Origin of the sequence: Agromyces agglutinans (genome assembly GCF_009647605.1) — a bacterium.
In the GTDB taxonomy this organism is placed as follows: domain Bacteria; phylum Actinomycetota; class Actinomycetes; order Actinomycetales; family Microbacteriaceae; genus Agromyces; species Agromyces agglutinans.
Map to the genome: position 1 here is coordinate 57069 of NZ_WJIF01000001.1, position 50478 is coordinate 107546.

The 50478-nt window shown below is 71.3% G+C and carries 45 protein-coding genes, 1 tRNA gene and 1 other RNA gene (1 of these 47 cut by a window edge); 21 read left to right on the plus strand and 26 right to left on the minus strand.

Annotated features, from left to right (window positions below):
• Both GE115_RS00280 and GE115_RS00285 read left to right on the plus strand, forming a co-directional pair.
• Positions 1 to 256: the final stretch of an acetyl-CoA C-acetyltransferase gene (locus tag GE115_RS00280; RefSeq protein ID WP_246190454.1), read on the plus strand. 959 nt of this gene lie to the left of the window's left edge; the window shows 256 of its 1215 coding nt (coding positions 960-1215); its start codon lies off the left edge, out of view; the stop codon is at positions 254 to 256.
• Positions 257 to 311: 55 nt separating this feature from the next.
• Positions 312 to 1082: an SDR family NAD(P)-dependent oxidoreductase gene (locus tag GE115_RS00285; protein ID WP_153682854.1), complete on the plus strand. Its 771-nt coding sequence runs from the start codon at positions 312 to 314 to the stop codon at positions 1080 to 1082.
• A gap of 92 nt (positions 1083 to 1174) precedes the next feature.
• On the opposite strand, the gene hxlA is transcribed toward GE115_RS00285, so the two are convergent.
• Both hxlA and hxlB read right to left on the minus strand, forming a co-directional pair.
• A complete protein-coding gene (gene hxlA, locus GE115_RS00290; protein ID WP_153682855.1) occupies positions 1175 to 1798 on the minus strand; it encodes a 3-hexulose-6-phosphate synthase in 624 nt (207 codons plus the stop codon).
• A 47-nt stretch (positions 1799 to 1845) separates the two neighbouring features.
• A complete protein-coding gene (gene hxlB, locus GE115_RS00295; protein ID WP_172979658.1) occupies positions 1846 to 2415 on the minus strand; it encodes a 6-phospho-3-hexuloisomerase in 570 nt (189 codons plus the stop codon).
• 227 nt (positions 2416 to 2642) lie between these two features.
• Between hxlB and GE115_RS00300 the strand changes: the two genes are divergently transcribed.
• Together GE115_RS00300 and GE115_RS00305 are read left to right on the plus strand one after the other, a co-directional pair.
• Positions 2643 to 3356 (plus strand): helix-turn-helix transcriptional regulator, encoded by a 714-nt coding sequence (locus GE115_RS00300; protein WP_312854719.1) that lies wholly within the window; start codon positions 2643 to 2645, stop codon positions 3354 to 3356.
• A 179-nt stretch (positions 3357 to 3535) separates the two neighbouring features.
• Positions 3536 to 4069, plus strand: coding sequence for a class I SAM-dependent methyltransferase (locus GE115_RS00305; RefSeq protein ID WP_246190455.1), 534 nt, complete (start codon positions 3536 to 3538; stop codon positions 4067 to 4069).
• A 67-nt stretch (positions 4070 to 4136) separates the two neighbouring features.
• On the opposite strand, the gene GE115_RS00310 is transcribed toward GE115_RS00305, so the two are convergent.
• Complete coding sequence (locus GE115_RS00310; protein WP_153682859.1) at positions 4137 to 4709, minus strand: YceI family protein; 573 nt, start codon at positions 4707 to 4709, stop codon at positions 4137 to 4139.
• 425 nt (positions 4710 to 5134) lie between these two features.
• On the opposite strand from GE115_RS00310, the gene GE115_RS00315 reads away from it, so the two are divergent.
• A complete protein-coding gene (locus tag GE115_RS00315) occupies positions 5135 to 7036 on the plus strand; it encodes a CocE/NonD family hydrolase (protein WP_172979616.1) in 1902 nt (633 codons plus the stop codon).
• A gap of 176 nt (positions 7037 to 7212) precedes the next feature.
• Positions 7213 to 7662: an SRPBCC family protein gene (locus GE115_RS00320; RefSeq protein WP_376765678.1), complete on the plus strand. Its 450-nt coding sequence runs from the start codon at positions 7213 to 7215 to the stop codon at positions 7660 to 7662.
• Positions 7663 to 7739: 77 nt separating this feature from the next.
• On the opposite strand, the gene GE115_RS00325 is transcribed toward GE115_RS00320, so the two are convergent.
• The 3 genes from GE115_RS00325 to GE115_RS00335 form a co-directional block, all read right to left on the minus strand.
• Positions 7740 to 8915 (minus strand): enoyl-CoA hydratase/isomerase family protein, encoded by a 1176-nt coding sequence (locus GE115_RS00325; protein ID WP_312854720.1) that lies wholly within the window; start codon positions 8913 to 8915, stop codon positions 7740 to 7742.
• A gap of 77 nt (positions 8916 to 8992) precedes the next feature.
• Positions 8993 to 10273 (minus strand): cytochrome P450, encoded by a 1281-nt coding sequence (locus GE115_RS00330; protein ID WP_153682862.1) that lies wholly within the window; start codon positions 10271 to 10273, stop codon positions 8993 to 8995.
• A 75-nt stretch (positions 10274 to 10348) separates the two neighbouring features.
• On the minus strand, positions 10349 to 11272 hold the full coding sequence (locus GE115_RS00335; RefSeq protein WP_153682863.1) for a DMT family transporter: 924 nt from the start codon (positions 11270 to 11272) through the stop codon (positions 10349 to 10351).
• On the opposite strand from GE115_RS00335, the gene GE115_RS00340 reads away from it, so the two are divergent.
• Positions 11271 to 12683: an aminotransferase-like domain-containing protein gene (locus tag GE115_RS00340; RefSeq protein WP_153682864.1), complete on the plus strand. Its 1413-nt coding sequence runs from the start codon at positions 11271 to 11273 to the stop codon at positions 12681 to 12683. The genes GE115_RS00335 and GE115_RS00340 overlap by 2 nt on opposite strands.
• Before the next feature lie 121 nt (positions 12684 to 12804).
• On the opposite strand, the gene GE115_RS00345 is transcribed toward GE115_RS00340, so the two are convergent.
• A complete protein-coding gene (locus GE115_RS00345; RefSeq protein ID WP_312854721.1) occupies positions 12805 to 14265 on the minus strand; it encodes a flotillin family protein in 1461 nt (486 codons plus the stop codon).
• Between the two features lie 84 nt (positions 14266 to 14349).
• A complete protein-coding gene (locus tag GE115_RS00350; RefSeq protein ID WP_312854722.1) occupies positions 14350 to 14820 on the minus strand; it encodes an NfeD family protein in 471 nt (156 codons plus the stop codon).
• 263 nt (positions 14821 to 15083) lie between these two features.
• Here GE115_RS00350 and GE115_RS00355 point away from each other — a divergent pair, with 263 nt between their 5' ends.
• Positions 15084 to 18035 (plus strand): DUF5979 domain-containing protein, encoded by a 2952-nt coding sequence (locus GE115_RS00355; RefSeq protein WP_172979617.1) that lies wholly within the window; start codon positions 15084 to 15086, stop codon positions 18033 to 18035.
• A 4-nt stretch (positions 18036 to 18039) separates the two neighbouring features.
• Here the strand turns inward: GE115_RS00355 and GE115_RS00360 are convergent, their stop codons facing one another.
• The gene (locus GE115_RS00360; protein ID WP_153682866.1) at positions 18040 to 18810 is read right to left on the minus strand and encodes a putative endonuclease domain-containing protein; all 771 of its coding nucleotides are present in this window, start codon (positions 18808 to 18810) and stop codon (positions 18040 to 18042) included.
• 141 nt (positions 18811 to 18951) lie between these two features.
• Between GE115_RS00360 and GE115_RS00365 the strand changes: the two genes are divergently transcribed.
• On the plus strand, positions 18952 to 20871 hold the full coding sequence (locus GE115_RS00365; protein WP_216648727.1) for a bifunctional 3'-5' exonuclease/DNA polymerase: 1920 nt from the start codon (positions 18952 to 18954) through the stop codon (positions 20869 to 20871).
• On the opposite strand, the gene GE115_RS00370 is transcribed toward GE115_RS00365, so the two are convergent.
• Complete coding sequence (locus GE115_RS00370) at positions 20853 to 21497, minus strand: PadR family transcriptional regulator (RefSeq protein WP_312854723.1); 645 nt, start codon at positions 21495 to 21497, stop codon at positions 20853 to 20855. The genes GE115_RS00365 and GE115_RS00370 overlap by 19 nt on opposite strands.
• Positions 21498 to 21726: 229 nt before the next feature.
• Here GE115_RS00370 and GE115_RS00375 point away from each other — a divergent pair, with 229 nt between their 5' ends.
• Positions 21727 to 22248 carry a DUF3145 domain-containing protein gene (locus GE115_RS00375; RefSeq protein WP_153682868.1) on the plus strand — a complete coding sequence of 174 codons (522 nt, stop codon included), beginning with the start codon at positions 21727 to 21729 and terminating at the stop codon, positions 22246 to 22248.
• 190 nt (positions 22249 to 22438) lie between these two features.
• Here the strand turns inward: GE115_RS00375 and GE115_RS00380 are convergent, their stop codons facing one another.
• The 6 genes from GE115_RS00380 to aceE all read right to left on the minus strand — a co-directional run bounded on the left by GE115_RS00380 (position 22439) and on the right by aceE (position 30079).
• The gene (locus GE115_RS00380; RefSeq protein ID WP_153682869.1) at positions 22439 to 23674 is read right to left on the minus strand and encodes a beta-ketoacyl-[acyl-carrier-protein] synthase family protein; all 1236 of its coding nucleotides are present in this window, start codon (positions 23672 to 23674) and stop codon (positions 22439 to 22441) included.
• Between the two features lie 79 nt (positions 23675 to 23753).
• Positions 23754 to 24002, minus strand: coding sequence for an acyl carrier protein (locus tag GE115_RS00385; RefSeq protein ID WP_056731598.1), 249 nt, complete (start codon positions 24000 to 24002; stop codon positions 23754 to 23756).
• A 69-nt stretch (positions 24003 to 24071) separates the two neighbouring features.
• Positions 24072 to 25076 (minus strand): beta-ketoacyl-ACP synthase III, encoded by a 1005-nt coding sequence (locus tag GE115_RS00390; RefSeq protein WP_153682870.1) that lies wholly within the window; start codon positions 25074 to 25076, stop codon positions 24072 to 24074.
• 26 nt (positions 25077 to 25102) lie between these two features.
• Positions 25103 to 26020 carry an ACP S-malonyltransferase gene (locus GE115_RS00395; RefSeq protein ID WP_312854724.1) on the minus strand — a complete coding sequence of 306 codons (918 nt, stop codon included), beginning with the start codon at positions 26018 to 26020 and terminating at the stop codon, positions 25103 to 25105.
• A gap of 103 nt (positions 26021 to 26123) precedes the next feature.
• A complete protein-coding gene (locus tag GE115_RS00400; RefSeq protein WP_312854725.1) occupies positions 26124 to 27344 on the minus strand; it encodes a PucR family transcriptional regulator in 1221 nt (406 codons plus the stop codon).
• Between the two features lie 8 nt (positions 27345 to 27352).
• Positions 27353 to 30079 (minus strand): pyruvate dehydrogenase (acetyl-transferring), homodimeric type, encoded by a 2727-nt coding sequence (gene aceE / locus GE115_RS00405; RefSeq protein WP_312854726.1) that lies wholly within the window; start codon positions 30077 to 30079, stop codon positions 27353 to 27355.
• Positions 30080 to 30295: 216 nt separating this feature from the next.
• Here aceE and GE115_RS00410 point away from each other — a divergent pair, with 216 nt between their 5' ends.
• The gene (locus GE115_RS00410) at positions 30296 to 30754 is read left to right on the plus strand and encodes a peroxiredoxin (protein ID WP_153682871.1); all 459 of its coding nucleotides are present in this window, start codon (positions 30296 to 30298) and stop codon (positions 30752 to 30754) included.
• A gap of 33 nt (positions 30755 to 30787) precedes the next feature.
• Here GE115_RS00410 and GE115_RS00415 read toward each other — a convergent pair whose 3' ends face one another.
• Positions 30788 to 31486 (minus strand): hypothetical protein, encoded by a 699-nt coding sequence (locus GE115_RS00415; RefSeq protein ID WP_246190456.1) that lies wholly within the window; start codon positions 31484 to 31486, stop codon positions 30788 to 30790.
• A gap of 85 nt (positions 31487 to 31571) precedes the next feature.
• Between GE115_RS00415 and GE115_RS00420 the strand changes: the two genes are divergently transcribed.
• The 4 genes from GE115_RS00420 (at position 31572) to rnpB (ending at position 33715) form a co-directional block, all read left to right on the plus strand.
• A tRNA-Val gene (locus tag GE115_RS00420) sits at positions 31572 to 31644 on the plus strand.
• A gap of 25 nt (positions 31645 to 31669) precedes the next feature.
• Complete coding sequence (locus GE115_RS00425) at positions 31670 to 32488, plus strand: Nif3-like dinuclear metal center hexameric protein (RefSeq protein ID WP_312854727.1); 819 nt, start codon at positions 31670 to 31672, stop codon at positions 32486 to 32488.
• Between the two features lie 28 nt (positions 32489 to 32516).
• Complete coding sequence (locus tag GE115_RS00430) at positions 32517 to 33254, plus strand: zinc ribbon domain-containing protein (protein ID WP_312854728.1); 738 nt, start codon at positions 32517 to 32519, stop codon at positions 33252 to 33254.
• Positions 33255 to 33339: 85 nt separating this feature from the next.
• An RNA gene (gene rnpB, locus GE115_RS00435) (RNase P RNA component class A) lies at positions 33340 to 33715 on the plus strand.
• A gap of 47 nt (positions 33716 to 33762) precedes the next feature.
• On the opposite strand, the gene ppgK is transcribed toward rnpB, so the two are convergent.
• Entirely contained in the window at positions 33763 to 34515 is a 753-nt protein-coding gene (ppgK, locus tag GE115_RS00440; protein WP_153682873.1) for a polyphosphate--glucose phosphotransferase, read from the minus strand.
• Between the two features lie 115 nt (positions 34516 to 34630).
• Between ppgK and GE115_RS00445 the strand changes: the two genes are divergently transcribed.
• A complete protein-coding gene (locus tag GE115_RS00445) occupies positions 34631 to 34816 on the plus strand; it encodes an SPOR domain-containing protein (protein WP_153682874.1) in 186 nt (61 codons plus the stop codon).
• 38 nt (positions 34817 to 34854) lie between these two features.
• On the opposite strand, the gene GE115_RS00450 is transcribed toward GE115_RS00445, so the two are convergent.
• A complete protein-coding gene (locus GE115_RS00450; RefSeq protein ID WP_153682875.1) occupies positions 34855 to 35511 on the minus strand; it encodes a response regulator transcription factor in 657 nt (218 codons plus the stop codon).
• Positions 35508 to 36911 carry a sensor histidine kinase gene (locus GE115_RS00455; protein WP_153682876.1) on the minus strand — a complete coding sequence of 468 codons (1404 nt, stop codon included), beginning with the start codon at positions 36909 to 36911 and terminating at the stop codon, positions 35508 to 35510. The genes GE115_RS00450 and GE115_RS00455 overlap by 4 nt, the downstream gene beginning before the upstream one ends.
• A 109-nt stretch (positions 36912 to 37020) precedes the next feature.
• On the opposite strand from GE115_RS00455, the gene GE115_RS00460 reads away from it, so the two are divergent.
• Positions 37021 to 37716, plus strand: a complete 696-nt coding sequence (locus GE115_RS00460; RefSeq protein ID WP_153682877.1) for a DedA family protein — start codon at positions 37021 to 37023, stop codon at positions 37714 to 37716.
• A gap of 6 nt (positions 37717 to 37722) precedes the next feature.
• On the opposite strand, the gene panB is transcribed toward GE115_RS00460, so the two are convergent.
• A complete protein-coding gene (panB, locus tag GE115_RS00465) occupies positions 37723 to 38613 on the minus strand; it encodes a 3-methyl-2-oxobutanoate hydroxymethyltransferase (RefSeq protein WP_153682878.1) in 891 nt (296 codons plus the stop codon).
• A gap of 155 nt (positions 38614 to 38768) precedes the next feature.
• On the opposite strand from panB, the gene glnA (GE115_RS00470) reads away from it, so the two are divergent.
• Positions 38769 to 40106: a type I glutamate--ammonia ligase gene (glnA, locus tag GE115_RS00470; RefSeq protein ID WP_153682879.1), complete on the plus strand. Its 1338-nt coding sequence runs from the start codon at positions 38769 to 38771 to the stop codon at positions 40104 to 40106.
• Between the two features lie 11 nt (positions 40107 to 40117).
• Positions 40118 to 43129 (plus strand): bifunctional [glutamine synthetase] adenylyltransferase/[glutamine synthetase]-adenylyl-L-tyrosine phosphorylase, encoded by a 3012-nt coding sequence (locus GE115_RS00475; protein ID WP_153682880.1) that lies wholly within the window; start codon positions 40118 to 40120, stop codon positions 43127 to 43129.
• A gap of 105 nt (positions 43130 to 43234) precedes the next feature.
• Here the strand turns inward: GE115_RS00475 and glnA (GE115_RS00480) are convergent, their stop codons facing one another.
• On the minus strand, positions 43235 to 44659 hold the full coding sequence (gene glnA, locus GE115_RS00480) for a type I glutamate--ammonia ligase (RefSeq protein ID WP_153682881.1): 1425 nt from the start codon (positions 44657 to 44659) through the stop codon (positions 43235 to 43237).
• A 133-nt stretch (positions 44660 to 44792) separates the two neighbouring features.
• Here glnA (GE115_RS00480) and GE115_RS00485 point away from each other — a divergent pair, with 133 nt between their 5' ends.
• Entirely contained in the window at positions 44793 to 45227 is a 435-nt protein-coding gene (locus GE115_RS00485; RefSeq protein WP_153682882.1) for an RDD family protein, read from the plus strand.
• Between the two features lie 21 nt (positions 45228 to 45248).
• Here the strand turns inward: GE115_RS00485 and GE115_RS00490 are convergent, their stop codons facing one another.
• From GE115_RS00490 to lipB, 3 genes are all read right to left on the minus strand, one after another.
• Positions 45249 to 45962, minus strand: a complete 714-nt coding sequence (locus GE115_RS00490; protein ID WP_153682883.1) for a DUF4191 domain-containing protein — start codon at positions 45960 to 45962, stop codon at positions 45249 to 45251.
• 74 nt (positions 45963 to 46036) lie between these two features.
• Positions 46037 to 47026, minus strand: coding sequence for a lipoyl synthase (gene lipA / locus GE115_RS00495; protein WP_312854729.1), 990 nt, complete (start codon positions 47024 to 47026; stop codon positions 46037 to 46039).
• Positions 47023 to 47658, minus strand: coding sequence for a lipoyl(octanoyl) transferase LipB (gene lipB, locus GE115_RS00500; protein ID WP_153682885.1), 636 nt, complete (start codon positions 47656 to 47658; stop codon positions 47023 to 47025). Before lipB ends, lipA begins: the two co-directional genes overlap by 4 nt.
• 110 nt (positions 47659 to 47768) lie before the next feature.
• On the opposite strand from lipB, the gene GE115_RS00505 reads away from it, so the two are divergent.
• Positions 47769 to 49460, plus strand: a complete 1692-nt coding sequence (locus GE115_RS00505) for a hypothetical protein (RefSeq protein ID WP_153682886.1) — start codon at positions 47769 to 47771, stop codon at positions 49458 to 49460.
• Here GE115_RS00505 and sucB read toward each other — a convergent pair.
• The coding region (sucB, locus tag GE115_RS18660; protein ID WP_246190457.1) for a 2-oxoglutarate dehydrogenase, E2 component, dihydrolipoamide succinyltransferase at positions 49457 to 50478 on the minus strand (1022 nt) is incomplete at its 5' end. The two genes, GE115_RS00505 and sucB, sit on opposite strands and share 4 nt — an antisense overlap.

A 50478-nucleotide genomic window follows, 5' to 3' on the forward strand; every position in this document is an offset into this window, starting at 1 on the left:
CGACGTGATCGAACTCAATGAGGCGTTCGCGGTGCAGGTGCTCGCGTGCCTTGCCGACTGGGGGCTCGACGCCGACGACGCGCGACTGAACCCGCGGGGGAGCGGCATCTCGATCGGGCATCCGATCGCGGCGACCGGCATCCGCATGCTCACCACCCTCGCGCACGAACTGCCCGCCCTCGATGGGGAACTCGCGCTCCAGACCATGTGCATCGGCGGCGGGCAGGCGCTCGCGGCCGTGTTCGCGCGGGTGTGAGCGCCGGACCGGTGGTGAAGATGCGGCCTCACGCATCGAGATGGAAGGGCGGGCGATGAACGGACACGAAGGCAGGCGGTACGTCGTCACCGGAGCCGCCTCGGGCATCGGCGAGGCGACGGCGACGCTGCTCGCCGACGAGGGGGCCGAGGTGATCGCGGCGGACGTGCGGTGGGAGGTCGCCGCGGATCCGGACCCACCGAGGGTCGAGCGCGTGACCCTCGACATCGCGGATCCTCGCGCGTGGGCGGCACTGGCCGCACGGGTCGCCGCCGACGGCCGCCGAGTCGACGGATTGGTGAACGCGGCCGGCATCACGAGGCGCGCCCGGCTCGATGACGTCACGCGCGAGGACTTCGACGCCGTGTTCGCCGTCAACGCCACGGGGCCGGCGCTCGGCATGCAGGCGATCGCTCCGCTGATGGGGCCGGGGGCCGCGATCGTGAACCTCGGATCGGCGGCAGGCACGACGGCGCACTACGGCATCGCGTACGGTGCGAGCAAGTGGGCGCTTCGCGGCATCACGAAGTCCGCGGCCATGGAACTCGGCGCCCGTGGCATCCGCGTGAACCTCGTGAGCCCGGGCTACATCGAGACCTCGATGACGGCCGGGGCGCCGGAGGCGTTCCGAGTGGCGAGTCGGGACGCGACGCCGCTCGGGCGTTCGGGAGCCCCGAAGGAGGTCGCCCAGGTCATCGCGCATCTCCTGTCGCCGGCCGCGTCGTTCGTCACCGGAGCCGAGGTCGCGGTCGATGGGGGACTCACCGGTCATGGCGGCGGACTCGTGGTCGCGCGCGCGATGGGTGCCGCGCTCCCCTCGACATGAGCGCGGATGCCACGAGCGCTGCTCGGCTCGTTCGTCGTGCCGGTGGCCGACGAAGGCCGGGGGCGGCACGCCCCCGGCCTTCCTCGAATCGTTCAGCCGATGGCGGCGCGGAGACGTGCGGCGGCTTCGCCGACGTTCTCGGCGCTGTAGATCGCGCTTCCGGCGACCGCGATCCGAGCGCCCGCATCGCGCACCGAGGCGATGCTCGCCGCGTTGACGCCGCCGGCGACGGAGAACGGGACGCCGGATGCCTCGCCGTCGCGCAGCAGCGTCTCGAAGGTGAAGCCGGCTTCCGCCTGCTCGTCGAGTCCGGCGTGCATCTCGACGAACTCGGCGCCGAGGGCGACGACCTCCTTGGCACGAGCCGGCTTGTCGGCGACGCCGATCAGGTCGACCACGATTCCCTTGCCGTGCTTCTTCGCCGCCTTGACCGCGCCGCTGATCGTGCTGTCACCCGCGGTTCCGAGCACGGAGACGAGGTCGGCGCCGGCGGAGAAGGCGATCTCGGCCTCGAGCTCGCCGGCGTCCATCGTCTTCAGGTCGGCGAAGACGATCTTGTCGGGGTGCGCCTGCTTCACGGCGGTGATCGCCGACAGCCCCTCGCTCTTGATAAGCGGGGTGCCGAGCTCGAGGATGTCGACGTGGGGCGCGGCCGCCTCGGCGAGCTTGAGCGCGGATTCCGTGGACAGCGTGTCCATGGCGAACTGGAGTTTCATGTGTCGATGCCTTTCGTGTGCTGTGGTGGTGGTCAGGTGGCGCGGGGTCATTCGAGGTTGGCGTGTCGGGCCCACAGCTCATCGGCCGTCTGGCCGCCGGCCTGCCAGAGCGCGTGGAACAGGGCGTCGCCGAGGAGGACCACGGCCTGCTCGAACAGGCTTCCCGCATACTGCGCCGAGGTCGTCTCAGAGCGGTCGAGCTTGTCGGCCGCCGGCACGAGCACCACCGTGTGGGCGATCGACGAGAGCGGGGAGCGGGGCGCCGTCGTGATGGCCGCGATCCGGGCTCCGGCGGAGGCGGCCGTCTCGGCGGCGCGGACGATGCCGCCGGTCGTTCCGGAGCCGCTCGCGGTGAGCAGCAGATCACCAGGACCGATCGCCGGGGCTGTGATCTCGCCGACGACGTGGACGTCGAGACCGAGGTGCATCAGCCGCATCGCCGTCATGCGAAGGGCGAGGCCGGTGCGACCGGCACCCAGAATGAACACGCGACGAGCGGTGAGCATGGACTCTGCGACCGAAGTCAGCGCAGCGTCTTGCGCACCGGCGACGCGGTCGAGGGATGCGTCGAGTTCCGCGCGGATCTCGCCGAGGGCGGGAGCGACATCGATCTCCATGACAGGCATGGGTCCATCGTGCGAGCGATGCGCAGCCGATGAGCCCGCCCGAAGGTCGGGACACCCCTATCCGAACGGATGGGCGGCATCCCGTGGGTGAGGGTCGCAACGCTGCTCGCGCAGCCGATTCGCCGATGCCGGCGTCGCGCCGGCTCCTCCTCGAACATGCCCGTACGGTCGCGGAGCAAGCCGACCGGCACGCTCTCACTCTCGAGTCGATCCTCGCCGTGCTCCGATCGGATCGGCTCGACGATCGGAGGGCGCGGGCCGTCGCCGTCGATGCTGCGGCGACCGCACTCGTCGGGCTGCGCACGGAAACCGACGAGCAGCGCAGCGCGATGCTCGAACCGGCGGTCGGCGCATTCGCACGACTGCAGAACGACCTTCGCCCGCTCGTCCGATTCAGCGACCTGGACGTGCAGTTCGTCGAACCGCCGGCGACGGGCCGTGCCCTGCCCGGCGAGGTCGCCCACGCGGCGCGCGCGATCGTCCGGGGTGCGGTGCTGGCCCTCGTCGACCAGGGCGAGTGCCGACGGGTTCGAATCCAATGGGACTGCGACGGCCTCAATCTCCTCGTCGGCATCCGCGACGACGGTCGCGGAGAACTCAGCGCCTACGACGACACGCTTCGACCCATGGTCGAACGAGTGAGCGCGCTCGACGGAGAGATGAACGTGCACTCCACGCTCGGCTGGGGCTCGACCATCGACATCCGGTTGCCGCTCGACCCTCCGACGTCGCCCGATCCGCTGACGGATACCGTCGCGCTCTCCGCGCGCGAACGCGAGGTCCTGAAGCTTCTCGCCTCAGGCGCGCGAAACCGGGAGATCGCCAATGAACTCGGGATCAGCGAGAACACCGTCAAGTTCCACGTTTCGAACCTGCTCCTGAAGTCAGGCACTCGATCCCGAGCCGAGTTGGCCGCGCTCGCGGCGCGGTGATGCGGTGCGCGGCTCGCCGGGGACGACCACGTGGCCACGGTTTCACGTCCCTTCCGCCTCGCGGGCCGACGTACGGCGCTGGCAACGCTTCGGCGCCACCTAGACTCCTGAGCGTGATCAGCGAGGTGGGCGACGCGTACTCCCAGCGGGCGCTCGAGTACATCGACCTGTTCGGCACGATGGAGGCCGTGCACCCATCGGATCGTCAACTCGTCTCCACCTGGGCGAGCGGAGTCGACGGCCCGGTTATCGACGCCGGCTGCGGTCCGGGCCAATGGACGGACTTCCTCGCCGGAATCGGGCTCACCGTACGCGGTGTCGATCAGGTGCCCGAGTTCATCGAACGGGCCAGACGTGAGTATCCGGACGTGGAGTTCGAGGTCGGCGCGCTCGAGCATCTCGGCTGCGACTCGGAAACGCTCGGCGGAGTTCTCTCGTGGTACTCGCTCATCCACCATGATCCGGCCGCGATCAGCGAGCCGCTGGCCGAGTTCCATCGTTCGCTCGCAGCCGGAGGCACCCTGCTCGTGGGGTTCTTCGAGGGCCCGGCCGTCGAGCCGTTCGACCACGCCGTCATCCGTGCGTATCGCTGGTCCGTCGAAGCGCTCGGTGAAGAACTGCGTGCCGCCGGTTTCGACGTGCTCGAATCCCATGTCAGGAAAACCGTCGGCCAGCGGGCGCAGGCGGCGATCCTCGCCCGGCGGGCCGACTGAGCTGACGCGGCGCGCGCCGTACCGGCGCCCTGAGCCGCAACCGGCCGGCGGTCTGCGCGGCCCCGCCTCAGGCGGCCTGTTCTCCGTCGGTGTCGCGCTTGATCGCCGAGATCTCGAACTCGAGCGTGATCTTCTCCGACACGAGCCAACCGCCCGAGTCGAGCGCCATGTTCCACTCCAGCCCGTATTCCCGGCGGTCGATGCGCCGCGTGCCCTCGAATCCGGCACGCAGTGCGCCGAAGGCGTCGGTCTCCACGCCGGTGAACTCGATCGGGATGGTGATCGGCTTCGTGATGTCGCGAATCGTCAGGTCGCCCGAGACCACGAGGGCGTTGTCGCCGACCTCCTCGATGCGGGTGCTCTTGAAGACGATGTCGGGCCATTTCTCGGCGTTGAAGAAGTCGGCGCTGCGCAGGTGGTCGTCGCGTTGGGTGTTGCGGCTGTCGACACTGGCGACCTTGAGCACGATCTCGGCGGTCGACTTGTCGGGATCGTCGAAGTCGACGTGCAGGGTGCCGGTCACGTCGTTGAAGGCGCCGCGGACGTTCGCCACCATGGCGTGCTTGGCCGAGAAGCCGATGCGAGTGTGCGAGGGGTCCAGGTCCCAGTCGCCGCTCAGGTCGGGTCGGTTGTCGGTCATGATCTCCCCATGGGTCGGTGCACGAACCAAGACAGTCTCTCATGCGCGGGCTGACCGAATGCTCCACGGTGCCCGCGGAGCTTCGGGGACGGCTCGACGTCAACCATCCGTCACGGGTACCGCTCGGATCGAGGCATCCCGATCGACACCGGTCGCTCCCGAACGCACGCAGCGTCGACGATTGTCGAATGTCGTTCGGGTTCGTTGATCAATCTCCTGGCGCGCCGTAGGTTCCTGAGTGACCGCACCCACGCCGGAATCCACCGGAGCGGCCGGGATATCAGTGCGGCCTTCGGCTTCTCTCGAGCCGAAGGGCGCGAGCGTTCGACGTCCCAGTACGGCAATGCAGGAAGCAACTTCGCCCTTTTTCGGACGGTGGTGTTCCCGCGACCGGGAAACCGCTGTCCTCCGACGGAAGGACCTCAGTGAAATCCAGGATTCTCGCCTACGCAGGCTCGGTGGTCATCGCCGCCCCGCTCGTACTCGTCGGGTCGGGGGTGGCCAACGCGGCACCGGAGGACAACCCACCGGTCAGCCTCGTCGACAACGTCACCGCTCCGATCTACGACTACGCCGGCGCCATTCGGGAGACGGTGTGGGTCACCGCCCCCGATCTCGACGGCGACGGTGACGAGGAGCAGGTCGCCGCCGACATCATCCGGCCCCGGGAACTCGACGGCACTGCGCGAGTCCCCATCATCATGGATGCCAGCCCCTACTACCTGAGCTCAGGGCGCGGCAACGAGGCCGAGCGCAAGCAGTACGACGCCGACGGCAACCTCGTGAAGTTCCCGCTCTACTACGACAACTACTTCGTGCCGCGCGGCTACGCGTTCGTCGCCGTCGACATGGCGGGCACGGCACGTTCGACCGGCTGCACCGACGAGGGAGGCCGTTCGGACATCGAGTCGGTCAAGGCCGTCGTGGAGTGGCTGGACGGCAAGGGCACCGCGCATGACGCGAGCGGCGCGGTCGTCGAAGCGGACTGGAGCAACGGCAAGACCGGCATGATCGGCAAGTCCTACGACGGGACCCTGGCCAACGGCGTCGCCGCGACGGGTGTCGAGAACCTCGAGACGATCGTCCCGATCAGCGCGATCAGCTCGTGGTACGACTACAACCGCTGGCAGGGTGCGGTGAAGTCCATCAATTACCCGAGCAGCCTCTCGCGTTCCGTGGCATCCAACCGCACCATCGCGACCGACTGCTCGGCGCGACTGGACTGGATGAACGCCAACGACGGTGACGAGACCGGGGCGTACACCGATTTCTGGGCCGAGCGCGACTACCGGGCGGGCAGCTACTACGACGTCTCCAAGGTCACGGCGAGCGTCTTCATCATGCACGGGTTGCAGGACACCAACGTCAAGACCATGAACGCCTCGAAGTGGTGGGAGGACCTCGGCGAGCAGGGGGTGCTCCGTAAGATGTGGCTCACCCGCCTCGGACACGTCGACCCCTTCGACTCGGAGCGCGCCCTGTGGGTCGAGACGCTGCACCGCTGGTTCGACCACGAGCTCATGGACATCGACAACGGCATCGACCGCGAGCCCGCGGTGAGCGTCGAGACGGCGCCGAACCGGTGGGAGCACTCGCCGACGTGGCCGATCGCCTCGGCCCGCACGCAGTCGCTGAACCTGCACTCCGACGGCACGATGATGCTGGGCCGGAAGGACCGCTCGACGGCCAGCTACATCAACTCGACGTCGCTGAGCGAGGCGAACGCGATCAGGATCGGCGACAACGCCAACCGCCTGCAGTTCCTCACCGGCACGACCAAGCACGACCTCCGGATCTCTGGCACGCCGACCGTCGACCTCGACGTCACGCACACCGCCCCGGTCGGCCAGGTGTCGGTCATGCTGGTCGACTACGGCGTGATGGATCGCATCAGCGCCTCCGGTGACGGCGCGCAGACGCTGGACACGGAGACCTGCTGGGGTCCGGCGACCGCGACCGACGACGCCTGCTACAAGGAGGTCGGCAAGCGCATCGCGAGCACCGAGCTGCAGGTGCTCGCTCGGGGCTGGGCTCGCCTCGACGGTGCCGGCAACCACGACGTCACCGTCGAACTGGCGGCCAACGACGTCGTCGTCCCGGCCGGCCACCAGCTCGGGCTCGTGATCAGCGGGAGCCGCAACGGGGTCCTGCCCGTCGACACCGCGGCGACGACCTACACGGTCAGCCTCGGCGACTCGAAGCTGAACCTCCCCGTCTCGGGTCCCATGGCCGGATTCGGTCCGGGTCACCTCACGGCGAAGGACACCGAGAAGCTGAGCCCGGGCACGCTGCCCGACCTCGACGCCACGGTGTGGCCGGGCCGCTGACCACCTGATCGGGAGCCCGGCGGCATACGGCTGAGACCGTGTGCCGCCGGGCTCTTTCCGCTGTCCCGGTCAAGGGGATTGCCGCGGCGCGCCTCGGCGCCGACAATCGGTCATCCGGGACGGGGCGAACGAGGCCCAGGGCCCGAACAGCTGATTCGCACGAACCGGGGGCGCCTGTGTCTGTCAATGTCCGAGCCATGACCTGTTCGCCGCGAGCGGTGTTCGACGTGCTCGCCGACGGCTGGCTCTACCCGGGCTGGGTCGTCGGCGCGTCGCGCATGCGTGACGTCGATGCGTCCTGGCCGAGCGAGGGAAGCCGGCTGCACCACTCGGTCGGCGTCTGGCCGTTGCTCATCGATGACGAGACCGTCAGCGTGGAGTGGCATCCGCCGCATCGGGCGGTGGTCCGCGCGAAGGGCTGGCCGATCGGCGAAGCCTGCGTGACGGTCGACGCTCGCCCGCGCGATTCGGGCTGCGTCGTGCGCATCCAGGAGGAAGCCGTCGAAGGGCCGGGGAGCTGGGTTCCGAGATTCCTCACGGACCCGCTGCTCTCCGTGCGGAACCGGGAGACGCTCCGGCGCCTGGCCTACCTGGCCGAGGGGCGCGAGCAGAACGGCGAGCGCTGACGCCGATCCAGGTCGTGGTCGACGCGCGGCCACGCCTGCGGCCCCGCGTGCGGCTACGCCTGCGGTCCCACCTGCGGCTACGCCTCGGTCGCCTCCTCGGGAATGCCGAGGCCACGGGGGAACACGCTGTGGCGGAGCTGGGTCTCCATCGCCGCGATGATGTCGGTGAGGTCGACGTCGGCGAGGTCCGCGGGCTTCCAGTCGGGCACGGAGCCCTGATGGAGTGTGTTGGTGTTCTGCGCGACGAGCGCCTGCACGCCGGTGAACAGGTCGGGTTGCGTGGTGAACCAGCGCGCGAGCCGGAGCTCGCGTTCGAGGGCCTCGCGCAGCGTCTCTCCGTCACGCGCGGCACGCACCGATCGCAGGGTCGCGACGAGTGCGGTCGGCGACAGCCGCAGCAGCGTGTCGGCGGCCGTGGCCGCGTTCGCGGCGGCATCCGGGTCGCTGGAGTCGGCGGCGCGCAGCCCGTCGACCTCCTCGCCGTTGGAGAACGCCCACAGCCGCTCGAGGATCGCCTCGACCGTGCCGGCCGAGTAGCACGCATCGATCCAGTCGCGCCGGTCGAGCACGGTCGCGGCACCGGCACCGGCACCGGCACCGGCACCGGCACCGGACGCGAATCGCCGGACGATCTCGTCGGGTGCGGTCACATCGTCGGCAGCCTCGAGCGCCGTCGTCAGTTCGCCGATGCGCTCGGTCGGCACCATCACGTCGGCGAAGCCGAGCGCGATCGCGTCGCCGGCCGTGAGGTCGACCGAGTTGAGCGCGAGATAGGTGCCGAGTTCGCCCGGGGTGCGCGCAAGCCGCCACGTCGCGCCGCCGTCGGGCACGAACCCATAGCCCGTCTCGGGCTGTCCGAGCTTCACCCCGTCGGTCACGACCCGCGTGGACGCGTGGCCCGCGAGTGAGATGCCGCCGCCCATGGTCATGCCGTGCATGATCGACACGACCGGCTTCGGGTACTCCGCGAGCTTCGCGATCAACCGGTACTCGTTGCGGAAGAACACCGAGCCGATCGTCATGCCCTCGGCGGCCTTCGACAGGATCTCGCGGAAGTCGCCGCCCGCGCAGAACCCGTAGTCGCCCACGCCGTCGAGGAGCACCGCCGAGACGGCGGGATCGTCGGCCCACGTGTCGAGGGTCTCCGTCATCGCCTGCATCATGGCGAGGTCGATCGCGTTGATCGAATCCGGGCGATTGAGGCTCAGGTGTCCGAGGCGGCCGACGATGACGGCGCTGAGAGGCGAATTCACGTTCGCTACGCTAACGGGCTCGGGACGGTCCTGAAGACCGGCTGCGCTCTGGTCGGTCGCATCCGACCGGATGCCGCTCAATGGAGCGGACACCGCGATCGCGCTTCGACGGTTCCGACACGACCGCCCGAGGCGGGCTTGGTCGGCAGTCGGCGACGATTCACGTCGAGTCCGTCGCTGCGGACCGTGACGCGCGGATCGCTCAGGGCGGCGACGGCGGCCGTGAGCCCGGCCACCGCGAGCTTCTCGCCCGGGCAGCGGTGACCGGTGGCGACGCCGGCGCCGCCGTGGGGGATGAACGCCGGCATCGATTCGACGTCGTCGACTCCTCGGAACCGCTCGGGATCGAACGCGTGCGGGCGCTCCCAGGAGCGGTCTTCGGTGTCGGTGCCCAGGATGTCGAGCACGACCCGGCCGCCGGCTCGGAGGGTCTCGCCGTCGAGCTCGACGTCGGTGGTCGCCCAGCCGGGGAGCATCGGCACGAACGGCGCGGTGCGCCGGATCTCCTGCGCGAACATGGTCGCCAGTGGGCCGCCCACCAGGGTTCCGCGGTCGGATGCCTCCGCGGCGACGCGCGCACGCCACTCGGGACGATCGTGCAACTCCTTCGCGGCGAACGCGACGAGTCGCGCGACCGCGATCATCGGGCGGATGCTGTTCTGCAGTTCGACGCCGGCGAGCCGGGCCGGGAGCAGGTCGCCCTCCGCGTCGCGGTGCCATGACCACGCGTGCAGCGCGGTTCCCCCTTCGGCATCGAGGGCGCCGGCGCGTACCGCCTCGACCAGGCGCTGCGCGTGCCGGTCGGACCACAGCCGATTCGCGCCGGCGAGCAGGAACCCGGGGGAGTAGGGCACCCCGAAGCCGTCGACGATCTGCGCGAGTCGCGCCGACCATCGGGTCTTCGCTGCGGCGGTTCCCGGCAGTCCCGCCCAACGCATGCTCGCGCGCCCGAACGCGCCGACCGCCGCGTCGTAGGCGGTTCGGCGACCGCCGCGGATCCAGGCGTCGAGTTCGAGGTGCCATTCCCGGTCGAGGAGCGGCACCAGTCGCTCGACCTGGCGGTCCTCGTAGGCGACGTCGACGAAGGTCGCCTTGCGATGCCGGTGCTCCGCGCCGTCGAGGCTGTGCACCGATCCGTGGCCGAAGAGGGTCTCCTGCACGATCGCCGGCATGGCGCCGTGGCGCGCGATCCGCGCGTCGTCGTAGAACAGCGCGACGCCCTCGGTCCCGCGCACGAGCAGTGCGTCGCGTCCGAGCAGTCGCATCGGCACGTCGCGGGTCCGCCGCCAGATGCTCGAACCGAAGTCGTAGCCGCGGGTGAGGATCGAGACGGTGTCGTCGTTCGTCGTTCGGCTCATGCGTCCACCGTCGCAGGGCCGGGCCGGAACTTCCACGGGGCGGCGCGCGCCCGCCCGGTGTGATATCGGCATGAATCACGGTGCTCCGGGAGTGAGCCGGGTGCGCACCGCGAGGCCCGCGCAGGCGATGACGGCGAGGCCGCCGAGCAGGGTCTGCCAGGTGACCGCCTCGCGGAGGATGAGCGCCGCCCAGAGGATGCCCATCACGGGCTGGATCAGCTGCACCTGGCTGACCTGCGCCATCGGCCCGATCGCGAGGCCGCGGTACCAGGCGAAGAAGCCGAGGAACATGCTCACCACCGCGAGGTAGGCGAACGCGAGCCACTCGACGGCGTCGGCCGTGGGTGGTTGCTGTGCGACCGAGAAGGCCGTCAGCGCGATCATCAGCGGAGCGGCGAGTACGAGCGCCCACGAGACGGTCTGCCACGATCCGATCTCGCGGGCGAGCAGGCCGCCCTCGGCGTACCCGATCGCCGCGGCGATCACGGCGGCGAACAGCAGGAGGTCCGACCAGTGCACCCCGCCCAGGCCGCCGCCCTGCAGGGACGCGAAGGCGACCCCGGCGATCGCACCGAGCACCGCGAAGAGCCAGAACGATCGGCTCGGCCGTTCGTGCCCGCGGATGACGGCCATCACGGCGGTCGCCGCCGGCAGCAGGCCGATCACGACGGCGCTGTGGCTCGCCGGCGCATCCGTGAGGGCGAAGGACGTGAGGACGGGGAATCCGACGACCACTCCGCCCGCGACGACGGCGAGGCGCACCCACTGCGGCCCCGACGGCAGGCGCTGGCGGGTCGCCGTCAGGACGACGGCCGCGAGCACGGCGGCGACCACGGCCCGGCCCGAGCCGATGAACAGGGGAGCGAACCCGCCGATGGCGACCTTGGTGAACGGCAGCGTGAACGAGAAGGCGGTGACGCCGACGAAGCCCCACCAGAGACCGGCGCGGCGCGATATCACCGACGGTGCAGGGAGGATAGCGCTACTCTGTAGTGTCATGGACAACGATAGCACCGCGCGCATCGTCGCCGGTCTGGAGGCCTGGATCGCCGCCGCGCCGCCCGGAGCGCAGGTGCCGTCGAATCGCGCGCTCATGGTCGAGTACGGCGCCAGCCCGGTCACGGTCCAGAAGGCGATGCGCCGTCTCGCCGGAGCCGGTCTCGTGGAGAGCCGGCCCGGTGTCGGCACCTTCGTCCGCGCCACGCGCACGACGCTTCCGGCCGACTACGGGTGGCAGACCACGGCACTCGGGGCGACGCAGTCGCGCGTCGCAACGCTGTCCTCCACACAGCGGGCGGTGAATCCCGACGCGATCGCACTGCATTCCGGGTACCCAGCGCGCAAGCTGCTGCCGGAAGCGCTGGTGCGCACGGCGCTGGTGCGAGCCGCGAAGACGGATGCCGCGATGACCCGATCGCCTGCGGGCGGACTGCCGGCCCTGCAGGCATGGTTCGCGTCCGAGCTGGCCGCGGAGGCGGCCCGCGGAGTGACCCCGGCGACCACGCGCGACGCGCTGATCGTCTCCGGCAGCCAGAGTGGACTGAGCTCGATCTTCCGCAGCGTCGTCGGGCCGGGGCATCCGTTGTTGATCGAATCGCCGACCTACTGGGGGGCGATCCTCGCGGCCGAACAGGCCGGGGTGACGCTGGTGCCGGTGGCGACGGGCCCGGCGGGCCCCGACCCCGACGAGGTCGAGCGTGCGCTCGCCCGCACGGGAGCTCGCGCGTTCTACGCGCAGCCCCGATTCGCCAACCCGACGGGCGGGCGATGGTCGTCCCAGACGGGCCACGACGTGCTCGAGATCGTCCGCAGGCATGGCGCGTTCCTCGTCGAGGACGACTGGGCCCACGACCTCGCCATGGACGCGGCACCCCGCCCGATCGCCGCGCACGACGACGACGGCCACGTCATCTACCTGCGCTCGCTGACGAAGAGCGTCTCGCCCGCACTCCGCGTGGCCGCGGTGATCGCTCGCGGCCCGGCGCGCGAGCGCGTCCTCGCCGATCGGGCGGCTGAGTCGATGTACGTGAGCGGGCACCTGCAGGCCGCGGCGCTCGACGTCGTCACCCGCCCCGCCTGGAGCGGCCACCTGCGTGGGTTCCGGCAGCAGTTGCGCGAGCGCCGCGACCTCCTGCTCGGGAGTCTGCGCGAGCACGCGCCGATCGTGCAGGTCGAGACCGTGCCATCGGGAGGCCTGAACCTGTGGGTGCGCCTGCCAGACGGCACGGACGTCGACGCGGTGGTACGGGAATGCTCACTGCGAGGCCTCGAGATCGCCCCCGGCGCCGAGTGGTTCCCGGCGGAGGCGTCGGGCCCGTTCGTCCGACTGAACTACTCCGGCGAGAGCCCCGAACGATTCCCCGAGGCCGCGCGAATCCTCGGCGCGGTGGCCGGCGCCGCGACGCGCTGAGTCGCCGAGTCGCGCTCCGCCGGGGCGGCGCGCAGGGCTGCCGTCACGGGCTGCGGACCCCGCACGATACGGCGAAGGGGTGGAGGCTCGCGCCTCCACCCCTTTCACGACGCGGGTCGCGTCAGTCCTTCGCGACCTCGGCCTTGGCTGCGAGCTGCCCGCCGGCGAGTCCGGCGAGGATCGCTCCGACATCGAGACCGGTGAGCGACTTCACGACCTGCGTGCCCTCGCCGAGGACCTGACCGACCGTCTTGGTGACGGCGCTCGCGCCGTCGGTCGACACGACCGTGAGGTGGTCGATGTTGCTGATCGGCTCCGCCGCGGCGCGCACGATCTCGGGCAGGCGCGAGATGATCTCCTGCGCCAGGGCGGCCTCGCCGTACTTCTTCAGCGCCTGGGCCTTCGCATCGGTCGCGGTGGCGTCGGCGAGGCCCTCGGCCTGGATGGCGGCGGCGCGCGCCTCACCCTCGGCGCGGATACCGGCCGCGAGGGCGACCTGGCGGTCGCGCTCGGCCTCGCCGGAGACGCGAACGGACGTCGCCGCTGCCTCGGCGTCTTGGACGGCAGCGACCTTGTTGGCCTCGGCGATCTTGGTGCGCTTGTAGGCGTCGGCTTCGGTCGCGGCGTTCGCGGCGTCGCGCTGAGCGTTGGCGCGCTGCACCTCGGCGTACGCCTCGGCCTCGGCGGGCTTGCGGATGTCGATGTCGAGGCGCTCCTGCGTGACGAGGGCCTGCTCGGAGAGCGCGTCGCGCTCCTGCACCGCGACGAGCTTGTCTTGCTCGGCCTTGGCGAGCATGCCGGCCGCCTCCGCCTCGGCGTTCGCCCGGTCGGTCTCGGCCTTGATGCCGGCCTGCTTGAGGCTCAGCGCCTTCTGGCGTTCGGCGATCTGCTCGGCGGCCTCGATGCGGGCGAACTCGCTCGCGCGGGCGGCCTCGGCCTCGCTGACCTCGGCGACCTGGCGGGCGCGGGCGGCCTCGGCGCGACCGAGGTTGGCGAGGTAGTCGCTGCCGGGCGTCGAGATGTCGGAGATGTTGAGCAGGTCGACCTGCAGGCCCTGCTCGGCCAGATCGGCCTTGGTCTCGGCGACGACCCGGTCGGAGAGGCCCTTGCGGTCGGAGATGATCTGCTCGATCGGCATGTCGCCGACGATCGAGCGGAGCGAGCCCTCGAGGGACTCCTTGGTGATCTCGGTCAGGAGGTCCTGTTGCGAGAGGAAGCGCTGCGCGGCACGGCGGACGCCGTCTTCGGTGCCCGACACCTTGAAGTTGATCGAGGCCTTGATGGCGATCTTGATGCGGTTCTTGTCGACGCCCTCGACGGTGATGCCGATCTGGCGTTGCTCGAGCGAGATGGCGTAGCCCTGCTGCAGGATCGGCCAGACGAACGTGCGGCCGCCGATCACGACTCGCTGGCCGATGGGTGCCTCGCCGGCCGCCGGCCTGCCGGCGCCGCGGCCGACGATGACGAGCGCCTCGTTCGGCGGGACGCGGCGGATGCGCCGCGCGATGAAGGAGAGCAGGCCGATGATCGCGACGGCGACCGCGGCGACCGCGATGATCTGGATCCATTCGGGGGACAGCACAGTGGACTCGTTTCAGGGTCGAGGGCGGGGGAGCCGGAGGGGTGAGAACGGGATCGAGCAGGGAGGAGGTGTTCGGGTGGTCGGTCAGTCGGCCGCGACCTTCACCCGCGCGCCGGCCTGCGCGACGACGCGGATGCGGATGCCCGCGGCCAGCGGCGTCTCGGCGAAGGCGAGCCGCCGCTCGACCTCGCCCGGTCCGTCGAGTCGGACCTCGCCGCTCTCAGCGGTGACCGGCGAGGTCGTCACGCCGGTGAGGCCGACGGCGCTCGCGGGGATGCCGTCGGAGCTGCGCGTGAGACTGCGGATGGCGAGCACTGAGACGACGTAGGCGACGATCGCGAGCGCGATCGAGAGCACGTACGCCCAGATCAGGTCGAGTCCGGTGGAGGCGACGACCGCGCCGGATGCCCCGAAGACCACGAGCCCGACCGCGAGCGCGGTGCCCGAGAGTGCGCCGTCGCCGACACCGAGGTGGTCGAGCACGTCGCCGATGACGAGCGAGACCAGGAGGAGGGCGAGGCCGATGCCTCCGACGATGAGGAACGGGAGCAGCACGCCGACGGGCCTTTCGGGTGGGTTGGACGAGCCGGGGCCGGGCTCGGGGTGAGCTCACCCTACTGAAGATCGCGCAGGGGGGCGCGGAGTTCTCCACCGATCGACGATCGCCCAGACGATGGAAGCCCGGCGCCGAGTGTGATTGGCTTGGCACGGGGTATCCGCAGACGGCGCCGGCCCATCGACGTCGCGCAGACGGTGCACCTGTTCCGGGGGGACCAATGGGGAAGCGTCGCTGGCGTGGACTGATCGCAGCCGTCGGGGTGGCCGTACTGGCAGGAACCTGGGCGACGGCGACCGCATCGGCGGAGCCGGCGGCATCCGCACCACGGACCGCGGCGGTGCGGGCCGCCCTGCCGGCCGGCATGGTCGGCGTGAACCCGTTCACCCTGTCGGGCGGATTCACCGTCTACGCGATCGACGACGCCGTGCTCGCCAACACCGAGTTCGAGGGCAGCATCGCGGTCGGCGACCAGCTCCGGGTGACCCAGCAGGCCTCCTACCAGTTCGCACACGTGATCGCCGGCACCGGCAGCTACGTGCTGCCCACCATCGACGGCGACCCGACGCGCGTGCTCGCCGGGTCGTACGACCCGAATCCCGCCACGAACTCGGGTCGTGTCGAGATCACGAGTGCCGGCGCCACCGAGCCGGCACAGGTCGGCGACCTGAAGCTCGTCGACCGCACGACCCCGTTCACCTCCTTCACGCGCGCGTCGTGGTTGCGGTACGCGCTCGCGCAGGGCTCGGACACGCCACCCCTGATCGATGCGCAGAACCAGGAGTATCCCGACGACGCGCAGCCCCCGACGAGCTCGGCCGGCGACGGCAGCATCTACACGTACGACACCGGTGAAGACACGGCCTCCGTGGTCGCGAGCTACGTCCAGGCGAACGCCCAGGCACGCGAAGACGAGATCGACCAGTGCCTCATCGACATCATCGACCCTGAGAGCCCGAACGGGTACCCCGTCGAGATCGCCGAGGATGCCGGTGACCGGATCGTGCTGGGCACGCTGTCGCCCGACCAGCCGAACATCGTGCAGTACGCCGACATCGCCGGTGCCCGCCTGCTGCAGTTCTCCGACGGCACGCCCGGCCCCTCGAACCCGCTCGTCATCCACGTCGAGCCGGGCACCACGTCGATCCTGCCGCCGGCGATCGACCCCGAGGGAACCTACTCGCCGTACGTGCTCTGGGACCTGTCGCAGGTCAGCGGCCCGGTCGCGTTCAGCACCGACGGTCGCGGTGACGGCTCGATCTACGCGCCGAACGCCGATCTCAGCATCATCGCGCAACCCTGGGACGGCCAGATCATCGCGAACTCCGTGATGATCGCCGGCGGTGAGGTGCACTCGTACCTGTTCGCCGGCGGCCTGCCCTGCGACGCCCCGGTCGATTCGGGCACATTCTCCGTGGCGAAGGAGCTCGCGGGCGTCGAAGCGTCGGCGCTCGCACCGGGCACGGTGTTCGAGGTCCGGTACCTGGCGCTCGCTCCCGACGGCACGTTGTCGTCGGGCCTACTCGAGTTGAGCCCCGACGGCACGCCGGTCTCGCCCGGCGTCGACTTCCCGTTCGGAACGCGCGTCGCAGTCTACGAGTTGCCGCCCGACGACGCGGCACTCCCGCCGGAGCTCGCGTGGAGCGAGGTCTCCTGGAGCGGCGACACGTCGTTCACGATCGACTCGACGCATCCGTCGGTGAGTCTCGTGGTCACCGACACCGCGGCACTCGTGCCCGCCGGGTTCAGCGTGACGAAGTCGCTCACCGGCTCGGGTGCCACCGCCGTGCCCTCCGGTGAGGAGTTCACCGTCGAGTACACCGTGAACGGCGGCGCACCGACCGACCTGGTCATCAGGCCCGACGAGCCGGCCCTCGTCGACGATCTCGTCGCCGGCGATGTGGTGACGATCTCGGAGCTGACGCCGCCCGAGGTCGAGGGCATCGCCTGGGGTACGCCGACGTGGACCGTCGGCGGCGAGCCCGTCGTTCCGGGTGAGAACGGCGAGATCACCTTCACCCTGGTCGGCGGCGAGACGATCGCCGTCGGGTTGACGAATACCGCTGAGGCCGTCGGGTGGGTTTCGATCTCGAAGACCGTCATCGGCGACGGTGTGAGCGTCCTTCCCGACGGCCTCGAGTTCCCGCTCGTGTACTCGCTCGACGGCGGACCCGAGACGACCGCTGCCATCCCGGCCGATGAGGTGATCACCGTGGGCGGCATCCCCGCGGGAACGGTCGTGACGGTGCGGGAGGGCACGCTGCCCGACGTACCCGGTGTGGCGTGGGGAACGCCCGGGTGGACCGTCGACGGTGTTCCACTGGTCCCCGACGCGGCCGGCAACGTGACCTTCGTCGTCCAGCCGGGCAGCACGGTGGCGCTCGCACTCACCAACACGGCGAACGGGTTCGGGTCGCTCTCGTTCGTGAAGACGCTCACCGGTCCGGCATCAGACCTCGTCCCTGCCGATACCGTTTATCCCATCGAGTACCGGGTGTCCGAGGGGCCGGTGACCACCGGGGAGGTGACGACCGGCCGCCCGGTCGAGGCCTCAGGCTTTCCGACCGGCGTCGCGGTGTGGGCCCGTGAGGGCGCGCCGCCCGAGATCCCGGGCGTCGAGTGGGGAGAGCCGCAGTGGACGATCGATGGTGAGCCGGTGACGCCCGACGCCGACGGCTGGGTGACCTTCATGGCGGAGACCGGCACGACGGTCGAGATCGCGCTCGAGAACGACGCGGAGTTCGGTCCTGGCGGGTTCACCGTGACGAAGGCGATCACCGGTGACGGCGCCTCGGTCGTTCCGCCCGGCACCCAGTTCACCGTGGGCTACCGGGTCGACGACGGCCCGGAGCAGTCGCTCGTCGTCGGCGTCGGTGAGCCGGCAACGGTCGGCGACCTGCCCCTGGGGTCGACCGTCACCTTCACGGAGGCGGCGCCGCCCGAGGTTGCCGACATCGAATGGGGAACCCCGGTGTGGAAGGTCGACGGCGTCACCGTGAGCGATCCGACGATCACGATCGGCGCCGGCCAGGTCGTCGCCGTCGAGTTGCAGAACACGGCGGATGCCCCGGACACGCCGGGCTCGCTCCCGGCGGCCGGGTTCGCTGCCGGGGTTCCGCTGACGGTGGCGGCGATCGCCGTGCTGCTCGGTCTCGCGCTGCTCGCGGCTCGTAGCCGCTCGCGTGGCTCGCGATCCGAGCAGGGCAGCGCCTGACCGCTCAGCGGTACCCGGAGGCCGCCGTCGGCGTGCGCGTCAGTGCGTCGACGGCGGTGTCGCCGCGGATCGTGCGCATGAGCCGGACCACCTCGTCGGCGATGTCGCCGGTGATGGCGCGACAGGCCACGCTGTAGGGGCCCATCGGACCGAGTCCACCGCCTCGCACGCGGATGACCTCCCAGCCGACCTCGCGCAGCGCGTCGTCTTTGTCGAGGTCGGACGCCTCCTTCAGGCCGAGGTGGGCCCGGCGCGACCGGCCGGGGTCGTCGTACTCGATCGCGATGCGCAGTTGCGGCACGAGGATGTCGGGCCAGACCTCGCTGCGGCCGTGGAACGTGCGGGCGATGCGCACGGCATTGACCCGGTGGTGGAGCACGAGGCGCTCGTCGAGCAGCGCACGAAGCCGCTGTTCGGTCATCGACGTGCGCGTGCGGAGGCCGGGCTTCATGAACGGCACGCCGGCTTCGGCGAGCGCGGCCGGGGCGACCGCACTCAGCCGGCACTTCTCGCACCCGGTGCCCGTCAGCACCTGCATGACGCTCGCGCGGTAGCGGTCGTGCCCGCGGCGGCACCGCCAGTCGTACTCGGCGCCGAGGCGCGTCTCGACGGCGAGCGCCGACCGCTCGCCGGGCGCCACGCGGCGCAGGAGCTCCTCGCGGGATCGCTGCGTCTCGTGCACGAGCATGCACACGGGGCATCCGCGCCGCAGCCGCACCGTGCCGGGTGCGCCCGCCGGTGCGCCGTGCCCGCACGCGAAGGCCACCGCCGTCATCCGTCCTCCCGCTTCCGCATGGCGGCATCCTCGCAGCGGCGACCGACATGGATGCCTCGCGCCAGCCCTGATGCCGCCACGACGGCGTCGGCGGCACCCGGGCCGGATCCCGGTGTCGGCGGAGTCGGGCACGATGGAGGAGTGCGGATCGTCCTCGGAGCGGCCGGCGCGGGTCGCGTGGCGGTCGTGCCGGTGCCCGACGCCCCCGTGCCGGCAGGCGAACAGACCGTGATCGAACCCCTCGCGGTGGTACCGTTCGCCGAACTCCCGCGGGTCGTGCGCGAGCTCGAATCCTCTCGCCCTCGATGGGTGTGGGATGACACGCGCGTTCGCTACCCGCAGTTGGTCGCCGTCGGAGTGATCGTGGAGCGGGTCCACGATCTCCGGCTCGTCGGGGCGATCCTCGAGCACTCGACGCTGACCGAGGCCGCGCGCAGCGGCCTCCCGGCGCGCCCGGCCTGGCTCGCCCCAGGGCCGGCCGAGAACGCCGTCGGCGCGTCGGCTTCCCCCGCCGGCGTGCTCCCCGACGCGCCCGGCCACGCGGGCGCGGGCGGCGCGCCCACGCTGTTCGACCTCGTCCCGCCCGCCGATGCGTCGACCGACGGGCCCGAGAGGCCCGATGTGCGCGACCGCCGTGAGCGCTCCGCCGGCGCCGGCGCCGTGCACGCCGATGTCGCCCTCGACGACCCCGTCCGCGCCACGGCCGGCGCCGGCCGAGCCGCTCTCGCGCCGGTCGCCGAGGTGCTCGCCGAGTTGGCGCGACAGGACGCGCTCGTCGCCGAGAGTGCCGCACCCGCCAAGCTGCGCCTGCTCGCCGCGGCCGAATCGGCCGGAGCATTGATCGGCGTCGAGATGCAGGCCGCCGGCCTGCCCTGGAGCGTCGACGTGCACGAGCGCGTGCTCGAGGCCGAACTCGGCCCGCGTCCGTCGCCGGGCGCGAAGCCGGCCCGAATGGCCGCGATCGCGGCAGAGGTGCGGGCGGCGCTCGAGGCGCCGGCGCTCAACCTCGACTCGCAGGTGGACCTGCTGCGGGCGCTGCGCAACGCGGGGCTCGACGTCGCCTCGACCGGCAAGTGGGAACTGCAAGAGCTCGAGCACCCGGCGATCCCGCCGTTGCTGGCGTACAAGAAGCTCGCGCGCCTGCTGAGCGCGAACGGATGGGCCTGGCTCGAGGAATGGGTCGCCGACGGCCGGTTCCGGGCGGAGTACGTGCCGGGCGGCACGGCGACCGGGCGCTGGGCGACGTCGGGCGGCGGGGCGCTGCAGCTGCCGAAGCAGGTGCGGCGCGCGGTGGTCGCCGACCCGGGCTGGTGCCTCGTGGTCGCCGATGCCGCGCAGCTGGACCCGCGCGTGCTGGCGGGTCTTTCGGGCGACGCGGCGATGGCGGCGGCCGGGCGCGGCCGCGACCTGTACTCCGGGCTCGTCGAGTCCGGCGTCGTCGCCGACCGGGCACAGGCGAAGGTCGCGATCCTCGGCGCGATGTACGGCGCGACCTCGGGCGACAGCGGCCGCCTCGTGCCACGGCTGGCACGGGCCTATCCGCGCGCCATGGCGCTCGTCGACCGCGCGGCCGCCGATGGCGAGCGCGGCCGGCGCGTGACGACGTTGCTCGGGCGATCGTCACCGCTCCCGCCGGCGACCTGGTGGCAGGGGCAGGCGCGAGCCGCCGATCCCGAGGCGACCGGCGTCGACGAGCGTCGAGCGCGCTCGTCGGCGCGAGAATGGGGCCGGTTCACGCGCAACTTCGTCGTGCAGGGCAGTTCCGCGGAGTGGGCGCTCTGCTGGATGGCGGCCCTGCGCGCGCGGCTCGCCGCGCTCGGCGCGCAGGCACCCGCTGAACGGCCGGCCGCCGCGTCTGGCGTCGCCTTCGCGCGGATGCCGCACCTCGTGTACTTCCTGCACGACGAGCTCATCGTGCACACGCCCGCCGAGCACGCGGAGCGCGTGGCCCAAGCGGTGCGCGAGACGGCCGTCGAGGCGGGCAGGTTGCTGTTCGGCGGATTCCCCGTGGAGTTCCCGCTCGGGCTGCGCGTCGTGGGCAGCTACGCCGACGTGGAGTGAGGGGAGGGGCCGGACTCGTCGGGCTCGCCGGCGGAAGTGGCTCCGACACCCGCCGCGGCGGCGCGCGAACCCGGCCGACGGCCCCGCCGGGGGCGATCGGCAGACGGCGCGAACGGCGCCGGCGCCGCGTGCTCCACCGCGGCCAGCCAGCCCAGCGCGGCGTCGGCGCGCTGCACCTCCGCCGCTGCTGCGAGCCGGGCGAGCCCGTCGCCGGCTGCCTCGGCCGGGGCGGCCGCACGCGCGGCCGAGTCGTCACGCCGGGTCATCCACCTCGCGCGCTCGCCCGCGAGAACTGCTCCGAGATCCGTGCCGGGCAGCGAAGCGGCGATCAGCACGCGATCGACGGTCTCGTCCCACGGGTCGGTGCCCGAGGCATCCGCCCCGCCCAGCCAGGCCGCGGCGGCGTCGCGACCGGCGTCGGTGAGCCGGTGCAGGGGCAACCCGTCGTCGGTGCTGCCCGCGGGTTCGATGAGCCTCCGCGAGGTCAGCCGGTCGAGGGTCGCGTACGTCTGGCCGACGTTGATCTCGCGGCGAGCGCCCGTGCGCGCCGCCAGCTCGCCGTGCAGCTGGAACCCGTAGGCGGGCCCTGCAGTGAGGAGGGCGACCAGTGCGTCGCGGACGGCCACGGGGAAGGCTCCTGACTGTGCTTACGGGGAGGAAGAACTCCTCGCCGAGTATAGGGTTCGATGCGCACCCCAGGGCGGATGCGAGGCCGTTCCGGCGATCTACTTGTCCGATGGCCTGATCCGCGGCATAATCGCCGATGACGGCTCGCCGTCGACAACCGAACATGCATCGCCGTCCGGGCGTTCCGAGGTCGTAGGGGAAGACGCACCTCACGGAACGGAGATCGAGATGGCGGAAGAGTTCACGCGGGCAGCGCGCGCCGCGCGAGGCGTGCTGTACGTGCACTCCTCGCCGAAGGCGATGTGCCCGCACGTCGAATGGGCGGCAGGCGGTGCCCTCGGGGTGCCCGTGAACTTCGACTGGAGCGAGCAGCCGGTGTTGCCGGGCTCGCTGCGCGCGGAGTTCACGTGGGAGGGCCGGGTCGGCGACGGCGCGCGCATCGCTTCGTCCCTGCGCGGATGGCCCCAGCTGCGCTTCGAGGTGAGCGAGGATCCGACCCCGGAATCCGACGGTGCTCGCTGGATGCACACCCCCGAGCTCGGCGTGTTCTTCGCGCAGACCGACACCGCGGGCAACACCGTGATCCCCGAGGACCGCGTCCGCTATGCGATGGAGATCGCCGGTCACGATGCCGCAGAGCTGCACCGCGAACTTCGCCTGGCGCTCGGCCAGGCGTGGGACGACGAGCTCGAACCGTTCCGGCACGCGAGCGACTTCGCGCCCGTGGTCTGGCTGCACCGCGTGGGGTGAGAGGCCGCGGCGCGGCCCGGTGGCGCGACGCGAGGATCGGTGAGCAGTCCCGGTCGGCGCACGAGCGAAACCCCCGCACCGCGACGAAGGGGCCCGGGATGATTCCCGGGCCCCTTCGTCATGCGAGGAGCGGACCCGCGACGTGCGCGGCAGCCGACCCGGACGTCGGTGCCGGCGCGCCGACTGCGCGTCAGACGGAGCGGAACGCCGCGACGGCGTTGTGCCCGCCGAACCCGAACGAGTTCGAGATCGCCAGCTGCGGGCCGTCGCCGAGCGGCTGCGGCTCGCCCGACACCAGCAGCGGGATCTCGGGATCCTGCGTTGAGAGGTTGATCGTCGGTGGGGCGACCCGGTTCTGGATCGCAAGCACCGTGAAGACGGCCTCGAGGGCGCCCGTGCCGCCCAGCAGGTGGCCCGTCGAGGCCTTCGTCGCCGAGATCGGGATCTCGTGGACGCGGTCGCCGAAGACGTTGCGCAGCGCCACGTACTCGGCGATGTCGCCGACGGGCGTGCTGGTCGCGTGGGCATTGATGTGGGTGACCTCGTCGGGCTGGGCACCGGCCTGCGCGAGCGCGTCGAGCACGGCTCGTGACGCACCCCGGCCCTCGGGGTCGTTCGCCGTGATGTGGTAGGAGTCGGCGCTCACCGCACCGCCCGCGAGCTCGGCGTAGATGCGAGCGCCGCGCGCGAGTGCGTGCTCCTCGGTCTCGAGCACGAGGCTCGCGGCACCCTCGCCCATGACGAAGCCGTCGCGGTCGACGCTGTACGGGCGCGACGCCGTCGCCGGGTCGTCGTTGCGCCGCGAGAGCGCCTGCATCGACGAGAAGGACGCGAGCGTGATCGGGTGCACGGCCGACTCGGAGCCACCCGCGATGACGACGTCGGCGAGGCCGAGCTGCAGGTGCTCGTACGCGTTCGCGATCGACTCCGTGCTCGACGCGCACGCGGAGGCCACGGTACGGGCGAAGGCGCGGGCCTCGAAGTGCATCGAGATCGCCGCGGATGCCGCATTCGGCATCAGCATCGGAACGGTCATCGGCAGCACGCGCCGGGGTCCGCGCTCGCGCAGCGTGTCCCAGGCGTCGAGGAGCGTCCAGATGCCGCCGATGCCGGTGGCGTAGTCGACGCCGAGCCGCTCGGGCGCCACGTCGGGCGCGCCGGCGTCCGCCCAGGCCTCCTTCGCGGAGATGAGCGCGAACTGGCTCGACGGGTCGAGCCGCTTGGCGACCGGGCGCTCGAGGACCTCTTCGGGCCGCACCTTCGCCTCGGCGGCGAACTGCACCGGCAGGTCGTATTGGGCGACCCACTCGTGCTCGAGCGTGCGCGCGCCGGACTCGCCGGCGAGCAGGGCATTCCAACTGTCACGGGCGGTGCCGCCGAGCGGCGACGTCGCACCGATGCCCGTGATCACGATCTTCTTGGTCATTCGTGGAGACTCCGATGGAGGGACGGGTGAGACGGATGAGCGGGCCGGGCATGTCGCGCCGGCCCGCTCGTCGCAGCGACTAGGCCTGGGCCTTGACGATGAAGTCGACGGCGTCCCCGACGGTCTTGAGGTTCTTGACCTCTTCGTCGGGGATCTTGACGTCGAACTTCTCCTCGGCGTTGACGACGATCGTCATCATCGAGATCGAGTCGATGTCGAGGTCATCGGTGAACGACTTGTCCAGCTCGACCGTGTCGGTCGCGATGCCGGTCTCGTCGTTGATGAGCTCGGCCAGGCCGGCAAGCACTTCTTCGGTGGACAATGCCATGGTGTTCTCTCCTTGAGGGTGTCTCTCGTGATGACCGTGAGACAGTCTAGATGGACGGGGTACGGCGGTTCAGGGCAGAACCACCACTTGGGCGCCGAACACGAGTCCGGCGCCGAAGCCGATCTGCAGGGCGAGGCCGCCCGACAGCTCCGGATGCTCCTCGAGCAGCCGGTGGGTCGCGAGGGGGATCGAGGCGGCCGACGTGTTGCCGGTCGTCGCGATGTCGCGGGCGATCACGACCGATTCGGGCAGCTTCAGCTGCTTCGCGAACTCGTCGATGATGCGCATGTTGGCCTGGTGGGGGATGAAGGCCGCGAGGTCGCCGGCGCCGACACCGGCGGCGTCGAGCGCCTGCTTCGCGACCTTCGCCATGTCCCACACCGCCCAGCGGAAGACCGTCTGGCCCTCCTGTCGCAGCGTCGGCCATTCGGATGCCCCGTCCCGGAACTCCGTGAGCGTGTGGTTCATGCCGACCGCGGCGGCCTTCGAGCCGTCGGAGCCCCACACCGTCCGCGAGATGCCGGGCGCGTCGCTCGGGCCGATCACGACGGCGCCGGCGCCGTCGCCGAGGAGGAAGGAGATGCTGCGATCGGTCGGGTCGACGACGTCGGAGAGCTTCTCCGCGCCCACGACGAGGGCGTAGCGGGCCACGCCGGTGCGGATCAGGGCGTCGGCCTGCGCGACGGCGTACGCGTAGCCGGCGCAGGCGGCGTTCATGTCGTACGCCGCGGCCGGGTTGGCGCCGACGCGGTCGGCGACGACGGCCGCGATCGAGGGGGTCTGCTGCACGTTCGAGATCGTCGCGATGATGACCAGGTCGATCAGCTCGGGGGAGATGCCCGACCGCTCGATCGCCTCGCGGGAGGCATCCGTCGCCAGGTCGAGCGCCGAGACCTCCGCGCCGGCGCGCGTGCGGGTGATGATGCCCGTGCGCTGCTGGATCCACTCGTCGGACGAGTCGATCGGGCCGACGAGGTCTCCGTTCGGCACCGCGTGCTCGCCGCGCGCCGCGCCCACGGCGTAGATGCGGGTGAAGGCGGGGCCGTGCGACTGCTGGAGGGTGGGGGTCGACATCCGTGCGTTCTCTCTTCGGTCGTGACTCAGGCGGCGTCGATCAGCTCGAACGCGGCGGGCAGGTCGTCGGGGGTCTTCACGGCGACGGTCGGGACGCCCTTCAATCCGCGCTTGGCGAGGCCCACGAGCGCTCCGGCGGGCGCGACCTCGATCACGCCGGTGACGCCGGCGTCGGCGAAGGCCGCCATGCAGCGGTCCCAGCGCACGGGCGAGGAGACCTGCCCGACGAGCAGGTCGAGGAACTCGGCACCGCTCGTGACGACGCGGCCGTCGCGGTTGGTCCAGAGCGGGAGGGTCGGGTCGGCGGGGGAGAGTGTCGCGGCGACCTCGGCGAGGCGCTCGACCGCGGATGCCATGTACCGGGTGTGGAACGCCCCGGCGACCTGCAGCGGGATGACGCGGGCGCCGGCCGGCGGCTCGGCGCGGAGTGCCTCGAGGGCGCCGACGGCGCCGGCGACGACGACCTGCCCGCCGCCATTGAAGTTCGCGGGCTCGAGGCCGAGTTCGGCGAGGCGGGCGAGTAGTGCCGACTCGTCGGCGCCGATGACGGCGCTCATGCCCGTCGACTCGAGCGCGGCGGCATCCGCCATCGCCCGGCCGCGTGCCGCGACGAAGCGCATCGCATCGTCGTCGGCGAGCACGCCGCTGCCTGCGGCGGCCGTGATCTCGCCGACCGAGTGACCAGCGATGCCGCCGAGGCGCTCCGCGCGACCGTCGGCGAGCAGGGCGCCCAGCGTGAGGATGCCGGCGGCGACGATGAGCGGCTGCGCGACCGCGGTGTCGCGGATGGTGTCGGCGTCGCTCTCGGTGCCGTGGCGCGCGAGGTCGACCCCCGCGGCCTCCGACAGTCCGGCGAGGCGTTCCGCGAACGCGGAGTCGGCCAGCCAAGGGGAGAGGAAACCGGGGGTCTGCGAGCCCTGACCAGGGCAGACGACGACGATCACCGTTCCAGTCTGCCAATCCGTTTCGGGGGGTGAGTGTGCATCAGCGACAAGCTCTTCCGGGAATGATTGTGCGTGGTGCACACGCCTGATCGGTCGCGCCCGGTCAGGGCCGGGGTCTGCGGCGCGGAGCGACTTCGTGGTCGCTCATCGAGCCGACGATGAGCGCGCACTGCAGGATGAGCGCCTCGCGGGCGCCCGTGGCATCCCACCCGATCACATCGGAGACGCGCTTGAGTCGATAGCGCACCGTGTTCGGGTGAACGAACAGCTCGCGCGCCGTCGCCTCGAGCGACCGGCCGTTGTCGAGGTAGCTCCACAGCGTCGTCAGCAACTCGGTCGAGTGCGCCTGCAACGGCCGATAGATGCGGTGCACGAGCGTCGCCTTCGCGAGCGGGTCGCCCGCGAGCGCTCGCTCGGGAAGGAGGTCGTCGGCGTGCACCGGGCGCGGGGCGTTGCGCCACGACCGCGCCACCGCGAACCCCGCGAGTGCGGCGCGCGCGCTCTTGGAGGCATCGACCAGGTTCGGCACCTCGTGCCCGAGCACCAGGTGGCCGGCCCCGAAGTACGGCTCGAGGTGCTCCGCGATCTCGAGGAAGGTCAGCGCGGCTGAGGTGCCGATCTGCTCCTCGCCCTCGGCGGCCTGCTCGCGCGGTTCGGCACGGCCGATGACGACGACGAGGCGGCTGCCCTGCACCCCGACGAGTACGTCGGCCTGCATGTGTCGCGCGGCCCGGCGCACCTGGTCGACGTCGAAGAGCTTCGGCGCGGTGCCGACGAGCACCGCGACCTCGCCGTGGCCGTGCCAGCCGAGTGCGGCGATCCGGCTCGGCAGTTCTTCGTCGTACTCGCCCGAGAGGATCGAGTCGACCACGAGCGCCTCGAGCCGCGCGTCCCAGAGCCCGCGCGCCTCGGCGGCCCGCGCGTACACGTCGGCGGCGGCGAACGCGATCTCCCGCGAGTACAGCAGGATCGCCTCGCGCAGCGGCTCGCCGCCGTCCTTCACGCGCTCCTCGACGACTTCGACCGTGACCCGGATCAGCTGCAGCGTCTGCTGCAGGCTGACCGAACGGAGGAGTTCGCGCGGGGCGGCGCCGAACACGTCGGCCGCGATCCACGGCGTCGACTTGGGATCGTCGAACCACGCGATGAACGAGCTGATGCCCGCTTGGGCGACGAGGCCCACGGCCGAACGGCGGCTCGGCGGCATGTCGCCGTACCACGGGAGCGTGTCCTCCAGGCGCTTGAGCGTCTGGGTCGCCAACTCACCCGCGATGGTCCGCAACCATGCGAGCGTCTCCGCCTTCGTTCGGGGCCTCGTCGCCACGTCGCTCGTCAGCTCTCGCCGCCGGCCGTCCCGGTCGTGCCGGCGTTGACGTCGTGCAGCCGGTACTTCGCGATGGCCTGGGCCGGGAGCGAACGGTCGACCTCGCCGCGTTCGGCGAGCAGCTCGAGCGTGCGCACGACGACCGAGGGGCCGTCGATCTTGAAGAAGCGCCGCGCGGCGGGCCGCGTGTCGGAGAAGCCGAACCCGTCGGCGCCGAGGGTGGCGAACTGGCCCGGCACGTACGCGCGGATCTGCTCGGGCACCGCGCGCATGTAGTCGCTGACCGCGACGAACGGGCCGCGCGCGCTCGACAGCTTCTGCGTGAGGTACGGCACGCGACGCTCGGCGTCGGGCTCGAGGAAGTTGTGCTCGTCGGCGGAGAGGCCGTCGCGGTTGAGCTCGGACCAGCTGGTCACCGACCAGATGTCGGCCGAGACGCCCCAGTCCTCTGCGAGCAGCTGCTGCGCCTCGCGGATCCACGGCACGGCGACGCCCGAGGCGAGCAGCTGGGCCTTCGGCCCGTCGGCCTGGCCCTCGCCGATGCGGTGGATGCCGCGCACGATGCCCTCGACGTCGACGCCCTCGGGTTCGGCCGGCTGCACGAGCGGCTCGTTGTAGACCGTGAGGTAGTACATGACGTTGGGCTCGGGGTGTGCGCCGCCGTACATGCGCTCGATGCCCGCGCGCATGATGTGGCCGATCTCGTACCCGTAGGCCGGGTCGTACGAGACGACGGCCGGGTTCGTCGCGGCGAGCAGCGGCGAGTGCCCGTCGGCGTGCTGCAGGCCCTCACCCGTGAGCGTCGTGCGCCCGGCGGTCGCGCCGATGATGAAGCCGCGCGCCATCTGGTCGCCCGCCGCCCACATCGCGTCGCCCGTGCGCTGGAAGCCGAACATCGAGTAGAAGATGTAGATCGGGATGAGGGGCTCGCCCTCGGTCGAGTACGACGTGCCGACCGCGGTGAAGGCCGCGAAGGCGCCCGCCTCGTTGATGCCGACGTGCAGGAGCTGGCCCTGCGGGCTCTCCTTGTACGCGAGCAGCAGTTCCCGGTCGACCGACGTGTAGTGCTGGCCGTTCGGGTTGTAGATCTTCGCGCTCGGGAAGAACGCGTCCATGCCGAACGTGCGCGCCTCGTCGGGGATGATCGGCACGATCCGGTTGCCGAAGTCCTTCGCGCGCATGAGGTCCTTCAGCAGTCGCACGAACGCCATGGTCGTGGCGATCTCCTGCGTGCCGGAGCCCTTCTTCGCGATCGCGTACGCCGAGTCGTCGGGCACCGTGATCGCGGTGTGGTTCGTGCGGCGCTCCGGCAGGTAGCCGCCGAGCGCGCGACGGCGGTCGTGCAGGTACTGGATCGCCTCGTCCTGCTCGCCCGGGTGGTAGTACGGCGGCAGGTAGGGGTTCTCCTCCAGCTGCGCGTCGGTGACCGGGATCCGCATCGCGTCGCGGAAGGTCTTCAGGTTGTCGAGGGTCATCTTCTTCATCTGGTGGGTCGCGTTGCGACCCTCGAAGGAGGGACCGAGGCCGTAGCCCTTGATGGTCTTCGCGAGGATGACCGTCGGCTGGCCCTTGTGCTCGGTGGCCGCCTTGAACGCCGCGTACACCTTGCGGTAGTCGTGACCGCCGCGCTTGAGGTTCCAGATCTGGTCGTCGCTGAGGTCCTTGACCAGTTCGAGCGCCCGAGGGTCGCGGCCGAAGAAGTTCTCGCGCACGTAGGCGCCCGACTCGGCCTTGTAGGTCTGGTAGTCGCCGTCGGGCGTGACGTTCATGAGGTTGCGCAGGGCACCCTCGTCGTCGCGGGCGAGCAGGTCGTCCCACTCCCGGCCCCAGACGACCTTGATGACGTTCCATCCGGCGCCGCGGAAGAAGCTCTCGAGCTCCTGGATGATCTTGCCGTTGCCGCGCACCGGGCCGTCGAGGCGCTGCAGGTTGCAGTTGATCACGAAGGTCAGGTTGTCGAGGCCCTCGTTCGCTGCCACCTGGAGCTGTCCGCGGCTCTCGACCTCGTCCATCTCGCCGTCGCCGAGGAAGGCCCAGACGTGCTGGTCCGAGGCATCCTTGATGCCGCGGTTCGTCAGGTACTTGTTGAGCTGCGCCTGGTAGATCGCGTTGATCGGCCCGAGGCCCATTGACACCGTCGGGAACTGCCAGAACTCGGGCATGAGGCGCGGGTGCGGGTAGGAGGGCAGCGCCAGCGGTGCGTGCGACTTCTCCTGGCGGAAGCCGTCGAGCTGGTCGCCGCTGAGGCGGCCCTCGAGGAAGGCGCGGGCGTACATGCCGGGGGAGGCGTGGCCCTGGAAGAAGATCTGGTCGCCGCCGCCCGGGTGGTCCTGACCGCGGAAGAAGTGGTTGAAGCCAACCTCGTACAGCGCCGCGCTCGACGCGTAGGTCGAGATGTGGCCGCCGACGGCGATGCCCGGACGCTGCGCGCGGTGCACGAGCATCGCGGCGTTCCACCGGATCCACGCGCGGTAGCGGCGCTCGACCTCTTCATCGCCGGGGAACTCGGGCTCGTTCTCGGGGGCGATGGTGTTCAGGTAGTCGGTGGTCGGCACCATCGGAACGCCGAGGTGCAGCTCCTTGGAGCGCTTCAGCAGGCTGAGCATGATCTCTCGCGCTCGCTGATGACCCTTCGACGCGACGAGGGCATCGAGCGACTCGGCCCACTCGGTCGTCTCCTCGGGATCCGAGTCCATCGCCTCGACCGAGTAGGGGTCCTGGTCGTTGACAGTCACAGTCGACCTCTCTCTTCTGCAGGTCCTGCCTGCGGAACACAGCGTGCGCACGACGAAGCCGACCGGATTGCGGTCGGACGGCACCACGCCATCCTAGTGATTCTAAGCCAGCGGCATCCGACCCCGGCCCCCGTCGGCGGCGACAGTAGGCTGGCCGGGTCCACGACCCTCCGCGGGATCCAGCTGGAATCCCGCCTCGGAACGGAGCCCGCCCGAATGATCCTCGCTCCCGGCGCCGAGGCGCCCGACTTCGCCCTGCCGAACCAGTTCGGCCAGACGGTGCGCCTGTCGGACTTCCGCGGCGTGAAGCCGGTCGCCATGGTGTTCTTCCCGTTCGCCTTCTCGGGCACCTGCCAGGGTGAGCTGTGCGAATTGCGCGACAACCTCGACCTCTTCCAGGAGGCCGGGGTGGAGCTCCTCGGCGTGTCGGTCGACTCGAAGCACGCGCTGCGCGCGTGGGCCGAGCGCGAGGGGTACGGGTTCTCGTTGCTGGCCGATTTCTGGCCGCACGGCGAGGTGGCCCGAGCGTACGGCGCGTTCCTCGAGGGGCCCGGCTTCGCGACCCGCGCGACGTTCCTCGTCGACGAGGCCGGCTCGGTGCGCGCCGCGTTCGCGAGCGCTCCCGGCGAGGCCCGTCCGCTCGCGGCGTACCGCGAGGCGCTCGCCGCGCTCTGACTGCTCGCCGGGCTCTGACTGCTCGCCGCCCGGTCAGGCGAGGATGCCCACCGACCTCGCGATGACCAGCGCGAGGATCACGAAGCCGCCGAACGCCTGCAGGCCCATGAGCAGCTTCGTCCGCTGCCGCAGCGGCATCGCGTCGCTCGCGCTGAAGGCCATGGAGTTCGACAGCGAGGTGTAGAAGTAGTCGACGAACCTCGGCGTCCAGTCCACGCGTTCCGACGAGGCGCGAGCGACCTCCTCGATCGCGTCGGCGTCCTCGTCCTGCGAGAAGCGGAAGTCCGCGGCGGGCAGTTCGGTGCGCGCCCAGTTCGTGCGCACGACGGCGCCGCCGCGATCGAGGTCCCAGTACAGCAGTGCGAACCCGATGACGTTCGCGACCCAGACCTGCAGCGCCGCAAGGAGCAGGCCCGGCGCGTCGTGGTGCCCGCCGACCAGCTTGGTGACGAGGACCACGAGCGCGACCTGGTTCGCGAGCACGAGCAGCAGCGTCAGGCCGACGGAGAGGAAGCGGCTCCAGCGCGGCTGGCGGACGAACCGGTGCGGGTTGACGATGACGAGGGGGACGAGTGCGGCGAGTCCGACCGCGACGACGGCCAACCGCTGCGCGCCGAACAGCTCGTTGGGCAGGAACGCGTACAGCGCGAGCGCCGACAGCAGCGCCATGACCGCCGGCCAGCGGTGCTCGGGCACGGCCGTGCGGCTCGGATGCCTCGTCATGACCTCCATGGCGCGAGTCTATGGATGCCTGTCGGGCATGTGCTCGCGCCGCGCGGCCGTCATCTAGCATGGTTGGGCGCGGACACGCGCGGAGGGGCCTTTAGCTCAGTTGGTAGAGCGCCACGTTTACACCGTGGATGTCGTCGGTTCGAGCCCGGCAGGGCCCACCCCCGACCCCGCTAGGCTGGGCTGGTGCCTGTCCAGCTCGCCGAACTCCTCGCGACGATCGATCGCCTCTGGCCGTTGGCGGGCGCCGAGGCGTGGGATGCGCCGGGCCTCGTGACCGGCGACCCCGCAGCACCCGTCGAACGGGTCCTGCTCGCGGTCGATGCCGTGCGGGCGACGGTCGACGAGGCCGTCGAACGCGACGCCGACCTGCTGCTCACGCACCACCCGCTGCTGCTGCGCGGCGTCACCACCGTCGCCGAAGACCGCTACAAGGGCTCGCTGATCGCCCGCCTGATCCGTGCGGACTGCGCGCTCGTCGCGGCGCACACCAACGCCGACGTCGTCGAAGACGGCACCTCCGCCGTGATCGCCGAGCGGCTCGGGCTGGCGGATGCCTCGCCGATCGTGCCGTCCGTTGAGTCGGGTCACGGCCTCGGTCGGGTCGGCAGGCTCGTAGAGCCGACCACGCTCGGCCGGCTCGCGCGTCGGCTGGCCGAGATCCTGCCGCCGACGGCGACGGGTGTCCGGGTCTCGGGCGGATACGACGACCCCGTGCAGACGGTCGCCGTCTGCGGCGGGGCGGGCGATTCGCTGCTCGCCGACCCTGCCGTCCGGGCCGCCGACGTCTACATCACCGCCGACCTCCGCCACCATCCCGCTTCAGAGGCGCGGGAACAGGCACTGCTCGGCGGAGGGCCGTCCCTCGTCGACGTCTCGCACTGGGCCAGCGAATGGCTCTGGCTCGATCGGGCCGCCGAGCAACTGCGCGCCGCGCACCCCGACCTCGAGATCGCCGTGAGCGAGCTCCGCACCGACCCCTGGGACTTCCAGGTCGTCCAGTGACCCCGACCCCGATCCACAGGAGCACCACGTGAAGGCCACCCCCGCCGAGCAGCAGCAACTGCTGCGCCTGCAGACCATCGACACGCGACTCGCGCAGCTCGCGCACCGCCTCGGCGCGCTCCCGCAGGCCGCGCCGCTGGCCGATCTCGCGGCGAAGGACGACGCCGTCCGCCGTTCTCGGGCCGAGGCGGTCGGCACGCTCGAAGACGCGAAGACCGAACTGCGCCGCCTCGAATCCGACGTGTCGATGGTCGAGGCGCGCATCGCGCGCGACGGCGACCGCCTCACGCACACCGCTTCGATGAAGGACGTCAGCGCGCTCGAGTCGGAGCTCGTGTCGCTGCGCCGGCGGCTCTCCGACCTGGAGGACGCGGAGCTCGCCGTCATGGAACGCGTCGACCTCGCCCAGCGGGCGGTCGACGCGATCGACGACGAACGCGCGGCGATCGGCGTCGCCCAGGCGAAGCTCGAGGTCGAGCGCGACGAGGCGGCGGCCGGGCTGGCGACCGAGCGCGATCAGGCCCAGCGCGACCGCGGCGCCGTCGCCGCCGGCATCCCCGAGGCGCTGCTCGCGTTCTACGAGCAGCGCCGCGCGCGGGGCGCGGGCGTGGGCGCCGCCCTGCTGCGCCAGCGCACCTGCGGCGGTTGCACGATCACCCTCACCGGGTCCGACCTCGACTCCGTGCGCCGGGCCGCACCCGACGAGGTCGTGCAGTGCCCCGAGTGCGACCGCATCCTCGTGCGCACCGACGAATCAGGCCTCTGAGCGCCGCCAGCTGCGCCCGCAACCCCTCCGCCCGCTGCGGCGCCGACCGCGTGGCATCCGCCACCCGGTAGAATCGGATCGCGAGCGGGTCGGCAAGACGACCGCGTCGTCCGAGCGATCGGGCGCCGAGGAACGTCCGGGCTCCGCAGGGCAGGACGGTGGGTAACGCCCACCCGGGGCAACCCGCGAGACAGTGCCACAGAAAGCAGACCGCCTCCCGCGTGAGCGGGCGGTAAGGGTGAAACGGTGGGGTAAGAGCCCACCAGCGGCCGCGGTGACGCGGTCGGCTCGGTAAACCTCGTCCGGAGCAAGGCCAGACAGGGAACGATGGGGCTGCCCGTCCCGTTCCCGGGTAGGCCGCTGGAGGGGCACGGCAACGTGTCTCCGAGAGAGATGGTCGTCCAGCCGGTGTCGCGCAAGCGCCCGGTCAACAGAACCCGGCGTATCAGCCGGCCCGCTCGCACCGCATTCACGCGTACAGCCGTTGCGCTGCCGCGGCTCGCCGGCGTCAGCGGCGCGTGAGCGACGCGGCGCCGAGGATGCCGGCGTTGTTGCGATGCACGGCGGGCACGATGGGCGTGTCGAGGTCGAGCAGCGGCAGGAAGTGCTCATGATGCTTCGAGACGCCGCCCCCGACGATGAACAGGTCGGGGGAGAACAGCGCCTCGACCACGCCGTAGTAGCGCTGCAGCCGCTTCGCCCACTCCTCCCAGCTCAGCGACTCCCGCTCCATCGCGGAGTAGGCCGCGCGCTCCTCGGCGTCGTAGCCGTCGATCTCGAGATGGCCGAGCTCGGTGTTCGGCACCAGCACACCGTCGTTGAGGAACGCGCTGCCGATGCCGGTGCCGAGCGTAGTGAGGATGACCAGGCCATCGGCGCCGTTGGCCGCGCCGTATCGTTCCTCGGCGATGCCGGCGGCATCCGCGTCGTTGATGAAGTGGATGTCGCGGCCGAGGCGCTCCTCGAACAGGCGCTCGGCGGGCAGGCCGATCCACGCCGCGTCGATGTTCGCCGCCGACAGGGTGAGCCCGCGCTTGACGATGGCGGGGAAGCACACGCCGATCGGCAGCGGAGGTCCGCTCGGGTCGTCGAGCTCGGACAGGAGCTCGACCGTCGCGTCGAGGATGTCGTCGGGGCGGCCGCCGGGCGGGGTCGCGACCTTGTGCCGATCGGAGACGAGCGTGCCGGCGTCGAGGTCGACCACGGCTCCCTTGATGCCCGTTCCGCCGATGTCGATGCCGATCGCTCGCGAAGCCGTCATGCCTCCAATCTATCGTCGTCGCCCGCATGCATCGGTGGCCCGTCGGCTCGACGTGGATGCCCCGTCGCCGAGTGTCCCGGGCGCGGCGCGCGAGGCGCGGGCCTAGGATCGGGGCATGTCCGAAGATGTCGAGCACCTGTTCTGGTACAACCTGCGCACGGGTGAGGTCGAGCAGGGCTTCCAGTCGCCGTCGGTCGACCGGGTGGGCCCGTTCGAGACGCGGGCCGAGGCCGAGAAGGCTCTCGAGATCCTGCGGGCCAACAGCGCGAAGTGGGCCGAGGAGGACGCGGCCGACGACTAGGCGCGTCGAGGTGCGTCGGCTCGCGTCGACGGGCCCGGTCACGGCCCGGCGACCATGCCGGCCCGGAAGGCCAGCACCGCCGCCTCGACGCGATTGCGCACCCCGAGCTTCACGAGGATGGCACTGACGTGGCCCTTCACGGTGCCCTCGACGAGGTGCAACCGCTCGCCGATCTCGGCGTTCGACGCGCCGACGCTGAGCAGCGCGAGCACCTCGCGCTCGCGCTCGGTCAGCGCGGTGATCGACTCGCGCGCCTCGACGCTGCGAGCGCGATGACCGTCGCGGTACGGCGCGATCACGCGCCGTGCGATCTCGGGGGAGAGGTACGCGCCGCCCTCCGAGACCGCGCGCACGCCGGCGATGAGCTCGCGTGGGTCGGCGGCCTTCAACAGGAATCCCAGCGCGCCGCCGCCGAGCGCCCGCTCGATGTAGTCCTCCTCGCCGAAGGTCGTCAGCATCGCGACGCGCGTCCCGGGCACGGTCGCCGCGATCTCGGCGGCCGCATGCAGCCCGTCCAGCCCCGGCATCCGGATGTCCAGCACGGCCACATCGGGGCGGTGACGTTGCGCGCCCTCGATCGCCTCTCGACCGCTCGCCGCCTCGAACACGACCTCGATCTCGGGCTCCGACTGGAGGATCGCCCGAACCCCCGCGCGCATCATCGGCTCGTCGTCGGCGATGAGCACGCGGATCATGACGCTCCCAGCAGGGACTTCTCGACGAGGACGTCTCGATCGAAGCACAGGCGGTACGTCGCATCGGTGAAGTGCAACCAACCGTCGCGTGCGGCGAAGTAGTCGCACTCGGCCCCGTCGGGCGCCGGAGGTTCGCTGACGATCGGCACCGGGCCCGGCGTGCCGGCGGGCAGGAGCGGTGCGAGCTCCGCGCGCGTCATGCCCAGGTCGATGCGCTCGTAGACCTCGGACGTGACCGCGGTATGTGCGAAGGTGATCGCCTGGACGACCAGGAAGCCGACGAGAGCGAGTCCGAGGATCACCGCCGGCACGATCGTCGCCTGCCAGACGCGGCGGCGCGCGGCGCGCGCGTTGGAACGCAACGCCGGATCCGCGGCGATCGGCGAGTCGTGGGCGCGCGTCTCGGCGCGCGTCGGCGCACGGAGCCGCAGCTCGAAGCCTCCGCCCGGCCGGGGGCCCGCGTCAATCGCCCCGCCGAGCAACTCGGCGCGACGACGGAGGCTCGGGATGCCGTGGCCGCCGCCCGGCGCACCCGCCTCGGGTGATGCCGCCGACCTGACCGACACCGTGATGCCTCCGGCGTCGCCCCGCCCCACGTCGATCCCGACCGTCGCCCCGGGAGCGTGCCGCATGGTATTCGTGAGCCCCTCGCGGACGGTCCGCACGACCAGCTCCGCGATGAGCGGATCCGCGGCCGCGACGACGGCGTGATCGAGCCGCACCTCGACGTTCATCCCGGCATCCCGCGCTCCGGTGACGAGGGCGTCGACGCCCTCGCCGCCGACCGGATCGAGCCGGCTCGGCCCGTCTCCGGGTCGAGTCATCCGCACCACATCGCCCAGGCGACCGCTCGCGCGCACCGCGGCCTCGCGCAGTTCGCGGAACTGCTCGCGCTGTTCGGGTCCGAGGTCGTGTGCGAGCTCCAACGCCCCGGCCTGCACCGCGATCAGCGCCAATTCGTGGCCGATGGTGTCGTGCAGGTCGTCGGCGATGCGGGCACGCTCCTCGGCCTGCGCCCGGTCGGCGAGCACCGCAGCATCCGATTCCCGCTGCTCGACCCGGAGCATCCGATACCTGCCGAACCACCACGGGGCGACGACGGTGAGCAGTGCGATGAGCACGCTCGCCATCCAGTCGCCGAGCGGGGAGGTGCCGGGCAGCAGGTACGAGACGGGAAGCGAGCCCGCCAGCACGGCGGAGAAGGCGATCACGGCCGGGACGAGCCGAGTCATGTGGCGTCCGGCCAGGTACCCGGCGACCGCAGCCGGGGCGAGGGCGAGTACGAGGGCCGAGTCTCCCCAGCGGGCCAGCGGAAGCGCGACCGATGTCGCGAGGAGCAGGAGCACGACGCCGACGGAGGTCGACCACCGCCCTCGCCGGGGAAGACGGAAAGGGAGCATCCCCCCATCGTAGGAAGGCGACGTAGGCCGCAGGAGTGACGAAAGTCAGGGACCGGTCCGTACGTCGGTCGGATGTGCCGGCCTGCATCGCGCTCGTACCGTCGCTGGCATGGACCTCCTGGCAATGCTGACGACCCTCGTGAACGACCTCGCCGCCTCGCCGTGGGTGTACCTCGTCGTGTTCGCCGTGTGCGTGATCGACGGGTTCTTCCCGCCGGTCCCGAGTGAGACGGTCGTCGTCGGCGCCGCCACCGTCTCGGTCGTGTCGGGCCAGCCGAACCTGCTGCTGCTCATCGGCGTCGCCGCCGTGGGCGCGATCATCGGCGACAACCTCGCGTATCAGGTCGGCCGGGTCATGGGGACCGACCGCTTCCGGTGGATGCGGTCCAGGCGCGTCTCCAACGCGGTCGACTGGGCTCGCCGCGGACTGGACCGCCGCGGTGCGCTCCTCATCTTCACCGCCCGCTACATCCCGGTCGGCCGGATCGCCGTGAACATGACCGCTGGTGCCACGGGCTACCCGCTCCGTCGGTTCCTCCCGCTGTCCATCGCTGCCGGCATCACGTGGGCCGCGTACTCGGCGATCTGCGGCATCGTCGCCGGGCAGTGGCTGCACGACCAGCCGCTCCTGGCCATCGTGCTCGCGATCGTGGTCGCTGCGCTCGTCGGCGCGGTGGCGGACGCCGTCATCCGACGGATCCTCAACCGCACGGTCGCGAAGCCGAGCGTCGACCCGGCAATCGAGCCCGCCGGCGACCGTGAAGGTCTGGACGTCGCCCCGGCCGAGGCCGCTGCTTGCAGCTAGGCGCCGCTACTCGTACGAATGCTCGGGCCCGGGGTACGCGCCCGAGTCGACATCGGCGACCCACTCGCGCGCGGCTGAGCTCAGGATGCCCGCGAGGTCCGCGTACTGCTTCACGAACTTCGGGATGCGCCCGGTCGTGAGCCCGGCCCAGTCGGTCCACACGAGCAGCTGCCCATCGGTGTGCGGGCCGGCGCCCACGCTGATGGTCGGGATGCCGATGCGCTCGGTCACGAGCTTGGCCGCGTCGGCGGGGACCATCTCGAGCACGACGGCGAACGCTCCAGCGTCTTCGACGGCGACCGCGTCGGCCAACAGCTGGTCGAGTCCCTCGCCGCGCCCCTGGATCAGGTGACCGCCGAGACCGTGCTCGCTCTGCGGCGTGTAGCCGATGTGGCCCATCACCGGGATGCCCGCCTGCACGATGCGGTGGATCTGCTTGCGGCTGCGTTCGCCGCCCTCGAGCTTCACGGCGTGGGCGCCGGTCTCCTTCATGAACCGGACTGCGGTGTGCAGCGCGTCTTCGGGGCCGTTCTCGTACGAGCCGAACGGCATGTCGGCGACGACGAACGCCCGCCGCACCGCGCCCGCGACGGCGCGCGTCAGCGGGATCAGGTCGTCGACGGTCACCGGCAGCGTCGTGTCGTATCCGAGCACGTTGTTGCCGGCGGAGTCGCCGACCAGGAGGAAGTCGATGCCGGCCTCGTCGAAGATGCGGGCCGTGAGCATGTCATAGCTCGTCAGGCCGGTGATCTTGATGCCCTCGCGCTTCGCGTTCTGGAAGTGGCGCGTGCGCACGCGCTTCGGGCCGCCGGGCGCCGGCGCCCCGCCGTACGGATTCTGCTCGGCCTGCGGCTGGTTCGCGGAGTCGGATGCGTCGGAGCTGGGCTGCGCTGGCATGGCGAACAGTCTTCCACACCGCCGCCGGGGCACGGGGTCGTCGACGGGCGTCTTCGCCCGGGTTCCGGGGAGAGCCGGTGGGCTTCGCGGGTGGTCCCGTGGGCCTCGCGGGCGCGCGCGAACCACTACGCTGAAACCTGCGAGGAAGGGTGTGGATGGATAAGCAGCGCGACTTCGTTCTCCGAACCATCGAGGAACGAGGGGTCAAGTTCGTCAGGCTGTGGTTCACCGACGTGGTGGGCACCCTGAAGTCGGTCGCCATCGCTCCCGCCGAGGTCGAGGGCGCGTTCAACGAGGGCATCGGGTTCGACGGCTCGGCGATCGAGGGGCTGAGCCGGACGTACGAGTCCGACCTGCTCGCCTTCCCCGACCCGCAGACGTTCCAGACCCTCCCGTGGCGCGGCGACATCGACCCGACGGCGCGCATGTTCTGCGACATCACGACGCCCGACGGCGAGCCGGCCGTCTCCGATCCGCGCAACGTGCTCAAGCGCACGCTCGCGCGTGCGGCCGACCGCGGGTTCACCTTCTACACGCACCCCGAGATCGAGTTCTACCTGCTGAAGTCGTCGAAGTACGGCGAGGAGGGTCCGATCCCCGTCGACTCGGCCGGGTACTTCGACAACGTGCCGGGCGGCACCGCCCACGACTTCCGTCGCCGCTCGGTGCGGATGCTCGAAGACCTCGGCATCTCGGTCGAGTTCAGCCACCACGAGGCGGGCCCCGGTCAGAACGAGATCGACCTGCGCTACGCCGACGCGCTGACGACGGCCGACAACATCATGACCTTCCGCACGGTCATCAAGGAGGTGGCGATCGAGCAGGGCGTGTACGCGACGTTCATGCCGAAGCCCTTCTCCGACAAGCCGGGCAGCGGCATGCACACGCACCTCTCGCTGTTCGAGGGCGACGCGAACGCGTTCTACGAGCCCGGTGCGCAGTACCAGCTGTCGAAGATCGGGCGCCAGTTCATCGCGGGCCTGCTCCGCCACGCGAACGAGATCTCGGCCGTCACGAACCAGTTCGTCAACTCGTACAAGCGGCTCTGGGGCGGTGGCGAGGCGCCGAGCTTCATCTGCTGGGGCCACAACAACCGCTCGGCCCTCGTGCGCGTGCCCCTGTACAAGCCGAACAAGGGCCAGAGCGCCCGGGTCGAGTACCGCGCCATCGACTCCGCCGCGAACCCGTACCTCGCGTTCTCGCTGCTGCTGGCCGCCGGCCTCAAGGGCATCGAAGAGGGATACGAGCTGCCGGCAGAGGCTGAAGACAACGTCTGGACCCTGAGCGACAGCGAGCGCCGAGCGCTCGGCTACGACCCGCTGCCCGCCAGCCTCGACCACGCGATCGAGTACATGGAGCGCTCCGAGCTCGTCGCCGAGACGCTGGGTGAAGAGGTCTTCAGCTTCGTGCTCGCCAACAAGCGGGCCGAGTGGCGCGAATACCGCACGCAGGTCACGCCGTACGAGCTGCAGCGCAACCTCGAGATCCTCTAGGTCGCCGTCGGATGACGCGTGGAGCCAGTCTGCTCGGCGCGCTGGCGCGCGCGGGGTTCGACGATCTCGACCGAGCCTCGCACGACCTGGGCGACCTCGCGACCGCGAGCGGGCTCGCGGTCGAGCCGCTCGTCGCGGCGTTCGCGTCGGCCGCGGATCCCGACGCCGCGCTCGCGTTGACCATCCGCCTTCGCGAGCGTGCACCGGCGACGCTCGACGGACTGCTCGCCGAGCCGGGATCGGCCGATCGGCTCGGCCGGGTGCTCGGCACGTCGCGCGGCCTCGCGGACTTCTTCGAGCGTCAACCCGACGAGCTGGCGCTGCTGCGCGGTGCGCCCGAGCCGCCGCTGGGCCAAGCCGCGGCGACGGCCGAGCTCGAGGAGGCGGTCGACGAGGCGTTCCGCGGCGGCGCCGACTTCGACGGAGCGGCCCGTGCGCTGCGCGTGCGCTACCGTCGCCTGCTGGCCCGCCTCGTGGTCTGGGATCTCACGCGTCCGAGCGCGATCGCCGCGGTCGACACCGTGGCGGCCGGGCTCGCCGACCTGGCCGGAGCGACCCTCGATGCGGCCATCGGCATCGCGCGGCGCATCACGGCGCGCGAGCCCGGCGAGCCCGCGGCGCCCGGCAGGTATCCGTCGGCGGAGGTGGCCGCGACGCGGCTCGCTGTCATCGGCATGGGCAAGGCCGGCGCGCGCGAACTCAACTACGTCAGCGACGTCGACGTCATCTACGTCGCCGAGACGGCCGATGACGAGGTCGCCGCGTCCGGCCGTGCCGTCGAGATCTCCACGCGCCTCGCGATGCTCATGCAGCGCGCCATCGGCGAAGCCGGCATGGAGCCGCCGCTGTGGGAGGTCGACCCCAACCTGCGCCCCGAGGGAAAAGACGGTGCGCTCGTGCGCACGCTCGAGTCGCACGTGCAGTACTACGAGCGCTGGGCCAAGAGCTGGGAGTTCCAGGCCCTGCTGAAGGCGCGGCCGCTCGCGGGCGACCGGGAGCTCGGCCGACGGTACGCGGAGGCGCTGGGGCCCAAGGTGTGGACGAGCTCCTCGCGCGAGGGGTTCGTGGAGTCCGTGCAGCGCATGCGCGAGCGCGTCACCGAGCACATCCCGGCCGACGAGGTCGACCGCCAGTTGAAGCTCGGCCCGGGCGGCCTGCGCGACATCGAGTTCACCGTGCAGCTCCTGCAACTCGTGCATGGCGCCTCCGACGACGGCATCCGCCAGCCGGGCACGCTGCCCGCCCTCGCGGCACTCGCCGCGCGCGGCTACGTGGGGCGCGAGGAGGCCGCCGAGTTCAGCCTCGACTATCGAACCCTGCGCGTGCTCGAGCACCGGCTGCAGCTGGCGCGACTGCGTCGCACGCACCTCATGCCGACCTCGGACGCCGAGCTGCGAACGCTCGGGCGCGCGTCGGGCCTCGGCCGCGACGCCCGTTCGGTGTTGGCCGCGTGGCAGGACGTCCGCCAGCGTGTTCGCGGGCTGCACCAGCGGCTGTTCTACCGGCCGTTGCTCTCGGCCGTCGCTGCGCTGCCCGCCGAAGGACTCGAGTTGACGAACGAGCAGGCGGAGGCGAGGCTCGCGGCGATCGGGTTCCGCGACCCGAGCGGCGCGCTCGCGCACATCGCGGCGTTGACGGCCGGCGTCTCGCGCCGCGCGACGATCCAGCGGCACCTGATGCCGGTGCTGATCTCGTGGTTCGCCGACGGGTCCGACCCCGACTACGGCCTGCTCGCCTTCCGGCGCCTCAGCGACGAGCTCGGCACCACGCACTGGTACCTACGACTCCTGCGCGACTCGTCCGACGCCGCGATGCGGCTCACGCGGGTACTGTCGGGTTCCCGGTTCGCGGGGGAGCTGCTCGAGCGCATCCCCGAGGCGGTCGCCTGGCTCGAGGACGTCGACGAACTGCGCCCGCGATCGCTGCCCTCGTTGCGCGAGGAGACGCGCGCGGTGCTCGCGAGGCACTCGACGGCGGATGCCGCGGCCAAGGTGCTGCGCGCCATGCGACGCCGCGAGGTGCTGCGGCTGGCCCTCGCCGGCATTCTCGACGTGTGCACGATCGAAGAGCTCGGCCACGGCCTGAGCGACGTCGTGGAGAACCACCTGGCCGGTCTCGTGAGCGCGATCCGGGGCCCTGAGCCCGACGGCATCGAGTTCGCCGTGATCGGCATGGGGCGGTTCGGCGGCCGCGAGCTCGGGATCGGTTCCGACGCCGACATCATCTACGTCTACCGCGCCGCGGGCGCCGAGCCGCAGGCCGCGCACACGCGGGCGCTGCGCATCGTCTCGGAGCTCAACCGGCTGAGCGAGGACGCCAGGCTCCCGTTCGAACTCGATGCCGATCTCAGGCCCGAGGGCCGCAACGGCGTGATCGCGCGGTCACTCGACGCGTATCGTGCGTATTACGCCCGGTGGTCGTTGACCTGGGAGGCCCAAGCACTCCTGCGGGCCAGGGGCGTGGCCGGCGACGCCGTCCTGATCGACGACTTCACCGAGCTCGCCGATACCGTGCGATACCCCGAGGCGATCGGCGAGCGCGACGTCCGCGAGGTGAAGCGCATCAAAGCGCGCGTCGAGAACGAGCGGCTGCCACAGGGCGCCGACCCGTCCCGTCACCTCAAGCTCGGCCGTGGCTCGCTCTCCGACGTCGAGTGGTTCGTGCAGCTCGTCCAGCTGCAGCACGCCGCCCGGATCCCGGCGCTGCGCACCACGTCGACGCTCGACGCCCTCGCGACCGCGGTCGACCACGACCTCGTGCCCGTGGCAGACGGCGAGACGCTCCGCGCCGCGTGGATCCTCGCGTCGCGGGCGCGCTCGGCGCTCACGCTCTGGCTCGACAAGACCACCGACGTGCTGCCGGTCGATCGCTCGCAGCTCGAGGGGGTCGCGCGCATCATGGGATATCCGCCCGGATCCGCGAGCGCCCTCGAGCACGACTACCTCGCCGCCACTCGCCGGGCGCGCGCGGTGTTCGAGCGCGGGTTCTACGGGGTCGAGCCGCGGCGCGATCCGACCACCTGAGCGCACGGCGCTTCAGCGGAGGCATCCGGCCCGCACGGCGAATGGCCCGCATCGCCGAGGCGATGCGGGCCATTCAGGGGGACGGCAGGGGATGCCGGGGGGAGATCAGACGCCGTAGTAGAGCTCGAACTCGAACGGGTGCGGGCGCTGAGCCAGGGGCTTCAGCTCCTTCTCGCGCTTGTAGTCGATCCAGGTCTCGATGAGCTCCTTGGTGAACACGCCGCCCTCGAGGAGGAAGTCGTGGTCGGCCTCGAGCGCATCGAGCGCCTCGCCGAGCGAGCCGGGGACCTGGGGGATGGTCTTGGCCTCCTCGGGCGGCAGCTCGTAGAGGTCCTTGTCGACCGGCTCGTGCGGCTCGATGCGGTTCTTGATGCCGTCGAGGCCCGCCATGAGCTGTGCGGCGAACGCGAGGTACGGGTTGCCCGAGGCGTCGGGCGCGCGGAACTCGATGCGCTTGGCCTTCGGGTTCGTGCCCGTGATCGGGATGCGGATCGACGCCGAGCGGTTGCCCGCCGAGTAGACCAGGTTGACGGGGGCCTCGAAGCCGGGGACGAGGCGGTGGTAGGAGTTCACCGTCGGGTTCGTGAAGGCGAGCACCGCGGGAGCGTGCTTGAGCAGGCCGCCGATGTACCACCGCGCCAGGTCGGAGAGCCCGCCGTAACCGGCCTCGTCGTAGAACAGCGGCTTGCCGTCGTTCCACAGCGACTGGTGGGTGTGCATGCCCGAGCCGTTGTCGCCGAAGAGCGGCTTCGGCATGAACGTGGCCGTCTTGCCCCACTGCTCGGCCGTGTTCTTCACGATGTACTTGAACTTCAGGATGTCGTCGGCCGCGTGCACCATCGTGTCGAAGCGGTAGTTGATCTCGGCCTGGCCGCCGCTGCCGACTTCGTGGTGCGCGCGCTCGAGGATGAGCCCGGCGTCGATGAGCTTCAGCGAGATGTCGTCGCGCAGGTCGGCCTGCTTGTCGACGGGCGAGACCGGGAAGTAGCCGCCCTTGTACGGCGTCTTGTTGCCGAGGTTGCCGCCCTCCTCCGCACGACCCGAGTTCCAGGCGCCCTCCTCGGAGTCCACCGAGTAGAAGCTGGAGTGCTGGTTGACCTCGTAGCGCACGTCGTCGAAGATGTAGAACTCCGCCTCGGGGGCGAAGAACGCGGTGTCGGCGATGCCGGTCGACGCGAGGTACTTCTCGGCCTTCTTGGCGACCTGGCGCGGGTCCTTGCCGTAGATCTCGCCGTTGCGCGGGTTGTAGATGTCGAAGACCATGATGAGCGTGCGCTCGGCCCGGAACGGGTCGATGTACGCCGTGGAGACGTCGGGGATCAGCTGCATGTCGGATTCGTGGATCGACGCGAATCCACGGATCGACGAACCGTCGAAGAGCTGACCGACGGTGAAGAACTCCTCGTCCACGGTCGACGCCGGGATGTTGAAGTGCTGCTGCACGCCCGGGAGGTCGGTGAAACGGATGTCGAGGAACTTGACGTCCGTCTCCTTGATGAACTTGAGGACTTCAGAGGAATCACTGAACATGGTGGCGACGCTCCAAGGGGTGGGAATCGGCGGGCTTTGCACGACCGCTCCGACGCTACTGGCGGGCGGTTTCCCGACCGTGACGCGAATGTTTCCGACGTGTTACACGACCGGCGATCGGTAGAATCGTCGGATGCCCGAAACGACGCCATCCGCCTCCGGAACGACCCAGCCCAGCCGGTGGCCGGGCGAGCGGCTCGGGCTGCCGGCATCCGGCCGCCGCTCGATCGCGCGAGCCGGTCGGCGCATCGCGGCGCTGGTGATCGACTACGGGCTGGCGCTGCTGATCGCCCTGCTGTTCGCGCCGTACCAGTCGATGGAGCACAGCTGGATCACGCTCGGCGTCTTCGGGCTCATGCAGGTCGTCTTCATCCCGACGATCGGCGGCAGCGTCGGACACCGGCTCTTCGGCATGCACGTGGTTCCGCTCGGCGGGGGATGGGTGGGCCTGTGGCGACCCGTCGTGCGCACGCTGCTGCTGCTCGTCGTCATCCCGGCGCTCGTCTGGGACTCCGACCAGCGCGGATTCCACGACCGGGTGGCCGGAACGGTGCTCATCCGCTCCTGACCGCGGAGGCCGGCGTCGGGCTCAGCGCATCTTGCCGCGTTGCGCGCGCACCTTCATCGGGTCGATGCCCTTGGGGATCGGCAGCGAGGACTGCAGTGAGTTCAGCCGATTGGAGACCGCGAGCACCTCGGGCTTGGTGAGCGAGCGCTTCGACTTGCGCAGCGCCGCCGCGAGGCGGTGCAGTTCCACCGAATCCTCGCCGTGGCCGACCGTGAGGAGGCGGATCGGCACGTTGGGCAGCACGCGCGTGACCTTGCGCTCCTCGTCTTTGAGCATGCGCTCGACGCGGAACGCGTCGCCCTCGCCGATGAGCACCACGCCACCGCGCCCGACGGCCCGATATACGGCGTCCTGGGTCTTGCCGTTGACCGCGACCGGCATCTCGTTGCCGACCCATCCGCCGCGGAGTCCGCTGCGGAGGACGGCGCCGACGGCACCGGGCTGGCCCTCGATCTGCGAGTACGCGGCCCGCTCGGCGCGACGACCGAGGATGACCATGGCCAGCAGGAGGCCGGCGAGCACGCCGGCGACGATCCACAGGATCATCGTGAACCAGTTGTCGCTCGACAGCCAGATCGCGAGCGCGAGGCCGAGCGCGACCGGTGCGAGGAAGCCGAGGAGCATCAGCCAGGGCGCCGTCGAGTCGTAGCGGCGGGTCATCTGGAAGACCTGCCACATCTGCTTGAGACGGCCGGGCTCCTTCGGGGCGGACGAGGTGTCCTTGGTGCGTGCCATGGTCACAAGGATACCGGCGCGCGGACGCCGCCTCCGACCGAGTTCTCGCTCAGCGGAGGCGGCATCCGGATGCCTCAGCCGACGGCCTGCGCGAATCCCGCGGACGCATCGGCGAGGTGCTCGAGGCCGGCCGGGATCTCGCGGCCTTTGGCGTGCATCGACTGGGCCCAGAGGCGACCCGCACGGTACGAGGACCGCACCAGCGGGCCCGCGAGGACGCCGAGGAACCCGATCGCCTCGGCCTCGGCCTTCAGCTCGACGAACTCCTCGGGTCGCACCCACCGGGCGACCGGAAGGTGACGCGGGCTCGGCCGGAGGTACTGCGTGATGGTGATGATGTCGGTCCCCGCGTCGTGGAGATCGCGCAGGGCCTGCGAGACCTCCTCGCGTTCCTCGCCCATGCCGAGGATGAGGTTGGACTTGGTGATGAGGCCCGCGGCGCGACCCTGCGTGATCACGTCGAGCGAGCGCTCGTAGCGGAATGCCGGCCGGATTCGCTTGAAGATGCGCGGCACCGTCTCGACATTGTGCGCGAAGACTTCGGGTCGAGCCGAGAAGACCTCGGCGAGGTGGGCCGGGTTCCCCGAGAAGTCGGGCACCAGGATCTCCACGCCCGTGCCGGGGGACTGCCGGTGGATCTCCCGGATCGTCTCGGCGTACAACCAGGCACCCTCGTCGGGCAGGTCGTCGCGAGCGACCCCCGTCACCGTCGAGTAGCGCAGCCGCATCCGCACGACCGACTCGGCGACGCGACGCGGCTCGTCGGCGTCGTAGTCGGCCGGCCGACCCGTGTCGATCTGGCAGAAGTCGCATCGCCGCGTGCACTGCGAACCGCCGATCAGGAAGGTCGCCTCGCGGTCCTCCCAGCACTCGTAGATGTTCGGGCAGCCCGCCTCCTGGCAGACCGTGTGCAGCTCCTCCGTCTTCACGAGGGCGTGCAGCTCGCGGAACTCGGGGCCCATCTTGGCGCGCGTCTTGATCCACTCGGGCTTGCGCTCGATCGGAGTCTGCGCGTTGCGGATCTCGAGGCGCAGCATCCGCCGCCCCTCGGGAGGCGCGCTCACGCGAGAACCGCCGTGAGCGCGTCGTCGAGGCGCCGCTGCAGCGGTTCGACGACGTCGACCGGCCGGATGACCCGGCCGGCGACGCGCGACATGGTCGTCACGCCGGCATCGCGGATGCCGCAGGCGACGATCCGCTCGTAGGGCGCGAGGTCGTTCGAGCAGTTCAGCGCGAACCCGTGCATCGTCACGCCGTCCGCGACGCGGATGCCGATCGCGGCGATCTTCTCGTCGATGCCGTCGCCGACCCATACGCCGGATCGCCCCTCGACGCGGCGACCCTCGATGCCGTACTCGGCGAGCAGGCCGATGAGCGCGCCCTCGAGGCGGCGCACGTAGTCGACCACGTCGATCGGTTCGGAGAGCCGCACGATGGGATAGCCGACGAGTTGCCCCGGACCGTGCCAGGTGATCTTGCCGCCCCGGTCGACGTCGACGACCGGGGTGCCGTCGGTCGGGCGTTCGTCGGGAGCCGTGCGCTTCCCGGCGGTGTACACGGATTCGTGTTCGAGGAGGATGACGGTGTCCGGGGCGTTTCCGGAGACCACCGCCTGATGGACGGCGCGCTGGAGGGAGAGGCCCTCGCTGTACGGCACGGAGTTGGCGCTTAGCCCCGTGACGACGTAGTCGAGCATGGGGTCAAGTCTAGGCAGAGTGCTCCTGCACACCGAGCGCAGTGGCGGGGATGTCCCGGGCGGGCGCGGCGACGAACGGAGCGATGATCGGTGGGGGCGAGGATCGCGGCATGCGCCGGAGAACCAGACCAGCCCGCAGGCACGCCCGCAGTGAAGCGCCCGCACCTCCGCCTCCGGTCGACGCCGAACGGCTGGCCGGCTACCGGCTGATCCGCCGGATCGCGACCGGGACGCGCGCGCAGATCTACCTCGCGGTCGCCGCTCGGTTCGAGGATGCCTCCATCCCCGTCGCCGATCGCGCGCCGTCGCTCGTCGTCGTGCGCGTCTACGAGGTCGACGCCGACCAGTCGTCGATCGCGATCGAGCTCGACGCGATGGCCGGCGTGCCCGCCTTCGCCGCGGCGCTCGACCTGACGACGCTCGACGACGGACGAACCGCCCTCGTCGTCGAGCGGCTCGGGCCGACGAGCCTCGCCGCGCGCATCGCCGATCGGACCCTGTCTCCCGGCGAGGCGGTCACCGTGCTCGCGCCGCTCGCGGTCGCCATCGGCGACCTCGAGCGCCACGGCTTCGCGCTGGAGCGGATGACCGCCGCCGACGTCTGGTTCGACGCGACCGGCCGGCCGAGGCTGCTCGGGGCGGGTCACCTGCGCCGGCTTCCCGATGCTCCCGGATCGACCACCGAGCGCACCGCGTGGGTGCGCGCCACGCACGCCGCATTGGGCGCGCTCATCGAGGAGGTCGCCCCGGCCGTGCGGCCGGCCGGGGCGCTCGACCCCGTGCGCGGGTTGATCGCCGAGCGGGTGGCCGAGCGTCCGTTCAGCGCCTTCCACCAGGAGATCGAGCGGATGCTGTTCGCCGTCGCCGATCCTGCACCGGTGGCCGGGATCGAAGCGGGCACCGCGATACCGCCCATCGTCTCCGGCCGGGTGCCGACGCGCGCCATCCGGCCGATGGCGATGGCGGAGACGGGCCGGGTCGCGGCGAGATCGTCCGAGATCGGGAGCCCGGCCGGCGACGCGGTGATCGAGCCGCCGACCGATTCGGCCCGCGCCGGCCTGCGTTCCGACCTCCGCCAGGCTTTCCGTCGGTTCGGCATCGACGAGGTCGCCGCAGTGGCCGAGGGGGACTCCATCGACCTGGATGCCCCCAACCCCGGATGGCGCGAGCGCCTGGGCGGATTCGCCCGGAGGCGCCGTTCGACGCTCGTCGTCGCCGCCCTCGCGGGTGGCGCGGCGCTCGTGATGCTGCTCACGCTCGTGCCGCCGGCCGACGGTGCGGCCGACGCCGGTTCGACGGCCCGCGCGGTGACCGGCGGCGAGGCAGCTCACACGGCCGAGGCCACGACCGGCCCCGTCGGGATGGTCGGCGACACGAACGCGCCGGCGACGTCCGAGGAGGCCGAGGCGGTTCAGGCGGCCCCACCCGATGCGACGACCGGGGAACCGGCGACCTCGCCCCGACCCGCCGGAGCCACCGAGACGGATGCCCTCGTCGCCGTCGGCGACCTGTTGGATCGCCGGGCCGAATGCCTCGAGCAACTCGACCTCGCGTGCCTCGACGGCGTGGTGCAGGCCGGTTCGGCACTCGAAGCGGCCGACCGCGCGGCGATCCTGGCTGCGAGGTCGGGGGAGCGCGCGATCGAGCCGGCGCCGCTCGACGCCGCGTCGGCCGCGGTGGCCGGAGAGATGGGCGCGGCGCGTCTCGTGACCGTGCCCTATGCCGGGGCCCAACGCGAACCGGCCTCGATCCTCATGATGAGGAGCGAGGCCGGTTGGCGTCTGCGGGAGATCTTCGACTAGATGCCGAGGTCGCCTTCGAAGTCGCCGCTCTCGAGGCGGTCCTTGACCGCGGTGAGGAAGCGGGCGGCGTCGGCGCCGTCGACGATGCGGTGGTCGTACGACAGGGCGAGGTAGACCATGGAGCGGATCGCGATCGCGTCCTGGCCGTCTTCGGTGAGCACCACGGGGCGCTTGACGACGATGCCGGTGCCGAGGATCGCGGTCTGAGGCAGGAAGACGACCGGTGTGTCGAACAGCGCGCCGCGCGAACCCGTGTTGGTCAGCGTGAACGTGCCGCCCGAGAGCTCGTCGGGCTTCAGCTGGTTGTTGCGCGTGCGCTCGGCGAGATCGGCGATCTGACCGGCGAGGCCCGCGATGTCGAGTTCGCCCGCGTCGCGGACCACCGGGGTGAGCAGGCCCCGCTCGGTGTCGACCGCGATGCTCAGGTTCTCGCGCTCGGGGTAGACGATCGCGTCGCCGTCGACCGTCGAGTTGATGATCGGGTAGGCGCGCAGCGCCTCGACCGCGGCCAGGGCGAAGAACGGCAGGAAGGAGAGCTTGTTGCCGGTCTTGGCCTGGAAGTCGGACTTCACCTTGTCGCGCAGGCGAGCCACCTTGGTGACGTCGACCTCGACCACCGAGGTGAGCTGAGCCGTCGACTGCATCGACACGACCGCGCGCTCCGCGACGACCTTGCGCAGCCGCGTCATCGGCTGGGTCGTGCCGCGCAGCGGCGAGGTCTCGAGCGGCTGGCGCTTCGCGGCGGCCGAGGGCTGCGCGTTGGCCTGCAGGACGTCCTGCTTGCGGATGCGGCCGCCGACGCCGGTGCCGGTCACCGAAGCGAGGTCGACGCCCTGCTCGTTCGCGAGCTTGCGCACGATCGGCGTGACGTAGCCGGCACCGCCGGCGTGCGCCGGAGCCGCCGGGGCTGCGGGAGCGGCCTGCGGAGCTGCCGGGGCCGCCTGCGGAGCAGCGGGGGCGGCGGGCGCGGCGGCGGGAGCGGTCGGCTGCGCCTGCGGCGCGGGCGCCGCCGGGGCCT

Excerpts from the sequence above, each read along its gene's own strand:
- GE115_RS00285 (WP_153682854.1), top strand. The coding sequence starts at position 312 with ATGAACGGACACGAAGGCAGGCGGTACGTCGTCACCGGAGCCGCCTCG.
- hxlA (WP_153682855.1), bottom strand. The coding sequence starts at position 1,798 with ATGAAACTCCAGTTCGCCATGGACACGCTGTCCACGGAATCCGCGCTC.
- hxlB (WP_172979658.1), bottom strand. The coding sequence starts at position 2,415 with ATGGAGATCGATGTCGCTCCCGCCCTCGGCGAGATCCGCGCGGAACTC.
- GE115_RS00305 (WP_246190455.1), top strand. The coding sequence starts at position 3,536 with ATGGAGGCCGTGCACCCATCGGATCGTCAACTCGTCTCCACCTGGGCG.
- GE115_RS00310 (WP_153682859.1), bottom strand. The coding sequence starts at position 4,709 with ATGACCGACAACCGACCCGACCTGAGCGGCGACTGGGACCTGGACCCC.
- GE115_RS00330 (WP_153682862.1), bottom strand. The coding sequence starts at position 10,273 with ATGAGCCGAACGACGAACGACGACACCGTCTCGATCCTCACCCGCGGC.
- GE115_RS00340 (WP_153682864.1), top strand. The coding sequence starts at position 11,271 with ATGGACAACGATAGCACCGCGCGCATCGTCGCCGGTCTGGAGGCCTGG.
- GE115_RS00335 (WP_153682863.1), bottom strand. The coding sequence starts at position 11,272 with ATGACACTACAGAGTAGCGCTATCCTCCCTGCACCGTCGGTGATATCG.
- GE115_RS00360 (WP_153682866.1), bottom strand. The coding sequence starts at position 18,810 with ATGACGGCGGTGGCCTTCGCGTGCGGGCACGGCGCACCGGCGGGCGCA.
- GE115_RS00375 (WP_153682868.1), top strand. The coding sequence starts at position 21,727 with ATGGCGGAAGAGTTCACGCGGGCAGCGCGCGCCGCGCGAGGCGTGCTG.
- GE115_RS00380 (WP_153682869.1), bottom strand. The coding sequence starts at position 23,674 with ATGACCAAGAAGATCGTGATCACGGGCATCGGTGCGACGTCGCCGCTC.
- GE115_RS00385 (WP_056731598.1), bottom strand. The coding sequence starts at position 24,002 with ATGGCATTGTCCACCGAAGAAGTGCTTGCCGGCCTGGCCGAGCTCATC.
- GE115_RS00390 (WP_153682870.1), bottom strand. The coding sequence starts at position 25,076 with ATGTCGACCCCCACCCTCCAGCAGTCGCACGGCCCCGCCTTCACCCGC.
- GE115_RS00410 (WP_153682871.1), top strand. The coding sequence starts at position 30,296 with ATGATCCTCGCTCCCGGCGCCGAGGCGCCCGACTTCGCCCTGCCGAAC.
- GE115_RS00415 (WP_246190456.1), bottom strand. The coding sequence starts at position 31,486 with ATGGAGGTCATGACGAGGCATCCGAGCCGCACGGCCGTGCCCGAGCAC.
- ppgK (WP_153682873.1), bottom strand. The coding sequence starts at position 34,515 with ATGACGGCTTCGCGAGCGATCGGCATCGACATCGGCGGAACGGGCATC.
- GE115_RS00445 (WP_153682874.1), top strand. The coding sequence starts at position 34,631 with ATGTCCGAAGATGTCGAGCACCTGTTCTGGTACAACCTGCGCACGGGT.
- GE115_RS00450 (WP_153682875.1), bottom strand. The coding sequence starts at position 35,511 with ATGATCCGCGTGCTCATCGCCGACGACGAGCCGATGATGCGCGCGGGG.
- GE115_RS00455 (WP_153682876.1), bottom strand. The coding sequence starts at position 36,911 with ATGCTCCCTTTCCGTCTTCCCCGGCGAGGGCGGTGGTCGACCTCCGTC.
- GE115_RS00460 (WP_153682877.1), top strand. The coding sequence starts at position 37,021 with ATGGACCTCCTGGCAATGCTGACGACCCTCGTGAACGACCTCGCCGCC.
- panB (WP_153682878.1), bottom strand. The coding sequence starts at position 38,613 with ATGCCAGCGCAGCCCAGCTCCGACGCATCCGACTCCGCGAACCAGCCG.
- glnA (WP_153682879.1), top strand. The coding sequence starts at position 38,769 with ATGGATAAGCAGCGCGACTTCGTTCTCCGAACCATCGAGGAACGAGGG.
- GE115_RS00475 (WP_153682880.1), top strand. The coding sequence starts at position 40,118 with ATGACGCGTGGAGCCAGTCTGCTCGGCGCGCTGGCGCGCGCGGGGTTC.
- glnA (WP_153682881.1), bottom strand. The coding sequence starts at position 44,659 with ATGTTCAGTGATTCCTCTGAAGTCCTCAAGTTCATCAAGGAGACGGAC.
- GE115_RS00485 (WP_153682882.1), top strand. The coding sequence starts at position 44,793 with ATGCCCGAAACGACGCCATCCGCCTCCGGAACGACCCAGCCCAGCCGG.
- GE115_RS00490 (WP_153682883.1), bottom strand. The coding sequence starts at position 45,962 with ATGGCACGCACCAAGGACACCTCGTCCGCCCCGAAGGAGCCCGGCCGT.
- lipB (WP_153682885.1), bottom strand. The coding sequence starts at position 47,658 with ATGCTCGACTACGTCGTCACGGGGCTAAGCGCCAACTCCGTGCCGTAC.
- GE115_RS00505 (WP_153682886.1), top strand. The coding sequence starts at position 47,769 with ATGCGCCGGAGAACCAGACCAGCCCGCAGGCACGCCCGCAGTGAAGCG.